Origin of the sequence: Primorskyibacter sedentarius (genome assembly GCF_004342065.1) — a bacterium.
Taxonomy (GTDB): Bacteria; Pseudomonadota; Alphaproteobacteria; order Rhodobacterales; family Rhodobacteraceae; genus Primorskyibacter; species Primorskyibacter sedentarius.
Window position 1 is genome coordinate 1 of record NZ_SLZU01000027.1, and the last position, 42,015, is coordinate 42,015.

The following is a 42,015-nucleotide window of genomic DNA, read 5'->3' on the forward strand; positions in this document are numbered from 1 at the left end:
CCCTCTCGGAAAGGGCAAAAGTGGACGACTTTTACGCCGCCCGCGACCGCACTGCGCCGCCGCTACCGTGGCCGAGTATTGCTCCGCCGTTCACACTTGCCGACGCATTGGCAGCTGCCTCGCCCCAGAGTTTCACACTCCCCTACACACCACCGATAGCGTCTGCCTAAGCGGCCTCCGGCCCGTGCTTCTTCTTCAGCTGGTCCTGGGCGTCGGCTACGGTTTCTAGCAAAGCTGCGTGGCCTTCGGGACTCATCTTGCCACCACTCTCCCGTTTGACAGCTTGCTTGGCCCGTCGGTGTAGCGGGTCTGCGGTCCTGGCACTGCGGCTTGCTGCCATATCGTCAATCGCTGCCTGGGTAGTGACGTCTTCTTCGGCCTTTGCATCCCTTGCCGCCTTCCGAACGTCCGTCATGGTCATGGACGTCGCTGCCTGATCGACCTTCGGGTAGGGGTAATCGTAACCGTCCTGGGCTTTGTGAATTTTCAGGATTTCGCGCGACTCGTAATACTTGATCCGGTCAGCCAGGATCGGGTCCTGACGTTCCGGCAGGATAATGATCTTGTCGGGGTCCATGTCACGGATTTCCTGCTTGGACAAAAGCGGGCGATGCTCTGTACTCCGCGTCAGACTGCCTGCGCCAAAACCAACGGCCCGCATGTCTTCCGTTCGTGTCCGTGTCGATCCGGTGCGCGTGCCCAGAGCCGTTTCCAACTCGCTCGCGGTGCGATCTTCGCTGGCCGCGATGTAGAGCTTCACCTGACAGGCGCTTTCGATAGCCTGAATTTCCTCCGGGCTGTACGGTACGGTAATCAAACCGGGAATGGATTGCGTGACGATTGCAAACCGGCCGCCATGGCCCGCTGTCTGCTTCATGGCCTGAACGACCAGAGGCATCCGGCCAAGCTGATCGAACTCGTCCAGGAGCATGAAGATCGGCAGGGGTTCATCCTCGCCGGGTTTGGACGACCGAAGAAAAGAAATGAGGTCCGCAAAGAAGAGCCGAACGAGCGAATTGAGCCGCTGCATATCTTCGGACAGGATCATCAGATAGACCGAAGTCGGTTCGCGGCGCATCTGCGTGAAATCAAAATCGTTGCGACGTGTCACGCGCTCGACCTTGGGGTTGGCCCATTGCGCCAGGCCGGCAACGCTCAGGATGGAAATATAGCTTTGCTGGATCTTCGGATCGAGCGATGCCTTGGTGCTCAACTCGCGGGCTGCTGGCGGGTATTGGCACTCCTTGGCTGCGGCGTGAAGCAAGTCGGCTGAGGACTTGCCCAGATCGGGCCCCTGCCCTGTTCCGAAGATGATGCGATAAATCTCGCCCATCGTCGGATTGCCGCGCTGAACAGCAAGGATGCCTGCGGCGACGAACAACAGGATTGAGCCTTCGAGCCAGTCCTGATTGCCGTCTGACTGGAGAAACAGTTGCGCGATCCGCTCAAGGCCCGTCCACAATTCCTCCATGTCTTCAATGTCTGAAAGCCGGGCCAGCGGGTTGTATTGATGGGTCGGGTTCTTGAAATCAAGCGGCGCGAAGCGGAAAACCTTGTCACCCATCTGTTCGCGGGCCCGTGCGGTCTCATCCCAAAGCTCGCCTTTCACATCCAGCACGACCATCGAGCCGGGAAAGGTCAGGGCGTTGGGAATGACGAAGCCGACACCTTTTCCGGATCGGGTGGGGGCAACCATCAGCACGTTGCTGACCGAACTGTAACTGGCTGCAATATAGCGCAGCTTGCGAACACGGAACGGCAAGGCATCTGTCAGGTGGTTGCTTGACGCCTTGACCTTGATCGGACGGTCAGGACGCTGCGCGGGCGGAGGGATCTGCTCGCCCAGGACAAAGCCGTAACCAACCGGCTGAACCATCTTGTTGCGGCGCAGGCTGGACAAGGATTGAAAGCGCCGCTGTCCGTAGCTGACCAACCTGTCCCAGATGACCGTCGCGACACCGACGACCAGAAACAAAGCAACGCATCCCGCCACGATGAAATGCCCCGTCAGGTAAGGCTGCGCGCTCCAAAGCCCATCCTTCATCGTCTGGTAATGCAGCAGGAGATCGGTTGTCAGAATGTCTCGCCGCAAGGCAACTGTCAGATAGACACTGGCAAGGACGGATCCGGCAACCAGGCCGCACAGGACAGCCAGCAGGCTTGCGATAAACAGTCTCATATCGAATATCCCCTGCCCCGCGAATAATTGGGATCGACCGCCTCAAGGCCCGCCTCGATCTCATCAAGCGACAGCCCGACATCGACTGACTTCGCGTTCTTGAGCAGCTCCTTCGCCGCAAGCCGCTGGTTGGCGGGGGTGTCGATATATTCGGAAAGGGAATCCACATTGCCGGAGGCGATCTCCTGCATGGCCCCCCTGCCCTCCAGGGCGACAAAGGCGGTCAACACATGTCGGCCGACTACGCTGTCGGCCAGATCGGCGCGCCCCGTGGTGGCGGCTGTGCTTGCGATATCCTGGAGAACCCGCGCAACACCGTCGCGATCATAGACCTTGCTGTTTGCGATGATCCTTTCTTCGACATTGCCAAGTTCGAGCTGCAATTCCCGGTAGTCGCGTTCGGCCTGACGATAGGCAGCAACATACGCGCTCGCATCGTTCGGCGCCGCATCTGCTCGCCCGAGCCCCGCTACAACGTCACCCTCAATCTCCGTGCTGCGTTCGGAGATATAGGCGTGGCTGTAGCCCTTGGCCCGCAGACGGCGCACCTCGGCGTCGATGCCAGCTTTGATCGTCGCGTCCTCCAGATCGCGCCGTTCCTGAATAGCACTCCGCATTGCGTCAATCTGGGCCTGCTGTTCGTCGCTGAGCTCGGCGCCGCGGAAGAACGCATCGGAGCGGTCCACCGTGTCTCTCAGCAGCGCGTCGGCCCGTGCGCTGTCGGTGACGTCAAAGTCTCCGCGTTCGCGCCGCTCATGAAGATCAAGGGCAGCTTTGGCCACTCCGGTCGGATCGCGCGGCTCGGAGTGGCGCGCAACAACCAGCGGCTCAAATGTCGTGTAGACGCCAAAGCCAGCATCATCGAACTCTGCGCGCACGCCGTTTTCGACTTCTTGGAGCGTCTTGCGGCGTTCGGCCTCTAGACCCTCATACGCGACCGCTCTCGTTCTGCCGTCGAAAACCGTCACGCCGCGCGCAGCCACGATCTTCGCAATGTCCTCGCGTTCCATCCTGGCATTCTCAATCGGATCATCAACGGCGTTGATAAGCCGTTCCTGCATTTGCAACGGATCAATCCCCAGAGCGGCGGCCTGCCTGACGTAGGATTTCATCTCCTTGGGGATTTCCTCAAGCCGGTGGCTGTGCATCTCTTCGTAAGCCTCGGCCACGGCGGGCATCACGGCGGCAAATCTGGACGGCACCTCGCCAGTGACCAGATAGGTATCGAGCACGTTTTCATTCACGAATTCACGCAACAGATCGGTGTCATCCTCATCGACATAAAGCGCCGCGCGCGCTTCCAAGGCGCCGACATTCGCAATGAGATAGGACGACGGCGTGGCCTTGAAGCCGGGCCAGATCGTGTCTTCGGTCAGATCGGGCGTCACATCCGTTTCGATGATGTTCAGGGCCGCGTCGATCGTCCCCATGATCTGCGCGCGTTCCCCGTCGGACAACGCCTCGATCTGCTCTCGGTTCTGCTCTGCCCAACCGATCAGCGACCTGCGGATGTCCTGACGGTCGGCATTGATATCCAGTTCAATTTCCATCATCGGTCCTTTCGGGATGTCCTCGCCCGCGAGCAAGGCGGCTGATGAAATATACGCACGGTTCGCAATCATCGGAGCGCCGATGGTCAGGGCAAAATCCGCCAGGGTGGCGTAAAGCTCGGCCGTGCGCCGCATGTCGTCTCTGCGCCAATCGGCGGTGATGTCAGCCTCCACAGCCTCCGTCGAAAGGGTGCGCCCCTCGCGCTTTGCGTGCAGCTCTTCGCTGGTGATGGGCTTGCCATAAAGCCCGCGGTCGGCACGGCTCAGGCTTTCGAGCCGGAGGCCGTACTCGTCCGCAATATCCGTCATGCGGTCGCGCATCATCTGCGGGGTGAAGAACCCTTCGGACGATATGGAAAACCATGTGCCGCCAAGCCCCCGATTGTTCAGGATGATATGGACATGGGGGTTTGCAGTATCGGTGTGGAGCGCTGCGACATACTCCCAAGCATCAGCAACATGCACCTCCTCCTCGAACATTTCCGCACACCATTGCTGCGCGACCATGAAAGCGGCGTCCTGGGACACATCGTCGGGAAACGACAAGACCATGTGGCTCGTGTGGCCGTTGCGGGGGCGCCCTTTCCAATCCTGCGACCAGGCGCTCATGAGCTGGTCAAGATCGGCCTGCTCGAAGACGTCGCCTTCGGCATGAATACCCGTCGCAAAGCCGAACGTCCCCTTGGCCTTGCCATTGACGTAGGCGAGCTGCCCCGCAAGCTGCTTGGTGTGCTGCACGCCCGCGCCGGGAATACGCTTCACGAAGGCACTGCCCGTCGATGTGAGACTTTTCCAGACCCGCTCAGCGCGCGGCTTTGCGCCGCCACCAACCGCCGTCTGGCCCATGCCGCGATTGGCCCGGATCAGAATTTCATCAAGGAAGCTGGACGCCGTCATGTGCGATCGCCGGTATGAAGGGCCGCCCTGCCCTTCTGGCGGACTTCCCGAAACGCCGACGACAGCCGCGCATCGAGCGCCGCGTAGGAGCGTTTCAGATCTGCAAGAAAGCCTTTGTCCTGCTCTGTGAGCCGCGCTCCGCCCTTCAATGCGGCCTTGTTCAGAGCGAAAGCGATCTGGTTCAGGTTGCGCCCCTGCGCCTTCAGCTCCGCCCGGGCTTCGGAAAGATCGAGATAGTCTTCACGCCGCAGTTCCAGAAAACCAGTGGCCCCGCGGATCAGCGACCTCAACGCCGCAGTCCGCGACGGCAAGCCCGCGTCTGTTACGAAAGCGTTCAGGGCCTGAAATTCTTCCTCCGACAGGCGAATATGGACCACGTGGGACGCCCGGTCCGCTTTCGTGTGGCCATGGCCCATATCCTTTCGCAGAGCGTAGATCGTCGAGATGTGGACGCCAAACTTGGCCGCAACGGCTTTGGCTGATGCCCCTTCCAACAGCATGTTGGAGGCGTCTTTCTTGTGTTTCGAGGCGAACGATTTACGTGCCATCAGGCTCCAACGCGAATTTGTATCACAAACTACATATCCTGCTACCCCTACATACAATGTTGCGAGACATTGTTCAATTTAAAACCCTGCTTTGACCCCACAGGCAACTGGCTGCGGCGCAATGCAAAGACGGTGCGACACAGCGTGTGGAAGCTGTCGCCGGGGCGGCGAGCGGCCCATCCAGCACGCGCCCTTCAATAGGCCCTGCAGCCCAACAGGCTGCCGCCTCCGCAAGAGACACACTTCAGCTCCGGCATGAGCGACAACAATCACCCCCGGACACCCTCTGTCGGGCAGCCTCGGGCCTGACGCGCCCCGCCCTCCTCCTGCGTCTCAGACCTCATGATCTCGAGCGCCATCTTGAATTTGTTCCCTTTATGTTCTATTTAATTAACGACCCAGAAAGGGAGTTACCGGATGGAAAACACCAGCTATGCCCTGCCCGCCACGCCAAGGCAGATCGCCTATGCGCGCGCGCTCGCATCGCGCAACCGGACCCATCTGCCCTGGGAAGTCCAACAGGATCGCCGGTCCCTCAGTGCCTGGATCGAGGCCCAGGCAAAACTGAAACCTGTCACGCAAGACAGCCGCCCGACATCAAAGCAGGTCGCCTTTGCCGAAAAGCTTGCCCGGATCAAGCGACGGGCAGTCCCGGACGAGTGCTTCCGCGACAAGGGCCTGATGTCGAAATGGATCGACGGGAACAAGTGACAGGAGTCTGTTGGGTGGTGTCACGTTAACTCGCCGAGCTTGCAAGTTGGCATGCCGATCGTTGATTAAGCAACGTTTGCCGCAGATTTCCACGCCTCGAATGCTTCTAGCCGATGGTAGCGGATGGTGAGGGCGGAACGCCCGCGGGCTGGTACAGAGAAGGAATTACGGATTGCAGATTGCATCGAGACGAAGCGTTGTAAACTACTCGGCGATCGGAAACCCTGCATCACCCGCTCTCGTTTTCGGAAGGGGAGATGGCTGTTTTCTGCACGGTTATTGAGCCCCTTGTGGGACCAATGATCAAGGCTGGGCGCGACCTCGCGTTTTGCGGCACCATAGGATCGCAATTTGTCCGTAATGATCCTTTTGGGCACGAAGCTCCAACGTTTCATCAGCTTGATCAAAAGCCGCTTTGCGGCGCGTTTGTCTCGCCTCGGTTGAAGGATTTCTTCAAGAACAAGGCCGTTTTGGTCGACGGCGCGCCAGAGCCAGTATGACTGGCTCGCGATCTTCACGACGACTTCGTCCAGATGCCAGACATCGCCGGGGCGCGGCTGCCGTCGCCGTAGAACGTGAGCGATCAGCGGGCCGAACTTGACGGTCCAGCGCCGGATCGTTTCATACGAAACGTCCACGCCACGTTCCAGCATCAACTCCTCGACCTCGCGCAGGCTCAAGTTGAACCGGGCGTAGAGCCAGACAACATGAGCAATGGCTGAGGTGAAAACCGGTGGCGCTTGTAGCTGATTTTCAATGCCTGCATCGACACCGCCTACGCCCAGATCAATGCACCAGCAACCTCAGGCCCGTTAACGTGACAACACCCCAGCTTGGTCGACCTGAAGTCCTCCAAGAACTGTTAGATCGACATGGCCCCTGATCTGAAACGGCTTTACGGTGACCGGCGCTTTGGCACGCCGATCCTGCGCGTATCGTGATGACACGGTGGGAATGCTCCTGCTCGATTGTCGCGCGATTCTTGCCGCACTCTTGTTCTTGGCCCAGAGTTTAGCAGCAGCGGATCCACGCCGAAACACCGGACGCGCGTGCAGTCAGCAAGAAATCGCCCCCGGTCGGCCAAACCTCGCTGGCACAAGATTGACCGCTTGTGCCTATCCGCTCAACAGGGCGATTGGGGGAGTTGTCGCGTCCGCCCGTCAACTGAACGGCCCGGAACCGGACAACCCAAAATGATCCACCCCGGCGAACCGGACCCCCCCTGACGGGTCCAGAACGTGATGGTTCAGCGCGATCCCCCACCCCGCCGCGGCACCAATCGAAATCGCGCCATCCACGGGCGTTTCCGGCGGTGTGGTCAAAGCGGTGCCATAGGCCGGGCTTTCGTCGAATTGCCGTTCGATCATGGTGGTCGCGGTCGCGCTGGCGGCCACGCAGAGCGAGATTGCATCCAGCACCGGTCCGGCGGGGTTGTGAACGGAAAACTCCAAGTCTGACTGCGTCACCAGGTTGGCGATGTCGCAGGCTTCGAACACCCCGCCGCAGGAGCGAAGGTCCGGCATGAAGACGTCCAACGCCCCGGCCCGGATGAAGGCGGCCACATCGGCCAGGCTCGGAATTTCCTCGGCACCCGCCACACGGATGCCTGCGGCATTCGCCGCCTGCCGGATCGCGCGGCAATCGTCCAGCGCGCCCAGCCCTTCGTGGATCGGGGCTTCGATCCAATGAACGTCCCAGGTCGCCATCTCGCGGATCAGGTCAAGTGCCGTCCACCGGTTGAAGCGCCCATGCAGATCGACGTTCAAATAAACATCCGGCCCGATCGCATCCCGCACCGCCGCGATGCAGGCCAGCCCATGATCGATCCTCGCGCGGCTGCTGCCGGACAGGGGATCGGCGGCATTCACGCCGTCAAACGGCGCGATCTTGATCCCGGCGTATTGCGCCGCCACGGCTGCCTGGGCACGCGCGGCCCAGCCGTTGGGCGTGCGGTCCGACGTGCCGCGGTTGATATTGGCGTACATCATGACCCGATCACGCTGTCGTCCACCAAGCAGTTCCGTCGCGGGCAGACCCAGGCCCTTGGCCCGGGCATCCACCAAGGCCTGTTCGACGCCACTGTTAACGTGGCTCGACATGGCATCGCGCATCCGCTTGCGCCGCTGCGCCAGATGCGTCATCGCCTCGGACAGGGTCAGGCCGACAAGGGATGGCATGGCCCCGGACAGGTATTGCAAGACGCCGCTTTCGATCCCGAAATGCGACAGCTCTCCTGTCCCGGTCATCCCGTTGTCCATGCGGATTTCCAGGAAAAGCCAGGCCGTCTTGGCCGAGACCTGGCAGACATGGGTCACATGATCCCGGATGCGGCTGTGTTCCGTGGCGGTCATCGCGGTGTCCTCATGTCAGGGCTGCTTCGCGGGCCGGGCGGTAATCCTTGTGCATCAGCGGCGCCAACCTGTTCAGGATGGTGTCAAGCCGGGCCGAGGCGACCGCATCCAAGGGCTGCGCTCCGGTCTGGCGAAATCCGGACGCGGCGATGACCCCGCGTCGGGCCAGAACGGATTTGTAGGTGGCAATGCCGTAGTGCGCCTCGAAAGACAAAAGCGGCAGCAGGGCTTCGAAGATCTCACGCGCGGCTTCGGCATCCTGCCGTTCCAGTGCCGCCCACAGGGCCACGTGAATGTCCGGCGATTCACAGGCCGGCATCGTGCCACAGGCGCCCCGGGCATGTTCCTCGAACAGATTGATGCCGGCAATCCCGCCCATCACCCCCTTGATCCGGTCCCCCGCAAGGGCCAGGATTTCCGAGATGTAGGTATTGGAGAAGGGCGTCTCTTCCTTCACGTATTCGATTTGCGGGATCGCTTCGACCAGCGACAGGATCGCCGCGGGGGACAAGGACGTGCCGCCGGCCCCGGCATAATTCTGAAGCATGATCGGCAAACGGGTCGCCGCAGCGATCTGGCGAAAATAGTCGACAATCTCGTGCTGGGTCGCTCTTTGAAAGGTCGGCGGCATGGCAAGGATGCCATCCGCGCCCGCGCCTTCGGCGACCCTGGCATGGGCCACCGCCAGCTTGGCGCAACTGCTGGACACGCCCGCGATGACGGGAACCCGGCCCCCGGCCTCATCGGTGATGATCTGGACCACCAGTTTGCGCTCTTCGTCGGACAGGTAGGCGACTTCGCTGGCGTTCGCGGGCGCAACCAGCCCATGCACCCCGCAGTTCAGGTTGAATCGGACCACGTTTCGCAATCCGTGCAGATCGAGATTCAGGTCATCATTAAAGGGCGTGGTGACAATGACATAGACGCCACGCCATCGGGTGTCGGAAAGAGACATGTTTGGTTTCCTGTTTGAAAAGGTCTGGCCGGGCCGCAATCAGCGCGGCCCGGGACGTGCGGTCCGGTTCTATTCGCTCACGATTTCCTGCAACGCCTCGGCCACGCCCGCGGGCATGTCACGGAACCCGGAGAACAGGCTTTCGGACATTTCCGTCGAGTTGAAGGTCGGTGGCTCGGAAATCGTTTCGCGGTATTCCGCCAGGTATTCGGGGTCTGAGGTCGTCTTTTGAAAGGCGTCTTGCAGCACGTCCACTAGCCCCGGTTCCAGCCCCGGGGGGGTGGTTAGCGCGATCGTTGCCGACATGATCTTGGAGCGATACCAGACATAGGCATCCCACCACTGGCCCGAAGGCGCGACCCCATGCAGGGACTGGTGCAACTCGGAAATGCTGGGCAGGGTTTCCGGCAGGCTGGCACTGTCCCGGGGCAGTTCCGCTCCCTGGGCGTCAAAGACCGGGTGGTAGTACACCGCGCCGATGTCTTCGTGATCCCAGCCAAAGAACCGCAGGAATCCGGACAGGCCTGCATGGCCGGCATGCACCTCATCCGCAAGCATGGAAGCGGAAATTTTGGAAAATCCGCCATACCCCGGAATGTAGCGATAGTTGGCATCCAAAACCCGCAACCCGAGGTTCCCCATCGTGCCCATCGCGCTGCCCGCGCCGCGTCCGCCTATCAGCAAGGCGCTGTCGTCTGTGAGGCTGGCGGGGTCGGGTACCCTGTCCTTGCGGGCAGCAAAGACGAGGTTTGTCACCGCGCTGCCGATGATGTCCATGTTCTCCGGCACATAGCGAATGCCCGGTGCCTCGGCGATGACGGCCGCGGCATCAAACCCGCAATAGCACAGGGTAGTGCCGTCCTTCGTGCCGGTCTCATAGACGAAATTCATCGCCGCGGCCCCGCTGCCGCCGGTCTTGTTGATCACGATCACCTCGGGCGTGCCGGGCAAGTGGCGGCCAAAGTACTTCGCGAAAATCCGCCCGTGCAGGTCGCCACCGCTGCCCGGCGGGTTGGAGTTGATGATGGTGATGATCTTGCCCGCGAAATCCTGAGCCTGCGCGACGGTTGCCGCCCCCGCCAGGGCCAGGGCAACGGCCAAGAACTGCGCCTTTTGTTTGATGGACATATTGGTCTCCTCCTTGGTGTTTCGGGTTGGTGTCAATGGATCAGCCAAAGGGGCAGCCAATCGGGCACGAGCCCGTCAATTGGCTGGGCCAAAACCGGCCGGATCCAGAGAATATGGACAAGGCGGTCGTAAAAAAGCACGAGGATCGCCCAGCAAACGCAGGCATATCCCGCGACCGCTGCCCCGCGAAAACGCCCCCACCGCAGCAGGTAGATCGCCACAAAAGCCGGGATCGCCAGTTTCTGGCCGATGAACAGCGCCGCCGCGAACAGCGCCAGCAAGTAGCCGAAGAACATCGCCGCCTTGCGGTTGGTGGTGTCGGCAATCGTCGCTTGCAGGGCCACTTTCACCGCCCCGGGCACACGTGCCAAGCGACGGCTCTGTCCGGACAGCAGGACCAGCACGAGCCCCAGACCCGGCACCGCGGCGATCAGCGGAAAGGCCCGTACAAACGTCGGCCAGGCCAAAGCGGCCAGGCAGGCCCCGGCGAAGACAACCGCCAGCAACACCGCCGTCAGCAGAGACAGGGTCATGTCCTCTTCGTCGTCGGCATCGCTCAGGCTCGCGTTGCCCGTTGACGTGGTCGCCTTCTTGCGCGCGGTGCGGATGGCGAATGCGATGGTCAGCACCACCACGATCCCAAGAACCACGACGATCGGACGCGTCAGCCAGCCAACCCCCTGATGGATTTTCCAGCTCAGAAGAAACGAGTTTTCCATCAACCCGCCAAGGATGAACGCCAGGATCACCGGCGGTCGGGCCCAACCGCCGCGCTTCATCACGAAGCCGATGGCCGAGAACGCCAGCAGCGACACCCAGTCACCGGTGTGGAAATTGGCTGACCAGGCCCCCATCAGGACAAACAGCATCACTCCGGGCACGATCCAATGCGACGGAAGAAAAGCAAGCCGGGCGATATAGCCGCTCCAGACCATCAACACCCCAGCCGCCAGCACATTGGCGATGGCAATCGTCCAGACCATGGAAAAGGTGATGTCCAGATTGGTGGTCAGCATGGCGCGCCCGGGCTGCAAGCCCTGGATCAGCAGCGCTGACAGCAACAGGGCGTTCATCGCCGATCCGGGGATGCCAAAGGCCACGGTCGGGATGAGCGCCCCGCCGCGCACCGCGTTATTTGCCGCCTCGGGCGCAATCACACCGCGAATGTCACCCTTGCCGAAGCGGCTGTTGTCCTTGCTGGACTGAAAGGCGTGGCCATAGGCAATCCAGTCCACGACAGCGCCGCCCAGCCCCGGGATCATGCCGATATAGACCCCGATTGCAGAACACCGCAGCACCAGCCACCATTCGCGAAGGGCCGCGCGCACCCCGGCCATCATCTCGCCCGAGCCACCGTCGCGGTTGTCGACCCTGGAGATCGAACTGTCGCGCAGCGCCAGGTCCATGAGCTCGGGCACGGCGAACAATCCCAGCACCACCGGGATCAGCGGCAGGCTGTCCAACAGATAGGGCGTGCCCAGCCAATACCGCGGGATCGAGGCGTCATCGGCATAGCCGACCGTCGACAGCAACAGCCCGAGACAGGCGCCGATCAGCCCTTTCACCAGCGACGCCCCGCTGAGCGATGAAACCATGACCAACCCCGCGACCGCCAGCATGAACAGTTCGGGATTGTTGAATTTCAGGATGATTGGCAGGGCCAGCGGCAGCGAAACTGCCAACATCAACGCGCCGAAGATGCCGCCAAAAGCCGAAACCGTAAAGGCCGCACCAAAAGCCCGCGCAGCCTTGCCCGACCGGGCCAGCGGATGGCCGTCAAGCACGGTCGCCTGCGACGACGCGGTGCCGGGGATGCCCAACATGACCGAGGGGATGGTATCCGAGGTGGCGGTGACCGCGTAGATGCCCAGCAGCAGTGCAATGGCCTGTGCCGGCTCCATCCCATAGGTGAACGGCAGGGCCAGCACGATGCCCAGGCCTCCGCCAAGTCCCGGCACTGCCCCCAGCCACAGGCCGACGAGGATCCCCAAAAGCAAGTATCCGAAGGCTGGCCATTCAAAGACCAGAAGCGCGCCTGAAATGAATTCCGAAAACACTGAAGCTGATCCCCAATTGATCTGAATGTGCTATGATCATCGATGATCATTCTTGGTAGGTCAATCATTTTGGACCAACCAATCTCAAGAAAAAACCAGCCCTTGACCTTCTGCTTTCTGAACAAGACACTTCAGAAGACTGAAAATGGCAGTTCTTGCCTTCGGGAGAGGCCTTGAAAATGTGAGGCAAGCAATTGAAATGACGTCGTTTTGAAACAAGGCATGCTGAAGATAGAGGACGTGGCCAAAGCGGCCCAGGTGTCCCGGGCCACGGCTTGGCGGGCTCTAAACAGGCCCGACCAAGTGTCGGAAAAAACGGTTGATCGGGTCAAGATGGCCGCGCGGACCATCGGCTATGTGCCGGATATTTCCGCCCGGACGTTGCGTACAAATCAAAGCGGGCTGATCGCCATGATCGTCCCTGCGGTCGATTCGGGCTTTGGCCACGTGATCGAGAAGGTCAGCGAAGTCGCGCTGAACAACGGGCAAGAAATTATCCTTGGCGTCACCGGCTATGACGCGGACAAGGAAAGCGATCTGATCCGCCAGATGCTCGGGCGTCGGGCGTCGGTCCTGATCCTGAGCGGCAATGACCAGTCGGATAATACGCGCGCCCTGATTGCAGCCTCCGGCGTGTCGGTGATCCAGATATGGGAAGTCGACGGAGCGCCCATTCAGACGATGATCGGGTTCTCCAATTTCCGGCTGGGGTATGGCGCAGCGGAATGCCTGATCGGGTCGGGTCGGCGCAACCTCGCATTGTTTTACGCGCCGCGCCGGCCCCGCTCGGCGCGGCGGATTGCCGGGTTCCGCAAGGCGATTTCCGATGCCGGCCTGCACGATTGCGACACGCGTTATGTGGCCTTGCACGATACCCCGGAAGAGATGAGCCAGGCCATTCGGGGCCTGCTTGAGCGCAGCCCCGAGATCGACGGCATTTATGCGAACGGCGATGTTCTCGCCTTGATCTGCGTCTCCGAGCTTGTGGCACAGGGCAAGCAAGTGCCTCGGGATGTCAGCGTTCTTGCCTTCGGTAACCCCTATTTCGCGGACTACGTATCTCCACGGCTGAGCCGCGTTGTGGTGCCCGAGCGGCGCATTGGCGATTTGACCGCGGATGCATTGGCTGAACTGCTGCAATCCGGCACCTATACCAACCAGGTCACGGATCTGGGTTTCGAAATCATCCGCCGAGACTCAGCCTAGACCTGCCTGCGCACCATGAACCATGCGCACATGTCGATCCGGTCCTGGCCAAAGAAAATCTCACCGCCATAGCCAAGACTTGGTGTGCCCCAATGACCTGCCGCCCGCAGCGCCCGGGCATTGGCCTGCAACAGCGCTTCGCAGTCGGGGGCAAGCGCCGTGGCTTGGCTGCGAAAACCCGTCGGATCAAGGCCGCGGGTCGCCAGCGCGGTATCGATTCTGCCCGGCGCGGTCCAACTTGGTCCGCCATTAAACAGGAGGCGGGACAGCGCCAGGTACACCGCCACACCCCGCCCCGTCAGGCAGGCCGCCGCGACAAGGTGGCTGAGGTGGCGGATATGCGGTTGGTCGGGGGCCACCTTTCCGGTGTCCAGGTCCTGCAGCACCGGGTCCGGGACGGGCCAGCCAAAGGCAATGCCCTCCATCGCCGCCACCCGTTCCGCATCGCGCCGCAGGTAGGTCAGCTTGGCCGGGTCGCCGTTTTCGAAAAACCCCGGGTCGCGCAGGGCAATCGGATAGACGGGTCGCAGGTGCAACTTCACGCCTGCTCGATCCGCCAGCGCGACCACGCGGTCCGCCGCCAGGTAGGAATAGGGCGACCGCATGGTGATGTAGAAGTCGAGCTGCGCCATATCAGGCCGGGGCCACCCGTGGCGGCCCGGCGTCGAGCGTGCCCATCATCCGGTCGAGGTGCCGCGCGATCAGATCGGACTTGAGCCCGGCATACCCCGGATCACGCCACAGGCAATGAAATTCCCCGGGGTCTTCGCGCAGGTCGAACAACTCGCCCAGCCCGGGATGCGAATGATAGACCACCAGCTTGTATCGCCCGTCACAGGTCATCGAGGCGCGGGTGTCTTGGGTCACCTCGCTTGAGCCCAGCGAGTCGTTGAAATCCGTCACCACCGTGTCTTTGTGCGCCGCCGCGCCGGCAAAGACCGTGCCGGTCAGGCTTTGGCCCTGAATGGTGTCGGAGATGTCGATCCCGGCGAGGTTTAGCAGCGTGGGCGCAATATCGATGCTTTCGACCATCGCCTGCGACCGCTGCCCTCGAGGCACACCCGGCCCGGCGATGATCAGCGGCACATGTACCAGCCCTTCGAAAAAGCGGCAGCCTTTGTAGAGCAAACCGTGATCACCCAGCATCTCTCCATGGTCGCTGGTGAAGATGATCACCGTATTGTCGATCTGGCCACTGGATTCCAGGTGGTCGAGAATGCGCCCGAACTGATGATCCAGGTTCTCTATCATCGCGTAATAGGCAGCCTTGACCGCCATGCCGTCGAACTCTTCGGGCGGTCTGGCGCCGCGTTCGTCACCCTCGGGGATGACATGTGCGGCGCGGGCGACAGCGCTGAGCATCGGATTGACGGCGCGACGCTTCTGGCTCCGCACATCTGCAAACCGCGCCTGATGGGCAATGTCGCTGTCGCGGAACAGGGGCGGCGTCAACCCGCCGCCATCACGGAAGCGCGCCATCGCCTCGGGCGGCGGGTTGAAGGGTGGATGCGGGTCAAAGGGGTTGAGGCTCAGCATCCAAGGGCCGTCGCGGGCCTCCTCGACAAAGTTGATGGCACGGTCGGCGATCCAGGCCGCCTGGTGCAGTTCGGCCGGGACACCGATCGAAAGATACGGCGGCTTGCCGGGAAACATGTCCTCCGGGCGTAGCCCCTTATCACGCAGCCAGTGCCAATAGCCGTTACTTCCCTGCACCTTCTCCCAGCCGGGATTCTGACACCAGTCGAACATGCGATAGCCATCGTCGGGCCGCGCCTCGAGCCGGGTGGCGGTGGACAGGTGCAGCTTGCCGATCAGCCCGCAATCATAGCCCGCATCGGCCAGAGTCTTGGTGACCAGCCGTTCAGTCTCGGGGAAATAGGCATTGCCGTTGCGATAGACTCGATGGGCCGCCGGATAGCGTCCGGTGAGAAAGCTGGCACGACTGGGGGTGCAGATCTGGTTCTGGACATAGCAATTGTCGAAACTCATGCCGCGCGCCGCCAGCCGGTCGATGTTGGGCGTCCTGATTTCGGCGTTGCCCAAGGCAGAGATTGTATCATGCCGCATCTGGTCAGCACAGAACCAGAGGATGTTGGGGCGTGGATTTTGTTGGAATTGTGTCATCCCTGGGCCACCTTGCCCCCGGCCCGCCGCTTGCGCAGCCAGGTGCTGATGGCGGGCCAGCAGAGCGAAGCGATGGAGATGGCCAGGAAGCTGGCGGCGAAGGGCCGGGTGAAGAGCGGCTCAAGGCTGCCGCCGGTGGACATCAGGCCGGAGCGCAGGTGTTCCTCAGCGATGGGGGCTAGGACAAAGCCGATCACGAAGGGGCCCAGCGGCATCTTTGCCCGCTCCATCACGAAGCCCAGCAGCCCCAGCGCCAGCATCACCCAGACGTCGAAGAAGCTATTGCCTACGGCAAAGATGCCGATGACGCAGAACACGAGGATCGAGGTTAGCAAGAAGGCGCGCGGAACATAGAGCACCTTGGCGATATGGCGCACCGCCAGCATCATGATCACGAACATGATCAGGTTGCCCACCAGGTAGGCGGCGATCACGCCATAGGCCACCTCGGGAGCGTTTATGAACAGAAGCGGGCCGGGTTCCAGGTTGTGAATGATCAGCGCGCCGATCAGGATGGCATCGACCACCGAGCCGGGAATGCCCAGGGTGATCAACGGGATCAGCGCCCCGCCCACCGCCGCGTTGTTAGCTGTCTCGGCGGCGACAACCCCCGGCTCATGCCCGGTGCCGAACTTCTCAGGCTCTTTCGAGGCGCTGCGGGCGGCGGAATAGCTGAGCATTGAGGCGATGTTCGATCCGATCCCCGGCAGGATGCCGATCCAGGTGCCGATCAGGCTGGAGCGCAGGAAATTGCCGCTGTGTCGGCGGCAGTCGCCCAGCGACAGCAGCATCCTGCCTTCGGCCAGGTCGGCCTTGGGTGGCCGGACGTCGATGTTAATGATGTCCTTGATGATCTGGCTGATGGCAAAGGCGCCGATCAGAACCGGCAGGAGGCTCAGACCGCCCTCGAAGGCATCAACGCCAAAAGTCAGCCGCGGCATACCCGACGACGGATCGATCCCCGGCATGTGGATCAGCATGCCCAGGCATGCGGCGATCAGCCCTTTGAGCAGCGATCCCTGGCTGAGACTGGACAGCATGACCAGCGCCATCAGCACCATGGTGAAATATTCCCAGGGGCCGAAGGTGATGGCCAGCCGCGAAAACGGCGGCGCCAACAGCGCCAGCACGAGAAAGGAGATCATGCCGCCGACGAAGGAGGCGGTGATGCCCAGGCCCAGGGCGCGGGCCGCCCTGCCCTGTTGCGTCATGGGATAGCCGTCGAAGGTGGTCATGATCGACGAGGGCGTGCCCGGCATCCGCAACAGCGTGGCCGAGATCTGGCTGCCTGACACCCCGCCGACATACATGCCGACCAGCAGCATGATGGCGTTCACGCTGTCCATGAAGAAGGTCAGCGGCAGGGTCAGGGTGATCAGCATCGTCGTGGTCAGCCCGGGGATCGAGCCCACGACGATCCCCAGAGCCACGCCAAGGAAGACCAGCACAAAGGGCAGCGGCGTCAACAGGTAGAAGAGCGCATCGAAGAATGGCATGTCGGTCCCTCCTGCTTAGGGCAGGTTGATGTAGAAGAAGCGCGTGAAGGCAAAGTCGCAGGCCAGGACCAGGACGACCGCGTAGCCGACGATCCAGGGCAGCTTGCGCAGGTCCCGGTGGGTCAGCAGGAAGCCGCAGAGGATAACGAAGCCGATCCCCGCGACCTTGAAGCTGGCCAGCCCGAAATCCATCACCGCGACAAAGGCAAAGACCGCGAGCAGCACCGCAACGGCCAGCCCGGGGTGGGGCTTGGGTGCCTCTGGGTCAAGGGGCGCGGCGGGCGCGGGGTGGGCCTTCCGCAGGGCGGGTAGCAGGCGGATCACCCAGATGGCCGAGAGACAGGCCATCAACCCGGCCAGCATGCGCGGCACGGCGGCCGATCCCAATGGTTCGAACCGAGGTTCGGGCAGGCCGGCGGCGCCGACGAAGATCACCCCGGAAAAGCCGATCAGCGCCAGCGCCAGCGCCAGTTCGATCTTCGGGTTTGCAGCAGATGTTTCCATGGTCTCCCCCCTTGGAATTGGTCTCGCCCGCGCGGTGGGCACGCGGGCGAGGGATGGAATGGCGCGGGCTCAGTTGCCTAGCCCGGCCTCTTCCGCCACGACCTTCAGCCGCGCCAGGACGTCGAGCGAGCTGGCCAGCGCGGCCGCGCCATCGGTCCAATAGGGCTCAAGCGTGTTCTCGGCGAACCAGGCCTGCATTTCGTCGCTTTCCACGGCGGTCTGCAGCGCAGTGGTGATCATCTCTTCCGCTTCCGCATCGAGGTTGTCGGGCGCCAGCCAGTAGAGCGGGTTGGCCCAGACCACGTCATACCCAAGTTCCTTGGCGGTGGGCACATCCCCAATCGCAGGCAGCCGGTTCGCGCCGAAGTAGGTCAGCGCGCGGATGCCGTTGGGCTTGTAGCTGAGGTATTCCGACCCGGAAAACAACGCGATATCGGCATTGCCGCCCAACAGCCGCGCCAGGCGGTCGGCGCCACCCGGTGCGCCGATCAGGCGGGTCTCGAACCCGGCCTTCCCGGCCAGCATGAGACCCACGATATGCGGCACGGTGCCGATGCCCACCGCCTCGGTCAGGCTTTGCGGCTCGGCGCGCAGGGCGCCGATCAGCTCTTCCAGCGTCTGGTAGGGGGCGTCGTCGCGCACGGTCCAGACCGGGCTGCCGCCGCCGGTGAAGCCCAGCGAGGTGAAGTCCTCGGGGTGGAGCTCGTTCACGCCAAGGGCGTTGGAGACCAGGATGCTGTGCGACCACATCATGATGGTGTGGCCATCGGGCTCTGCGCTCAAGACTTCGCGCGCCGCATTGGCCGAGGCCGCGCCGGGCACGTTCACGATGACCAGCGGCTGTGGCAGCAGGTTGTTCTCATTGATATAGGTCGAGATCTTGCGCGCCACGGTATCGGTGCGCCCGCCTGGGCGATAGCCGACATAGACCTGGATCGGCTTGGTCGGAAATTCTGCCGCCGCCGGTGTCGCGCTTGCGACAAGCGTGACCGTGCCAAGGGTCGCGGCGACCGAAGCCGCGGCAATTCCCCGCACCATTGCCTGGATTAATGTCATAAAGTCCTCCCGTTTGATGATGCCGCCGGGTTGCGTCCCGCCAATTGGACCAACCAATAATCGAAAGTTTTGCACCTGACCAGTCCAAAATGACTCTTGATCGGCCAACGAAGGTTGCTCACGGTCAACAATGGTACTGTTTTGCCGGGAGAGACCGGTCCAAGGGTCATTACGTGGGGTTGGCTGGCTGAAATCTGGTCCAGCCAGCCCAGGCAGGCCAAGGTTGACCCTGGTTCTATTTGCCTTGCCAGTGCAACACGCGCCTTTGGACCGCGGAAATTGCCAACTCCCAGACAAGTCCGATCAGCCCAATGATGATGATCCCGACATAGGTGACCGGCAAATTGAAGTATTGCGCTGAATCGAGGATCATGAAGCCCAAACCCGCCTGTGCACCGATCAACTCGGATGCGACTACCAAGGTCCAACTGATGGACGAAGCCGCGCGGATGGCGGTCATGATTGCGGGAAGGGCCGCGGGCAGAACCACCTTTAAGAACAATTGCGACCGCGTCAGACCGATATTTTCGCCCGCCCTGATGATCAGGTCGGGAATGTTGCGCACGCCTTCCGCACTGTTCAGCACGACGTACCAAAGACAGGCCATGAAGATCAGCCCGATCTTCGGCCCCTCTCCAATGCCGAAGTAGAACACGAACAAGGTGATGAAGGCGATCGGAGGGATCGGTCGAAAAAAGCCGATGATCGGCGCGAAGACCGCTTCGAGCACCTTGTGCCGCCCAATCAAGAGACCGAGAGGGACGCCGATCAGGATGGCCAGAGAAAACCCTGCAAGCGCCCGGAAGATGGAAATGCCGACGTGGCTCCAAAGGGGACTGCCGGAATAGCCACGTGCAAGAAGGTCTGCGAAAGTCTGCGCCAATGTCACCGGACTTGGAAGGCTGCGTTCATCCACCAACCCGCTCAGTGTCAGGACCGACCAGAGAGCCAGCAACGCGGCGCCGGATGCCATCGAATACCAGCGATAGGGTGTTGTCATGTTCTTGCCTCCGGTTTCGCGCGCAGAAGTTCGACAATTTCAGCGCGCGCCTCGGCGAACCTGGGGTCCGCAGTGATGGCATATGTCCTGGGACGTTCGAAGGGGATGTCGTAAATCCGGGCAATCGTGCCCGGGTGCTGCGACATGACAATCACCCGATTCGCCAAGAAAAGCGCCTCTTCCACGTCATGGGTGATAAACAGGATGGTGGGCTTGTATTCCTGCCAGACCGAAATCAGCAGTTCATGCATGTTGATCCGCATCTGGGCGTCCAGGGCCCCGAAAGGCTCATCCATCAGGATCAGTTTCGGCCCGGCCACCAGGACGCGGGCAATCTGGGCGCGTTGCTTCATGCCGCCGGAAAGCTGATAGGGATAATGGTCGCGAAACTTTTCCAGCCCGACGCTTTTCAGCACCCTGTCCGCCTCAGGCCGATAATCCCCGGGCTTGACGCCGCGCGACTTCGGGCCAAGCACCACGTTGTCATACACGCTCAGCCAGGGGAACAGGACGGGTTGCTGGAACACCACGCCCCGGTCGGGCGACGGTCTGTGGATCTCCTCACCCATGATCTCCAACAGGCCCGATGTCGGCTCAGTGAACCCCGCCACCATGTCCAGGAACGTGGATTTCCCGCACCCACTGGGTCCGACGATGCAGATGATCTCTTCTGCCTCGATCACTAGGTTGAAATCGGTCACCGCCTTGATCCGCTGTCCCGTCGCGCGCCCCGGACTGGAGAAGCACTTCTCCAGCCCCTTCGATACAAGCACCTCGGTCATTGTGCGGCCATTGTCGCCGAACGGGGGTCCAGAAAGTCGGCGCCAGCCCCGGACGAGTTGATCAATCCTGCCGCCAGGGCCCTGTCATCGACCCAGTCGATGATCGCGCCGCTTCCTTCTGGGCCAGTCAAAGAAAAGACATTGGATTCCGCAACCTGGTCCGTCACCGTCGCCCAATTGGTTCTGGCGATGATGCTTTGTGCCAGTTCCGGCTTGATTCCCGTCATCTCTTCGATCTTGGAAAGTGTCGGGCCCGGGTCTTGCTCATAGGCTTCGATCCCCGCAGTCAGTGCCCGGGATACCCGCGCCACGGCATCGCGGCCTTCCTCGCTCTCCACCCAGTCTGCGCCTGTGGCAAGCCCGAAGACATCATGCAGGCCGATCTCCGACGCGTTGCGCACCTGGACCGCGCCGTTTGCCTCGGCAATGGAAAGAAGTGGTTCCCACAGCCATGCCGCATCCACATTGCCGTTCTGAATGGCGGACACGGCCTGCGGCGGCGGCAGCGGCACGAAGTCGACCTGATCGAAGTCCACCTCGGCATCCATCGCCTGTGAGACATGGAACAGGTGAAGGATGGACCCCGGAGGCGCAGTGATCGATTGCCCCGCAAGGTCTGCGTAGGACTCAAGTGAGTTGCCCTCAGACAGGACCAGGCCGGAAATCGCGCTGGCGTCACCGATGTTGTAGACCCACTTCGCCTCCAGGCCGCGGGTCGATGCCATGTAAAAGGCCGCCAGCGCCCCCTGTGCCAGGTCGATGCTGCCCGCCTGCAAGGATTGGAATTGCGCGGGCCCGGACGTGAACTTGATCAGGTTCACATCCACGCCGAAGTCGTCGAACAACCCGTGCGCCTCGGCGGCAAACAGCGGCATTGTCGGCACGGGCAGATACCCGTAGTTCACTTCGATCATGGCCTCTTGCGCCACACAAGGACCCGCCATGATGGTCATGGCGCCTATCGTGGCGGACTTGAAAGCGGTGAGTTTCATTTTGCATTCCTCCCTTGAAACACCCAGGTCCGCGATTGGACGGGTAGGTCACCCAGATTTTCGATTCGCGTCTTTTGGTCCATCCAATATGCACATCTGCCTTTAAATTGGATAGACCAAAATAAAAATTTGTCGGGGTTTGGTCCATTTGTCCGTCAGATTCTGGCATTTGGCCCAGCCAGCGTCTATTGTTGTGCAAATTTCTTCGGAGTGTCTGGATGAGTCAGAAGGTCTATCAACGCATAGCCGGTGAGCTGGAAAAGATGATCCGGTCCGGTGAATTGAAACCGATGAGCCGGCTTCCGGCGGAACGTGACCTGGCGGCGCAGTTCGAGGTCAGCCGGACCACGATCCGCGAGGCGCTGATGGTGCTGGAGGCGGGCGAGATCATCCGGATCAAGGACCGCTCCGGGGCCTATGTGCTTCCGGTGGCCCGGAAATCCGCCAGTATTCTGCAATCCATCGAGGCGACGCCGGGCCCGCACGAGGTGCTTCAGATGCGCCGGTTGATCGAGGGCGAGGCCTGTTTCCTGGTGGCGCTGAACGGATCACGGCGGGAGATCGACGCGATTGTCGATGCCAATACGGCCAATGCCGAGGTGCCGCCCGATGACACGCCAGAGTTCCACGATGCCACGAAGCAGTTCCACCTGAGCATCGCCCAGGGCTCGGAAAACAGCCTGTTCGTCGAGCTTCTGGAATACCTGTGGGAGCAGAAGAGCGGCCCGTTGTGGGAGAATTGGTATGGCAGCACGCGGTCGCGGCAGAACAGGATTGCGGTGCTGGCCAACAACCAGGAAGTGACCGACGCCATCGTCGCCCGGCGGCCTCAGGCGGCGCGCACCGCGATGCAGCGCCATATCGACTGGATGATCTCGCGCTTTCTCAGCTATTGAGGCGCAGGCCGGCCGACAGCCGGGCATGGTGGATCTCGGCCGCGCCCGCGGCAATGGCGGCGGCGCCGTCGATCACCTGTGCGGTCACGCCAAGCGCCCCCGCCGCCCGGGCGTAAAGGCCTGCCAGCTCCGGCTCGCCGACGATCAGCAGCGCCCGCGTGCCGGTGGCCTGTTGCATCGCCTGGATCTCGGATCCGATCAACACGCCCGAGAGATAGCCGCGCCCGTCGACCGCATCGGCCCGGCCCGAAAAGAGCGCGCGCGGCCGGGTGGAGAAGGCCAGCAGCACCGCGCCCAGTCCCGATCGCGCCACCGTCACGCCTTCGTCGAAACCGGCCAGCCCGGTGCCGCCCAATTCGCTGGTCACATGGCCCTTCAGCACGCTGGCATGGCAGAGCAGGTCAAAGAGCTCACCTGTCATCGCGGTCGAAATCCGCTGGATCGCGCCGCCGCGGCAGTTCACCCACTTGCTGTGGGTGCCGGGCAGGCAGAGCAGCGCCTCTTCCTGTCCGGACAGGGCCAGCCCGCCGAACACCTGCACCTCTTCGCCGCGCATCATCTCAGGGAAACCGCCAAGCGAGGGCGCGCTCACCCCCGGCACGATATGCGCCGCCGTGCCGGACAGCGCCACCAGCCCGGCCTGCACCGAGGCGCGAGTCTGGGGGGCGGGGCTCATCGCCACCTCCTGCCAGCCCAGGTTGCTGCCGACCATGCCCACCAGAAGGGCCTGCCGGCAGCCGAACCTGGCCTGCAACCGGTCCATCGCGTGCTGATAGACGCGGGGAAAGGCCTCGCGGTCGGTCTGCTTCACGCCCCGCCCCGAGATCCGCCCGAGGATGGCCCCGCCGGCATCGACCGCATAGGTGCGCAGGTTCGAGGTGCCCCAGTCAAACACCGCCAGCGGCCAGGGCGTGGCGTCAGAGCCCGTCATCCAGCCCCTCCAGCGCGGCCCGCAGCCGCAGCAGGTTGCGGTCGCGCCGGTCGAGGTAATCGGCGGGCGTGCCGTCATAGTCGTAAAAGCCGCGCCCGGCCAGCAGACCACTGGCCCCCTCGGCCAACAGGCTGTCGAGCCGGCTGGTGCCGGTTGGCTGCACCGGCGGCGTGTAGAGCCCGGCGGCATGGATGTCGCGCACCACCTGAAGCCCGGTATAGTCGATCTTGCGGAACTGTCCCATCAGGCAGAGCCGCTGCGCCAGCCCGAAGCGGATGGCATCGTCGATGTCCCCGACCTCGGCGACGCCTGCGTCCAGCAGGCGAAAGATCTCGGCCTCTATGGCCATCTGCACATTGTTGGCGATATAGCCCGGCACGAACCTGCGCAGCAACACCGGCTTCTTGCCGATCGCGCGCAGGAATTCCACCATGCGCGCGGCAAGCCCTGAGTCGGCCTCGGGCGCGGGCACCACGTCGACCAGGTCGATCAGGTAGGGCGGAGTGTACCAATGCACGATCAGGGTGCGGGACGACAGGGCCTGGGGCACCAGCGGAAAGATATCCAGGAAGGAGGTATTGCTGGCGATGACCGCATCGGCGCGCACCAGCCCCGCAAGCTGGTCGAACAGCGCGCGCTTGGCCTCGGCATCCTCGACAATCGCCTCGACCACTAGGTCGGCCCCGGCGACCGCGCTGCCGAGGTCCACGGCATAGCCGATCCGCGCCAGCGCCTGCGGTGCCTCGGCCACGCCGGTATTGCCGGACTGCGCCAGGTCCTCCAGCCGCGCCCGGGCCCAGTCCAGCCGCTCCTGCGACAGATCGCAGAGCGTCACCTCGCAGCCCGCCATCGCATGTACCAGGGCAATCGCATGGCCCATCAGCCCGGCGCCGATCACGGCGACCTTTTCATATCCCGCCATGATCACAGGCTCCAGGCCGGTTCGGGGTTGCTGTCAGGGTCAGTGACCACATCAACAACCACCGGCTCGCGCAGGGCGATCGCCTTTTCCAGCGTCGGGCGGATGTCGGCGGCGCGCTCGACCCGGAAGCTGCGGATGCCGAAGACCTGGGCGAGGTCGGCAAAGTTGGTCTTCTGGAATTCAACCAGATCGCCCAGGTTTCCATCGCGGCGTTCATAGAGCTTCTTGACCGAGCGCAGCCCCTGCCCCAGCGCCGAGTTGTTGTTGACCACGATCACCGCCGGGATGTTCCAGCGGCGCATCGTCTCAAGCTCGCCGATGTGGTAATAGAAGGCGCCATCGCCGGTGAAGCAGACGACGGGGCGGTTTTTGGCGCCCTGCTGCGCGCCCAGTGCCGCGGGAAAGGCCCAGCCCAGCGATCCGGCCGCCCGCAGGTAGGTCTGACCCGGCTTGTCAAAGGCGGTGTATTGCGCCGTCCAGGTGGCCGAGAAGCCGGTGTCCGCCACGACGATCCCGTTCTCGGGCAGGGCCTTGCCCAGCTCATGCGCCAGCAGCGGCGCGGGGATCAGGTCTTCCTGTCCGTCGAACTCGCCCAGCGAACTGGCCAGCCATTCACGCGCCGCCGAGATGCAGCGCGCCAGCCAGCCATTGCCGGGCGTCTCGACGTAGGTCTCGGCCAGCGCCAGCAGCGTCCGGTTCAGATCCCCCGCCAGCCCCAGCACATTGGGATAGCCGCGCCCCAGCTCTGCCGGATCGGTGTCGATCTGGATGATCTTCGTGCCGGGGGTCGGGATGGTCCAGTTGGTGCTGATCTGGTCACCCATGTGACAGCCGACATAGATCACCAGGTCGGACTGGGCCAGCAGGGCGTTGGCATAAGGTGCCGAATAGGTGCCGACAACGCCGAAATGATTGGGATGCGACGTGGGGATCACCGAGCGGCCGCCCACGGATGTGGCCACCGGAAGGCCCAGCCTCTCGGCCAGAGCCATGACGCCGGGACCGGCCTTGTCGTACAGGCTGCTGACCCCGCAGACCAGCATGGGGCGGGCGGCCCCGGCCAGCAGCGCGGCCGCCTGGTCCAGCATGGCGCGGTCGGGCAGTGCTGGCGCGGATTGCCCCGAGGCCGGAAAGCCCAAAAGCGCCGGATCGCCGGTGAATGGCACCTCTTCTACCATGTCGCCCTTCAGCCCGTCTAGGTCCAGGTGCACCGGCCGCGGCGTGCCGGTCCGCCCGGCGCGCAGCGCATGGCCCAACATCCGCGGCAGCTCGTTCACGTCGCGCACTTCGCCTGTGAACTTGGTGACCGGGCCGTAAAGCGGGCCATGCGGCACCTCCTGATAGGCGTTGCGGTGTTGGTGACTGTCCGGTTTGCGCCCAGTCATGGCCAGCATCCGCACTCGGTCGAGGTATCCGTCCTGCAGGCCCGCAGCCAAGTTCGCCGCGCCCACCGCCTGAGCCATGCAGACCCCCAGCTTGCCGGTGGCGCGGGCATAGCCATCGGCCATGTAGGCCGCGGCCTTTTCGCTGTGGGCAAGGATACGGGCGATGCCGCGATCCTCAAGCTCCAGCAGGGTATGACGCAGCACGGCGTCCACGAAGAAGACACTGTCCAGCGCCTCCTGTTTCTCGATCACGTCGGCAAGGATCCGGGCACCGGTTTGGGTCATATGGAGGGTTCCTATCTGAATTGGTTGAGCCAGACATAGTCATAATTTTCATTTTGGTCCACCCAAAATATCCAGACACACCGGCCCACAAGGCGCCTGACGTCCGGAATGGAGATCAATAACCAGTAATTTATAGATATTTTTCCAGCCGCTCTGGTTGGTCCAGTTAGTCGCAGACGCGGCGATCTGCCCCTTCCAATCCACGATACTTGACATTTTGGTCCATCCAATTAAACTAAGCCGGAATATCCCTCCCAAGTCAGGCCCCTTCATGACCAGCGCGACCGAATCGACGGCCCCCAAACGCCCCAACATCCTTCTGATCATCACCGACCAGCAGCGCTTTGACACGATCCGCGCCCACGGCCATGCGCATATGGACACGCCCAATCTCGACCGGCTGGCGCAGGAGGGGGTGTCCTTCTCGCAGTGTCACATCACCGCGCCCAGCTGCGTGCCCAGCCGCGCCAGCCTTTTCACCGGGTATTATCCGCATGTCACAGGGGTTATGGAGAACGAACAGGATTGGTCGAAAACCTGGGTCAGCGACCTACGCGCCTCGGGTTACACCTGCGTCAATGTCGGCAAGATGCACACCAATCCCTTCCTCGCCGAGGCCGGGTTCGACGAACGCTTCAACGTGGAAAACAAGGACCGTTACCTGCAGGGCCGGCATTACCTGGATGAATGGGACAAGGCGCTGGCCGCGCATGGCCTGATCAAGCAGCAGCGCGAACATTACCGCAAGCGCGACGATTACGGCCAGAGGCTGGGCGCCTTCGAATGGAAGCTGCCCGCGGCGCTGCATTCCGACACCTTCGTGGGGAACTTTGCGAAGTTCTGGCTTGAGACCAAGCCAAACGCGTCGCCCCTGTTCATGCAAATCGGCTTTCCCGGGCCGCATCCGCCCTATGATCCGACGCCCGAGCTGGCCGAAAAATACATGGCGAAGGACAATATTCCGATGCCGGTCGACTCGGACGAAGACCGCGCCGGGCAGCCCTCCTACCTCGAGGAAAAGCGTCAGCATGATGCGCAGGTCGATCACGATTCCATCCTGTGGAACCCCGACCGCACGCCCGAGGACGAACGCCGCATGCGGGCCTATTACTATGCCAATGTCGAGATGATCGACACCTCGGTGGGCGAGATCATGCAGGCGCTGGAACGCAACGGCTACATGGACGACACCGTGGTGATCTTCACCTCCGATCACGGCGATTGCCTGGGCGATCACGGGTTGTCGCAAAAATGGTCGATGTATGACGTGGTGACGCGGGTGCCGCTCATTGTCTGGGCGCCGCAACGGTTCTGCGGTGGGCGCAGCATCGACGATCTGGTGCAGCTCTTCGACCTCGGCCCGACGATCCTCGACCTGGCCGGGGTGGCATCGCCTGCCGACATGGAGGCGCAAAGCCTGCTGCCCGCACTGACCGAACAGGCCTATACGCCACGCCAGCAGGTCTTCTGCGAACAGGCCGGCGACATGGTGATGACTGGCGCGGACTTCATAACCATGGTGCGCGAGACACGCTGGAAACTGGTCCATCTGCTGGGCTGCGACGAGGGCCAGCTGTTCGACCTGGAAGCTGACCCCGACGAGAGGCACAACCTCTGGAACGACCCCGTCCACGACGCCGAAAAGACCCGGCTCAAAGACACCCTCCTCGAATGGCTCGTCGCCTCAAACTTTAAAACACGCGACCACATGGCAGAATTCCGATGACCCCGGAGAAGGACACTATGGCACCGTTTTCCTATGCCACGCCGATCAGGCTGGCCAGCGAGTTGGCCTGGCCTGAGGGCCCCACCCTTCTGGCGGATGGGCGCATCGCCTTTGTCGAGACCTACCGCAGCCGGATCTCGGTTCTTGACCCCGATGGCCGAGTCCGCCCGTTTGCCCAGGTCGGCGGCGGCCCCAATGCTGCCTTGGCCGGGGCGAATGGCGAGGTCTACCTGACCCAAAACGGCGGCGTGATCGGCCCTTGGCGGGCCGAGCAGATGCGTCCCCCGTCCATCCAGGTTGTTCAGCCGGATGGACGGGTCGAAGTGGTGGCGGACCGAGTGGGTTCACACCAGTTGCGGGCCCCCAACGATCTGGCCTTTGGTCCAAATGGCTGGCTCTATTTCACCGATCCGGGCGGCGCCTTTGACCCCGTGGCCCGCGACAATCCCGGCTTTATCTGCGCGCTGAAGCCCGATGGCACAGGGGTCTTGCTGGCCCAGCTTCCGCCCTGTTACCCCAACGGCATCGTGGTGGAAGACAACGGCGATTTGGTCTGGGTGGAATCCTACACCCGCAAGGTCCAGCGCATGAGCGGCGGGACCATCAGCACGCTCTGCACTCTGCCGGAAAACTGCACGCCGGACGGCCTGAAGATCTCTGCCCGAGGGCATTTCCTAATCACCGGTTGCGGTAGCGGCACCGTCGAGGTCATCACCCGCGACGGAGACCATGCAGGCCGCATTGCCCTTGGCAAGGTTCCGACCAATTGCCTGTTTGCAAAAGGCGGTCTAATGGTCACCGACGGCGGAGGCCCCGGGCGCAGCACCGCGGCCAACAACGACGGCGCGCTCTGGCTTGTGCCCAGGCTGTCGCTGGCGGGCCAAGAGCCATTTCCCGGGCATCTGGATGCAATTCCACCGTAATCGCTCGACTGCCCCCTTCCGGTGTTCAAGCAAACCACCGCCGGGAACCAGCAGCGCCTACCGCTCACACCGGTTCCGCAAGGCCCTGCGCTAGCTGCGCATTCCTCACATCTTCACCCGTCCAGTACCCCTAGAACAGCAACGCCAAGGCAGAGCGGTTCATCCAGCCCCTTCTATGCAAATTGGCCTTCCCGCCAGCGCGCTGTTTCGGCATGGCCCTTGCTGATCGGTCTTCCTCGCGGCCGATGCCCGTGTCGACCTGCGACCTGTCGAGCTCCGCCATGGCAACGGCGTGGACGCCGAGAGTGTAAGCAATTTCCGAGAAGGAAGCACGGTCATGCGCGGGCCAACTAGCAACTGTGTCTATCGGTTAGGCTGAAGCTGCCAAGGTGTGCCGGTTTTGATGATCGCGTTGGCGATTGTGACCAGCCTTCGTGCGATTGCGATAATGACGAGTTTATGTGGTTTTCCGCGCTCTTTGAGGCGTTTTGCGACCGGTTTGAGAACTGGATTATGACAAGTTGCGGCGAGCGCAGCCTGAAACAGCACATGTCGCAGCAATCGTTCTTCTGCCTCGCATTGCCCCGCTGTCATGCGGGACCGGCGCCAGGCCAGTCATGGCAGCGGCTTCGCCTGACGTCATCCGGCCGAGTTCAGGCAATTCGGCGATCAACATCGCCGCAGAGACAGGACCAATTCCCGGGATTGATCGCAGTAGGTTCGCCTTTGTGGAAAAAGGCTCCACCTGCGCGATGATGGTTTCGATCCGCCGTTCGAGAGTCTCGATCTGGGTTTGGAGCACGTCTTCCAGATCGTCGTCCAAGGTCTCGACGTCGGCAGAAACACCCTGCTTCTTGCGAGCTCCCACTTGGGCTCTGAGCCGCTTGCGCATATCGACGATTTGCCCCCTTCGCGTCGTCAAGGTTCTGAGAATACGTAGATTCTCATCTGGCAGTTCTCGCCCGACCTCCGGTCTGAATGCCATGAACCGGGCGATGAGTTCCGCGTCGATCCGGTCAGTTTTTGCCCGCGTGCCCCGGGAAAGTGCGAAAGCCTTGATCTGTGCCGGAGGCAACTGGACAGCGACAATTCCTTCGGCGGCAAGTTTCGTCCAGACCACCCATTCATGGCCACCCGTAGCCTCAAATCCCACTTTAAAAGGGCCCGATAGCTGCTGGATCATCGCGACCAACGCAATATGGCCGTCCGCTATGTTACTATGCCGGAACCGCATCTGGCCCGGAAGGCAGAACCCGTCCAGCCAGTCGCGCGATACGTCTATTCCAATGATGGTTGTCTCAGCTATCATGTCACTCTCTCTTCCTTATGCTTCGCGGTCCCGCAAAATGGGCCGCCGTCAACTGTTCGAGACGGTGAAGAGAGGCCGGATCAGCCTGCTAGAAAACGTGGTCATGCCACAAGGTGTTTAGCGCTGTATCCCACCCCGTCGCCGGTCCTGGCCGGGAGCGGTGACGGCGGATCTATCGCAGGGATGAGACACATAAGGTGTTTGATCCCGGGACTGGCCTTACACGTCTTTGTTTATGTTTTTGGCTAGTTTCTGAACCATCACAGGAACGATTGGTACTCATCCATGAAGGTCGCGACCTGCAGAAGGCCCTGTGCTTCGGATTTGTGTATCAAGGCCGCGACATCGAGTGCTGGATTCTTGAACCGTTCGCGCATGCGGCGGAGGGCCAAAATGGCCTCCGAGGGATCCAACTCAATTGTATCCGCGATGAAGTCGTCCGCAGAAATGGCCTGAATGGCATGCAGGGCCAGAATTTCTGCCGGAAAGTCAGCTAGATTGTCCGTCACGATCACAGACGCTGAAGTTGCGATGGCAGCGGCGAGAACATGATTATCGTCGGGATCCGGTAGAGCAAGTTTCTCCTCGAAAAGCTCATAACCCGTCACCAGTGCTTCGGGGAATGCTGCCTCGATGGCAGACCTTTGACGCGCACCGTCCGTATCGCCCTTCGTGATCAGGGAGATGGCTTTCTGAGTCTCGTCTAGAACGCGACTGCTCCACCGGGGCCGGAACAAACCGGCCTCGGCTAGGCTGAGCAACATGTTCCGGCGCAGCGCGCCGCCCAAGACGCAGGCATCGAGTAGGGCCGTGAACCGATCCGCATATCGGCTCATATAAGGCCATCCTCTGCATCCCTCACAGCAAGGTCGCTCAACGCATCCGATCTGGCGGCGTCGCGCTTTTCTTTATATGCAAACAGATCATTCGCGCGGACGCGGCGGTGTCGTCCCGTCTTTGTGAACGGAATTTCTTTTTCTTCAAGAAGCTTCACAAGGAACGGGCGCGAAACGTTGAGCAAGTCTGCTGCCTGTTGCGTCGTCAGTTCCGCCTCGACAGGGATCATCCGAAACCCGCGACCGCTCGACACGAGGCGTAACACCTCTAGCAAAGATGCCGTGAGAGCTGGTGCAAGGGTTACGGTTTGGACTTCGCCGCTTTTAAGGGCAAGCGACAGCGTAGTGGGCTCGCCTTCCCTGATCTGGGAAGCGACAATTGTTCTGAGTTGTTCAGCGTTCTTGATCTCCACCTCATCGGGCAAGCGATCAAAAAACGCCTCTTTTCTGAGGGCGGGCATCTTGTCTCTCCAGTTCTCACGACTTGAGTTAGATATAGGATAGCTTCTACTCGCAACAATCGCAACAATCGAAACAATCGAAACAATCGAAATATTCGAAATTGATTAAAGCCGTGTGAATAGGCCGCACCGAGCTGTTGTCGTAAGTTCCTTACACCGAACTGACCACACCCGCGTCTTCCAGCCGTCCCCTTTCCGGCAGTTCCTGCAGCGACTCTAGGCCGAAAATCATGAGGAACTGATCCGTGGTGACATAAGTGTAAGGCGCACCACGTCGCGGAGCCCGCGGCCCGGTCCCGATCAGCCCGCGCGCATCCAACCGTCCGATCAAGTCGCGGCTGATCTCCTTGCCGTCCTTGAGACCCTCCCGGGTGATAGGCGATGGAGGCCAGCACGGCGATATCGTGTTCGCGCAGATCGAGGTCCTGGTCGCCGACATCCGCGGATGCCCGGATCGACGATGCATAAGCCGACTTTGTCCGCAGCATCCATCCACCGGCAACCTTTGCGACTTCGAAGGACCGCACCTCCAGATCGGTGACGAGGTCTTCAATGAGCAGATCAACCAAGGCCCCCTGCCCCACCACGCGTGCCAAATCCTCACGCGGTACCGGCGATGCGCTCGCAAACAGCACGGCCTCAATCCGGCGCATCCATTCGCGCCAGCGCAGGTCGGCGGGCAGGTCTTCAAGCTCCCGATCAAGCCCCTCGTCTGTATGATCCTTTGCCATCGCGCAGATCCCGTAGAGCCGGAAGGTGTCCCGCCCGGTCAACTCGCGCACAGCGCCGAGGTCCACCAGCCGGTCGCAGAACCGCCGCGCCGCGCGATTAGAACGCAGCGAGGTCAGCGCTGTCGGCGCGACCGCATCACAGTACAGAAACTTCGAAACCGCCTCGTCCGAACCCTTTGCTCTCAGCTTCGGTGCCACCACTTGCAAGCGATTTACGCGCCGTGTCAGATCAGTGGCCTGCCTTGTCGCTTCCACAACCGCTGCGGCAATCGCTTGATGCCAGGCCAACCGAAGCTTCTCAACTGACTTTCCCAGATCGGCACGCTTGAGACCAAGCGCCGAAAGCGGCAGCACATGTGTCCGCCCAAGCGCCTGCGCCAAAGCCGCGTCGGCCAGTAGCAGGGCAGTGGCGGGATCACGCGGACGCTCCTCGATCACGGTTTGCAACACTGCTGCGGCCCGAGAGACCGGCGCTCCCTGCCCCGCATTCAACCAAATGCCGATCTGCTCCCTCTCGACCTTGGGCAGTGCCCGACGCAACGCCTTTACCGAGACCGGTCGCTCTACCGCCCGCCTCCAGGAGAGATAGTTTTCGCCCGCTGGCCCAGGGCTATCGCCGGGCTGCAAAAATGTGACGGCATCGCGCAGATCCCCAGCACGTTCAACGCGTCCGTCGTGTATTACACAAACCTCCGCAGCGCGCAGGGCCAGACGCGCGCGTAGCAAAGTCTGGGGCACGCTCTCGTCACTCAGCACATGATGCAGATGATTGAGTGCTGCGGCTGACAAAAACGCCACATCTTCAGGGGTTTCCACACGTCCAAGGGTGACCCAGGACGGCAGCTGCGGTAGTTTGGTCAGGTCGTCAGAGAATGCGACTGGCTGACAGGTCATGCCACAAGACTATCCTGCCACGGCGCTTTTCACCACTATATGATATGCAAACCGCCCCGCTCTTTTGCGCCCATATATGTCCAATAAGTTTGCATTATCGGGCATGCAAGGAAGGGACAGCAGGACAACTTCGTAATTGGCTGTTTTTAGGAAAATTACGGAGTCGAAAGCCGGCAGATCGACGTTAGCGCACTCTGATAGCCTCAACGAGGCTATGCTGAGCAAGGTGCAATGCGATGCAATCACTCTGCCGACGGTCGCTGCCGGCGTAGATGTCCTACACTCCGTCGATCAGGATATCCATTGCCCGCTTTAATGCGTCACGATGCTCGGCCAGAGAGCCAACATGGTCGCTCAGCTCAGCACCAGGAACAGCGGCGAGTTCCTGAACACGCACGATCCACCTCGAGCCCGCCACTTCCACTGTGGGCGTAAGACCTGGGAATGCTGTGTAGCGCCCGGCTTCGCGCAGTGGCGCTACGATGCGAGACGCATCGATCCCGATCAGATCGGTTTGCAGGTCGACAACAAGCTGCCCACCCTTCAGGCGATAAAGATCAAACTGCGCCATGTCAGGGGACGCCTAGAAGCTTCTAAACCGGGTGAGCGGCAACCCATCATTGGCAACCTCCTCGGCATAGGTTGCAATTGCCGCTTTGTTCTCGGCGCGCCACAACCGATTGCGCTCGATCTTGGCTGCCTCGGCAATCGCCGCCTCGGCCAAGCGCGACATATTGAGGCCAAGCGCGCGAGCGGCTTCGGCTACATCGCCATCCAGCGTCAGATTCACTTTTACCCGGCCCATATACACTTCCTAACATATACGCATACTCAAGGAGTATATGCCTGAAGTAGATCGAACACAAGATGAGCCAGTTGCCACCGTCCTACCCTCTTGCCTTACAAGGAGCCTGCCTTTGGTGTGATGTTGGAGCCATTGCTCGGCACGATGCCCGCCGGCGGCCTCGGATAACACGCTGAAGGCCTGTGCAAAGGACTGGGCGCATTTTTGCACATCGGTGCCGCAGGAAAGGTACGGACCCCCTGCCCCCGACGTCGTAACTGATCGGCCTCTACATTGCCGAATTGGCTGCACCTGCGTGGCAACGCCCGTGCCTCGTCGGTCGCAACATCCGACCAGCGCTTGACTGGCCTTGTCTGGAACTTTGCGCAGCCGAGCCCGATCCTAGAGCGCAAAGACCGCCCCTCGACGCGAGGATCCGCTCAGAGTTGTCGGAGAACGAGCACCTTGCACTGTTTTCAAGCCGCAGCCTGCTGGAGAGGCTTACCAGAGATCCGTGGCCGCAGTGCGGATCAGGAGCCATCGTCCCTCAACGCCGCCAAGGCGGCGACATGACGTGGAAGATCGCTGCGAGAGTGCAGGATGTCGATGATGATCACCTCGTTGGGGTGATCCAAAAACACCAAAAAATGCTCCCCTGCCCTGACAAATCGCAGGTCTTCGTCATTGTCCACGAGAGCCGCACAGCTCCGGCTATGGGCCTGCCCATCCAAGATCGCCTGACAGCGTCCTACCAATTCGGTCTCGTAGCGTTCTGCCTGTTCGAGCCCAAAATTCTCGATCGTCCACCTGGCGATTTCGATCAGGCTGGCTTCGGCACGGCGTGTCAGCCGAAAGGATCGGCTCATGAAGAGGTGCGTGCCTGGCGAAAGGCGCGTCGGATCGCATCTTGCCCGCTGCCTTCAGCAAGGTTACCCGCCTTGGCCTGCGCCAAGCCTTCGAGCAGCCCCTGCCTGATTGCGTAGAGCTGTCCTTCCTCCTGCTCCAGCAGTCGGAGGCCCGCACGCATCGCCTCACTGACGTTCTGATACCGTCCAGATGCGACAAGTGCTTGAACCAGCTGATCCTGGGTTTCGGTCAGAACAACGTTGCGTGTAACCATGGGGCGTTTCTCCTTTGTTGGCAATATATGCCAATGGCCATTTTCGAGCAACACTTACGCTGCCATCCCTCTGAGACGCCCAAAGAAACTGCGCTCCAGATGCAACTCCCCTGCCCCGGCCTTTTCGACCATGCCTCGCAGATATCCACCCGGTGACGTTACTTCGCCCGCAGAATGCTTTTCGAACACCAGCGCCAGCGCGGCAGTGGCCACCTGTTTGCCCAACCGGTCCTGAGCGACGTTCCAGGCGTGCTCGGAGATGTTGATCATCGGGCGAAGTTGCCCCGCCACGCGGTGGAGATCACCCCAATCGTTCAAAAAGCCCCCCATATTACGCGCCCAGGAGGCAAATTCTGGACAGGCTTGCATGATTGTTGGCAAGTCCACTGCGGACCGCTTATTGCGGACCTCTGCAACCCACTTCTCGAGATCGCTATCACCCTGCCCTGCCTGTGACATGTCTGGAACCACGACGGCCGCTTCCTCATTTTCAGAGGAATTACTAGTTACAGATTCAAGTTGTTTTGTAATTAGTATGTGAGGCCCATTTGTGAACTCCTTGGGGTCCAGTTCTTTAGGTTTCTTGGACGCATCTCCACGAGTTTCACGTGTGTTATCCACAACCTCTGAAGCGCCGGTGGCCTTGAGGTATGCGACGTCGACACGTTCCTGTAGCTCCTTGAAGAAACCCAGCAGCTGCGCCAACCCCTCAGAAGCCGTGTTCCGACGCGGGAGGCGCGCCAGGAGGCTCTCGAACATGCTCGTGAGCTGGCTCCAAGGGCCTCTCAATGCGCCGCTGACAGCGGCCTCGATCCGGGCGCGGATCATCCTGCGCACCACTGTGATCTGGCGCTTCAGGCGCTGGCAGAGCTCCCGCTCGGCTTGCAGATGGGCGTACATCGCTTCGAATTCATCAACACGCGCTGATAGCGGCGACAGATCGAAGCCGTAGGCCTCGACGATGACGCCATCCGCGTCCCTGCGGCCCCATCGCTTGCCGTTGGGGCTGTCCTTGAACGCAAGCACACCGATCTCCGCCAGGCGCCGTGCATGGCGCTTGAGCGCGGAAAGCGAGAAGCCAGTCTGTTCCATTAGATAGGCATTAGACGCCCAAACGATCGGACGGCGCCCCTCCTCCCAATCCTGCACTTGTGTAAACGCCCCGAGCGTGTCGAGGAGCATCATGTCACTCGCCTTAAGACCAATATTCGCACCCACGCGTTTGACCGCCACGAATGCCCTTGATTTGGGTACACCTACCCGTTCGCCGGCTTGGGCAAGCTGCTCTGCAACCCCAAGACCCGGCGTCGGCTTACGCCAACCTGTATGTTTCATGCCTGCTCAACCTCCAATTTTTTAGGAGGCAAAAGAAAGCCGTTCGCTCAGAAGCGTTCGTCGTTGACAGTGATTCCCGTGAGACTTATCTTTAAGGCGACCAAACCATTTAGATCAGCTCTCAGGCCACACCGCTTGGGGGCTTTTCTTTTGCCGTTAGTTCACTTGTCGTTCCTTACTGCTCCTTGCCTCATTTTTCTGGAGGACATCTCACCAACTGTATCCTCAGTCGGTTTCCTTCTCCGGATCTTCGACGTTCAAATAGCTTGCAACTAAGTCTCCAAGCTTTTCGAGACGCTCTTGGTTAATCGGCACTCCTGCAACCTTGATTGACAAGTTCCCATCAACGGAAGTGACCGAAAGGTTTCTGTTGCCCACCTTGCGCTTTACAGTGATTTTCGGGGGCTTTTTCTTTGGTTTTGGCTTGGTTTTGTTCGTCCTCTCCAAGCTAGCCAAGGCCCCCTGTAAATCACGAAAGCTCATGTCGTAGGCGTTCTTGAACGTGTTCAAGATTTGATCTTGCGCAGCGAAGACGGACCGCGCTCGTGAGACTATGCTCTCATGCACACCGATTTTCTTGGCGAAGGCCACAGCTGTCAGCTTTTCTTCGCCAGAAGCCAACGTCTCATACATTTCGCCAATCGAAACCAGTCGCTCAAATGGGCTAAGGTTTTCGCGCTCTTCATTCTCGCGAAAACGCAGAAACAACATCTCGAACTTGCTGTGCTCAGCGTTTCTCGCGTCAGGCGGCGCAAGGATTGCACGAAGTGGCAAACCGAGCTCTGACGCGGCAGCCAGTCGGCGGCGTCCTGTCAACATAACGAACGGAACGCCAGCAACATTCGACGGGTCCAATGGATCCGGCCGCCAATCCGGATCCTCCGGCCAAACCAGAATGGGTGTATCCTGCCCGTTCGAGGCAATGCTGTTTACCAGCGACTTGAATGCTTCCTGTGACTTCCAGTCTTGTCGGCGGTCGGTCCCCATAGGATCGGAGATTTGATCCGGCGACAGACGTATCTCGTGGCGACCGTTTAGGATATCCGAACAAAGCTCGGCTCTGCTTCGCTCCACAGCAGCCTGCGACTGAGCAAGCGCTCCTGATTTCCAGGCGCTGCCGGCCCCTTTGAAAGGAGCTGAAATTGCATCACTCGACTCTGCCCTATCTTCCGCACCGCTCGCACGTTCCTTGGATGCATCGAGATTGGTAGCCTTGCTAACCAGCGACCTTGGAATGCTACGTTTCATGCTTTGCCCTCGCCGTCATCTTCATAGAATTCATCCATCCATGTGTCGGCATAGCCACGTTCGAGTCCTGGCCAGAGTCGCGCTATTATGGCGTCGTTCACTGCATCGGCATTGGTGATGAACCGGTTGATCCCCTTGCGCTTTCCCGGCGTGTCCGGCTCGTATTCGTATACGGACTGATAGACGTCCGACGCGTTCGAGATCGCGTCGGAGCGCAGATAAAACACCGGAAGAATCTCCGTGGGGCAATGCTCTAGAAGGTTTCCGATGTGCTTAAGGTCCTGCGCATTGGACCGTTGGACAATCGTCGGCAGAAGCATGTTGGCACCAGTTCCGATTTCGATCCTTTCATGAGCAAGGATATGCTGAAGCATCCCCAGCAGGCCAGTTACAAAGGTCGACAACGTGGCAATGTCGAACCCCTTCATGGTCTGCGGTATGACCAGCGAAGTCGAGGCAATCACGTTATTCAACTGGAACAGTGTGAGCGCGGGTTGATAGTCGATGATGATTACATCGAGGGTCTCGGTTAGTGCGGTGTCGAGTCGCTGCTGATCGACCTTCCCGTCGACTACCAACTCGTTCGGTAGCGTCTTCGGTGGGTGGCCCGCCTTCCAGCGGTCGATGGCATCCCGCAGGTAGCGGTAGAAGCTTTTTCCTGCGGGGGCTTCGCGGACAAGTCGCGCAATCTGAATCTCACCCTCGGACGTTTCGCCGTGAGCAGGCAGCAGGCGAAGGCCTGGCCAGGAGGTCTTGAGAAAGAAGCTGTCGAGCGTTTGCGCATCGTGGTCTGTGTATGGCGCGGCTTCCGACTGAAAGAGTCCAGCAAAATCCACCATGGAGGCAGTGTTCTCGTCGGGCATTTGGGGAAGACCTTCCCCCCCAACGAAGTAAAGGGTTATTGTACTTTGCGGATCAGCATCCATGACACCAACGCGCATGCCGTAGTGCAAGCTGAGATACTGTGCGAAATGGGCGGCGCTCAGGCTTTTTGCTGTCCCGCCTTTCTGGCTTGCAAACGATATGACAGGCAAAGGCGCGTCAGGCTTCCGCCAAGCAAGGTAATCGTAGGGGCGCTTTGCTGAGGCCGCCAGAAGGGCCCTCATTTGCATCAATTCGGACAGCGTAAAAACGCGCTCTCTTCCGACATATTCGCCGGCAGGAAAGTCATCGCTAGAATTGGCGAACTTGGTGAGATACTGAATACTTACATTAAGAAACCTTGCGCACTGGCGCATGGACCAAGTGCGCTTGATGCGCTGACGCAAGGTGAGTTCCTTGTTCACCGACACCATCGTGCGCTCAAGCCCGCGTGACAGATCCGTCAAAAACTGTTCTAAACTACCGCTCATTTCTAAGCCCTGACTTCGGTTGGGTCCGAGTTCGACTCGATTCTGCCTCAATGGTAGCACGGTTTTGGGCAAAAGATAAAGATACCACGCGCCTATCGATTTCAGGCGCTTATTTTGAGGCTCAGGGGCTCCTAAAACCCCAATCTTGAACGCGTTCAAGATTGGGGTTTGGATCGGCTGGACAGTGCGAGGCAGATGAACATTGCCTTTATCGCACCTCGTTTCTTGGGCCCCAGGAGTTGACGGACCGGCTCAATTTGCGGCCTTGCCCAGGTCAGAATTGAGGTTTGATCGCGGATGCTCTGCTTTTCCGTATGCCCCAGAACTTGACAAGCTCGCCTTGCGGGGACCGACCGGAGACACGGTGCCTAAGGGCCCTCGGGTTCGATGGTGATTTAGAGGTCGGAGGTCAGGCTAGACTTGGGGGCAAATTTTTTTTTGGGCAGCTCGATCCATGCAGTGTCAACTGGACACGATCAGCTTACAACCAGCCCGGGGGCGCAGGATGCCAGATCATTCGCGCCAATGCCTCGCCATAGACCGCGCACAGCGTTTCAAACTGGATACGACGAACAGGGATCATGTTCTTGCCTCCGGTTGATGGAATGGGGTGTGGGCCTGCCCGCCGATTTGATCGACGGGCAGGGGCCGCTTATGCGGCCTCTTGTTCGTCTGGTTGGGACTTGCTGCGACCCGTCAGATCGAGAACATGGTCAAAGGCTTTTTGCGCCTGCGCTGCTGCGGCAAAAATGGCGTTCTTGTCCGCCTTCAGGCATTTGAGCCAGCTCTCGACGTATGAGGCGGTCTGGTCGAAGTGGGGTTCAAACCCGAGGTGAATGGCAACGAATGAGGAAAAGATTTCGGCCTCAAGTTCGCCTGCCGCATACTCTGCCTTGGTGCTGAATTTCTTCTGCGCTCCAATCCGCCGCTCTGCCAGAAAGTAGTGCCCGCATTCATGGGCAAGTGTGCCGTAGAACCCGGCCGCGTCGTAGAACGTGCCGATGGGCGGCATGTGGATCAGATCTTTCACCGGATCATAGAATGCTCTCGGATCTTCGCTGGTGGTGATTTCCGCGCCGGTCGCTGCAAAGAAAGCGTCAAGCTCTGCGTCAGCTTTGGTGCCAAGATCGCGGGGCGGCTCGGGGCGGACATAGTAGTCCTCCGGCAAACCGCCGATTTGATCAGCATTGAAGACGTTGTTATATTTCGCAAACCGGCTCGCGCGGGTTTCGGTCTCGCCGTTGCTGCCTTCGACTTCCTTTTCAAAGGTGCCGTAGAAAACCGACTTCGTGGACGTCTCGCCCTTCCGGACGCAGCTGCCGAGGTCGACTGCTTGCTTGAAGGTCATCCAGCGGGCGGAATTGAAGCCGCGTGTCATGCCGGTTGCCCAAAGCATCAGGATGTTGATTCCCTTGTAGGGCTCGCCATTGTGGCGCAGCGGAAAACATGCGCCGGATGCGCTGCCGGTCCACGGCTTGCGCCAGGGCGGTGTACCTGCCTCGATCTGCGCGATGATTGTATCCGTGACGTGCTGCTTGATATCAAAACGTGCCTTGGCCATGTGTGACGCTCCTTCGTGGTGCCGCCCGTTCCGGTCTTTGCCGAAAATCGGGGCGGGGTTTCTGGCGAGGAAGTGCTGCGCACGCCCCTCTCCTGAAAGCCTGCCACCCGGCGAGGGCAGGGGGGGAACCGCTGCAATGCTGAAATCAAAGCCAAAGGGGAGGGGGATCACCCGGCCTGCACGAAGCCCCAGGCGCAGGAAGGTCGGGGAAACCCCTTTGGGTGCAGGTTTTCAGGGTTGCGGTGGGGGACCGGCGGTCCCCAGACGCGCGGGCTTTAGCCCGTGCCACAAAGGATCGGGGCGTTCGGAGCTTGCGACGAAACCCCCGCGCCCCATGCGACGGTCACCCGAATGGGCCGCTCACAAGGCCGCAGCCGACCATGAGACAAACTGCGCGCCCTGGCTCGGATGAGACGGGGCGCGGGCTATTGGATCAGGGAGGAGGGGCCGAAGGGTGCGGGTCGAAGGCCAGCCATGCTGGCCGCAGACCAGGGCGCGGTGCCGTGATCGAGGATCATGGCAGGGGCCGCAACACTCTCACTTCACCCGTAGAAAAAGCAATGAACCTAGGCAAATAGCTAGCAGATATACTGGAGGCACAATAAGGTTCAGAAAATTCCTGAACCTTGATGATGGCGACTTGGATCCGCACTCGGCTCCCAAAATTGGATCTGGGTTGAAGAGCAAGCCAAAGAAGCCTCGGCCTACAGTTGATACAGCGACTGTAGCAGCTGCTGGGAAGGCTCACGGGTTTGATCGATCAATTGGTGTCGTCGCGCCAGTTCAGTTCAGCAACAGAGAAGGGGCCGTCCGTCTCTGAACGAGGTCATGACATACTGGCGTGTCTACGTTTCGGCTGAGTTGCGGGAAGAGCTAAACGAACTCCGTGACGAAGAGGGCAGGCGGCTCGACGATGTCTCGGTCTAGACGTTGGCAGCTTATCGAGAAAGCAAGACATGACCGCGTCAACAGGGTAGTATGCCGTTGACATATGCGTCAATGGCATATAGTTAGCTTTATGACCAAGTTGCAGACAGTCGTTGAGTTGCCCGAGTTCCAAAGGCGGTCCAAAGCTATCATGTCGGACAGCGAACGCGAAGCGGCTGTCATCTGGATTGCGGAGAACCCGGAAGCGGGAACATCCCTTGGGGGTGGATTGAGGAAGGTGCGTATCCCACGCGAGGGAGGCGGCAAAAGCGGCGGCTTCCGAACGATCTACGTGTTCGGCGGCCGTCACATGCCGATCTTCCTCGTCACTGTGTTTGCAAAGAATGAAAAGGCCAACTTGTCTTCGAAAGAGCAAGCGGCGGCTGTTGAGCTAAGCAAAGAGATCGTCAGCATGTGGAGTGAAAAGCAATGAGTGCATTTGAAAGCATCAAGCAGGGCCTGGAAGAAGCAAAGTCTTTCTCGAAAGGGCAGGGGGCGGGAGCCCGTGTGCATGAGGTTTCCGTGCCAGAAATCAATGTCGCTGAGATCCGCGCAAAAACGGGCCTATCCCAGGCTGAATTTGCTCGCAGCATTGGTGTGGCCAAAGGCACTCTGCTGAACTGGGAGCATGGCCGACGCATCCCAACTGGGCCAGCGCAGGTATTGTTGGCCTTAATTGCAAAGAAGCCCTCTGTTGTTCAGGACTTTCTGAACTGAATGCGGTCGGTACGGTGTTGGGCGGAACATTTCACATAAGGTGTGAATCGGCATGCGAAGTTGACCCACTTGGGTGGGTTATGAGCGAGTAAAATTGACCCACCTGCCACGTTAGCATCCGCGCAGAATAGCGCGG

General features: G+C 60.9%; 38 protein-coding genes and 2 pseudogenes. 7 read left to right on the plus strand and 33 right to left on the minus strand.

Annotated features, from left to right (window positions below):
* Nucleotides 1-166 precede the first annotated feature (166 nt).
* The 3 genes from EDD52_RS20790 to EDD52_RS20800 are packed head-to-tail and all read right to left on the minus strand — an operon-like array spanning nt 167 to nt 5,174.
* Nucleotides 167-2,179 (minus strand): type IV secretory system conjugative DNA transfer family protein, encoded by a 2,013-nt coding sequence (locus EDD52_RS20790; RefSeq protein ID WP_132248550.1) that lies wholly within the window; start codon nt 2,177-2,179, stop codon nt 167-169.
* Nucleotides 2,176-4,626: a relaxase/mobilization nuclease domain-containing protein gene (locus tag EDD52_RS20795; RefSeq protein WP_132248551.1), complete on the minus strand. Its 2,451-nt coding sequence runs from the start codon at nt 4,624-4,626 to the stop codon at nt 2,176-2,178. The genes EDD52_RS20790 and EDD52_RS20795 overlap by 4 nt, the downstream gene beginning before the upstream one ends.
* Complete coding sequence (locus EDD52_RS20800; RefSeq protein WP_132248552.1) at nt 4,623-5,174, minus strand: hypothetical protein; 552 nt, start codon at nt 5,172-5,174, stop codon at nt 4,623-4,625. Before EDD52_RS20800 ends, EDD52_RS20795 begins: the two co-directional genes overlap by 4 nt.
* Before the next feature lie 417 nt (nt 5,175-5,591).
* On the opposite strand from EDD52_RS20800, the gene EDD52_RS20805 reads away from it, so the two are divergent.
* On the plus strand, nt 5,592-5,885 hold the full coding sequence (locus EDD52_RS20805; RefSeq protein ID WP_132248553.1) for a hypothetical protein: 294 nt from the start codon (nt 5,592-5,594) through the stop codon (nt 5,883-5,885).
* Nucleotides 5,886-5,950: 65 nt separating this feature from the next.
* Here the strand turns inward: EDD52_RS20805 and EDD52_RS20810 are convergent, their stop codons facing one another.
* The 5 genes from EDD52_RS20810 to EDD52_RS20830 all read right to left on the minus strand — a co-directional run bounded on the left by EDD52_RS20810 (nt 5,951) and on the right by EDD52_RS20830 (nt 12,376).
* Entirely contained in the window at nt 5,951-6,643 is a 693-nt protein-coding gene (locus tag EDD52_RS20810; protein WP_132248554.1) for an IS6 family transposase, read from the minus strand.
* A gap of 402 nt (nt 6,644-7,045) precedes the next feature.
* Nucleotides 7,046-8,236 (minus strand): enolase C-terminal domain-like protein, encoded by a 1,191-nt coding sequence (locus EDD52_RS20815; RefSeq protein ID WP_132248555.1) that lies wholly within the window; start codon nt 8,234-8,236, stop codon nt 7,046-7,048.
* Nucleotides 8,237-8,246: 10 nt separating this feature from the next.
* A complete protein-coding gene (locus EDD52_RS20820) occupies nt 8,247-9,191 on the minus strand; it encodes a dihydrodipicolinate synthase family protein (RefSeq protein WP_132248556.1) in 945 nt (314 codons plus the stop codon).
* Between the two features lie 69 nt (nt 9,192-9,260).
* Nucleotides 9,261-10,319 carry a type 2 periplasmic-binding domain-containing protein gene (locus EDD52_RS20825; protein WP_132248557.1) on the minus strand — a complete coding sequence of 353 codons (1,059 nt, stop codon included), beginning with the start codon at nt 10,317-10,319 and terminating at the stop codon, nt 9,261-9,263.
* 32 nt (nt 10,320-10,351) lie between these two features.
* Nucleotides 10,352-12,376, minus strand: a complete 2,025-nt coding sequence (locus EDD52_RS20830; RefSeq protein ID WP_165907613.1) for a tripartite tricarboxylate transporter permease — start codon at nt 12,374-12,376, stop codon at nt 10,352-10,354.
* Nucleotides 12,377-12,598: 222 nt separating this feature from the next.
* Between EDD52_RS20830 and EDD52_RS20835 the strand changes: the two genes are divergently transcribed.
* A complete protein-coding gene (locus EDD52_RS20835; RefSeq protein WP_132248559.1) occupies nt 12,599-13,582 on the plus strand; it encodes a LacI family DNA-binding transcriptional regulator in 984 nt (327 codons plus the stop codon).
* On the opposite strand, the gene EDD52_RS20840 is transcribed toward EDD52_RS20835, so the two are convergent.
* From EDD52_RS20840 to EDD52_RS20875, 8 genes are all read right to left on the minus strand, one after another.
* On the minus strand, nt 13,579-14,214 hold the full coding sequence (locus EDD52_RS20840) for a 2-hydroxychromene-2-carboxylate isomerase (protein ID WP_132248560.1): 636 nt from the start codon (nt 14,212-14,214) through the stop codon (nt 13,579-13,581). The genes EDD52_RS20835 and EDD52_RS20840 overlap by 4 nt on opposite strands.
* Nucleotide 14,215: 1 nt before the next feature.
* A complete protein-coding gene (locus tag EDD52_RS20845) occupies nt 14,216-15,706 on the minus strand; it encodes a sulfatase family protein (RefSeq protein ID WP_132248561.1) in 1,491 nt (496 codons plus the stop codon).
* Complete coding sequence (locus EDD52_RS20850) at nt 15,703-17,202, minus strand: tripartite tricarboxylate transporter permease (protein ID WP_132248562.1); 1,500 nt, start codon at nt 17,200-17,202, stop codon at nt 15,703-15,705. Before EDD52_RS20850 ends, EDD52_RS20845 begins: the two co-directional genes overlap by 4 nt.
* A 15-nt stretch (nt 17,203-17,217) precedes the next feature.
* Nucleotides 17,218-17,706, minus strand: a complete 489-nt coding sequence (locus tag EDD52_RS20855) for a tripartite tricarboxylate transporter TctB family protein (RefSeq protein WP_132248563.1) — start codon at nt 17,704-17,706, stop codon at nt 17,218-17,220.
* 69 nt (nt 17,707-17,775) lie between these two features.
* On the minus strand, nt 17,776-18,762 hold the full coding sequence (locus EDD52_RS20860) for a Bug family tripartite tricarboxylate transporter substrate binding protein (protein WP_132248564.1): 987 nt from the start codon (nt 18,760-18,762) through the stop codon (nt 17,776-17,778).
* Nucleotides 18,763-18,997: 235 nt separating this feature from the next.
* A complete protein-coding gene (locus tag EDD52_RS20865) occupies nt 18,998-19,762 on the minus strand; it encodes an ABC transporter permease (protein WP_132248565.1) in 765 nt (254 codons plus the stop codon).
* Nucleotides 19,759-20,544: an ABC transporter ATP-binding protein gene (locus EDD52_RS20870; RefSeq protein ID WP_132248566.1), complete on the minus strand. Its 786-nt coding sequence runs from the start codon at nt 20,542-20,544 to the stop codon at nt 19,759-19,761. Before EDD52_RS20870 ends, EDD52_RS20865 begins: the two co-directional genes overlap by 4 nt.
* Complete coding sequence (locus EDD52_RS20875) at nt 20,541-21,536, minus strand: ABC transporter substrate-binding protein (RefSeq protein ID WP_132248567.1); 996 nt, start codon at nt 21,534-21,536, stop codon at nt 20,541-20,543. The genes EDD52_RS20870 and EDD52_RS20875 overlap by 4 nt, the downstream gene beginning before the upstream one ends.
* 218 nt (nt 21,537-21,754) lie before the next feature.
* On the opposite strand from EDD52_RS20875, the gene EDD52_RS20880 reads away from it, so the two are divergent.
* Nucleotides 21,755-22,432 carry a FadR/GntR family transcriptional regulator gene (locus EDD52_RS20880; protein ID WP_132248568.1) on the plus strand — a complete coding sequence of 226 codons (678 nt, stop codon included), beginning with the start codon at nt 21,755-21,757 and terminating at the stop codon, nt 22,430-22,432.
* Here EDD52_RS20880 and EDD52_RS20885 read toward each other — a convergent pair.
* The 4 genes from EDD52_RS20885 to EDD52_RS23770 are packed head-to-tail and all read right to left on the minus strand — an operon-like array spanning nt 22,422 to nt 26,171.
* Nucleotides 22,422-23,363 (minus strand): 2-dehydro-3-deoxygalactonokinase, encoded by a 942-nt coding sequence (locus EDD52_RS20885; RefSeq protein WP_165907614.1) that lies wholly within the window; start codon nt 23,361-23,363, stop codon nt 22,422-22,424. The genes EDD52_RS20880 and EDD52_RS20885 overlap by 11 nt on opposite strands.
* Complete coding sequence (locus EDD52_RS20890; RefSeq protein WP_132248570.1) at nt 23,350-24,285, minus strand: 3-hydroxyacyl-CoA dehydrogenase family protein; 936 nt, start codon at nt 24,283-24,285, stop codon at nt 23,350-23,352. Before EDD52_RS20890 ends, EDD52_RS20885 begins: the two co-directional genes overlap by 14 nt.
* A 2-nt stretch (nt 24,286-24,287) precedes the next feature.
* Nucleotides 24,288-25,955, minus strand: coding sequence for a thiamine pyrophosphate-binding protein (locus EDD52_RS20895; RefSeq protein WP_132248571.1), 1,668 nt, complete (start codon nt 25,953-25,955; stop codon nt 24,288-24,290).
* Between the two features lie 48 nt (nt 25,956-26,003).
* Nucleotides 26,004-26,171: a hypothetical protein gene (locus EDD52_RS23770; RefSeq protein ID WP_165907615.1), complete on the minus strand. Its 168-nt coding sequence runs from the start codon at nt 26,169-26,171 to the stop codon at nt 26,004-26,006.
* A 55-nt stretch (nt 26,172-26,226) separates the two neighbouring features.
* Here EDD52_RS23770 and EDD52_RS20900 point away from each other — a divergent pair, with 55 nt between their 5' ends.
* On the plus strand, nt 26,227-27,681 hold the full coding sequence (locus EDD52_RS20900) for a sulfatase family protein (RefSeq protein ID WP_132248572.1): 1,455 nt from the start codon (nt 26,227-26,229) through the stop codon (nt 27,679-27,681).
* 17 nt (nt 27,682-27,698) lie between these two features.
* Nucleotides 27,699-28,604 (plus strand): SMP-30/gluconolactonase/LRE family protein, encoded by a 906-nt coding sequence (locus EDD52_RS20905; RefSeq protein WP_165907616.1) that lies wholly within the window; start codon nt 27,699-27,701, stop codon nt 28,602-28,604.
* A gap of 511 nt (nt 28,605-29,115) precedes the next feature.
* Here the strand turns inward: EDD52_RS20905 and EDD52_RS20910 are convergent.
* The 13 genes and pseudogenes from EDD52_RS20910 to EDD52_RS20970 all read right to left on the minus strand — a co-directional run bounded on the left by EDD52_RS20910 (nt 29,116) and on the right by EDD52_RS20970 (nt 40,235).
* Nucleotides 29,116-29,913 (minus strand): IS110 family RNA-guided transposase, encoded by a 798-nt coding sequence (locus EDD52_RS20910; RefSeq protein WP_207906069.1) that lies wholly within the window; start codon nt 29,911-29,913, stop codon nt 29,116-29,118.
* A 260-nt stretch (nt 29,914-30,173) separates the two neighbouring features.
* Nucleotides 30,174-30,749 (minus strand): PIN domain-containing protein, encoded by a 576-nt coding sequence (locus EDD52_RS20915; RefSeq protein WP_132248574.1) that lies wholly within the window; start codon nt 30,747-30,749, stop codon nt 30,174-30,176.
* Nucleotides 30,746-30,979, minus strand: a complete 234-nt coding sequence (locus EDD52_RS24130; protein WP_243652046.1) for a helix-turn-helix domain-containing protein — start codon at nt 30,977-30,979, stop codon at nt 30,746-30,748. Before EDD52_RS24130 ends, EDD52_RS20915 begins: the two co-directional genes overlap by 4 nt.
* A gap of 382 nt (nt 30,980-31,361) precedes the next feature.
* Nucleotides 31,362-31,941 (minus strand): annotated as a pseudogene (gene scpB, locus EDD52_RS20925) (SMC-Scp complex subunit ScpB).
* Nucleotides 31,942-31,959: 18 nt separating this feature from the next.
* Nucleotides 31,960-32,835: pseudogene (locus EDD52_RS20930) on the minus strand (DUF1403 family protein); the annotation flags it as partial.
* 277 nt (nt 32,836-33,112) lie between these two features.
* Nucleotides 33,113-33,406, minus strand: coding sequence for a CcdB family protein (locus tag EDD52_RS20935; RefSeq protein WP_132248576.1), 294 nt, complete (start codon nt 33,404-33,406; stop codon nt 33,113-33,115).
* A 12-nt stretch (nt 33,407-33,418) separates the two neighbouring features.
* Nucleotides 33,419-33,640: a type II toxin-antitoxin system CcdA family antitoxin gene (locus EDD52_RS20940; protein ID WP_132248577.1), complete on the minus strand. Its 222-nt coding sequence runs from the start codon at nt 33,638-33,640 to the stop codon at nt 33,419-33,421.
* Between the two features lie 509 nt (nt 33,641-34,149).
* Nucleotides 34,150-34,485, minus strand: coding sequence for a type II toxin-antitoxin system RelE/ParE family toxin (locus EDD52_RS20945; RefSeq protein ID WP_132248578.1), 336 nt, complete (start codon nt 34,483-34,485; stop codon nt 34,150-34,152).
* The gene (locus EDD52_RS20950; protein ID WP_132248579.1) at nt 34,482-34,739 is read right to left on the minus strand and encodes a type II toxin-antitoxin system ParD family antitoxin; all 258 of its coding nucleotides are present in this window, start codon (nt 34,737-34,739) and stop codon (nt 34,482-34,484) included. Before EDD52_RS20950 ends, EDD52_RS20945 begins: the two co-directional genes overlap by 4 nt.
* Before the next feature lie 54 nt (nt 34,740-34,793).
* Nucleotides 34,794-36,074: a plasmid replication protein RepC gene (repC, locus tag EDD52_RS20955; RefSeq protein WP_132248580.1), complete on the minus strand. Its 1,281-nt coding sequence runs from the start codon at nt 36,072-36,074 to the stop codon at nt 34,794-34,796.
* A 225-nt stretch (nt 36,075-36,299) separates the two neighbouring features.
* A complete protein-coding gene (locus EDD52_RS20960; RefSeq protein ID WP_132248581.1) occupies nt 36,300-37,322 on the minus strand; it encodes a ParB N-terminal domain-containing protein in 1,023 nt (340 codons plus the stop codon).
* A complete protein-coding gene (locus EDD52_RS20965; protein WP_207906070.1) occupies nt 37,319-38,674 on the minus strand; it encodes a ParA family protein in 1,356 nt (451 codons plus the stop codon). The genes EDD52_RS20960 and EDD52_RS20965 overlap by 4 nt, the downstream gene beginning before the upstream one ends.
* A 652-nt stretch (nt 38,675-39,326) precedes the next feature.
* Entirely contained in the window at nt 39,327-40,235 is a 909-nt protein-coding gene (locus EDD52_RS20970) for an ArdC family protein (protein ID WP_132248582.1), read from the minus strand.
* A 1,018-nt stretch (nt 40,236-41,253) separates the two neighbouring features.
* Between EDD52_RS20970 and EDD52_RS20975 the strand changes: the two genes are divergently transcribed.
* Nucleotides 41,254-41,595 carry a type II toxin-antitoxin system RelE/ParE family toxin gene (locus EDD52_RS20975; protein ID WP_132248583.1) on the plus strand — a complete coding sequence of 114 codons (342 nt, stop codon included), beginning with the start codon at nt 41,254-41,256 and terminating at the stop codon, nt 41,593-41,595.
* Nucleotides 41,592-41,879 carry a helix-turn-helix domain-containing protein gene (locus tag EDD52_RS20980; RefSeq protein ID WP_132248584.1) on the plus strand — a complete coding sequence of 96 codons (288 nt, stop codon included), beginning with the start codon at nt 41,592-41,594 and terminating at the stop codon, nt 41,877-41,879. Before EDD52_RS20975 ends, EDD52_RS20980 begins: the two co-directional genes overlap by 4 nt.
* Nucleotides 41,880-42,015 lie beyond the last annotated feature (136 nt).

Bases quoted from the DNA above. Each gene is read 5' to 3' on its own strand.
- EDD52_RS20790 (WP_132248550.1), bottom strand. From the start codon at position 2,179: ATGAGACTGTTTATCGCAAGCCTGCTGGCTGTCCTGTGCGGCCTGGTT.
- EDD52_RS20795 (WP_132248551.1), bottom strand. From the start codon at position 4,626: ATGACGGCGTCCAGCTTCCTTGATGAAATTCTGATCCGGGCCAATCGC.
- EDD52_RS20800 (WP_132248552.1), bottom strand. From the start codon at position 5,174: ATGGCACGTAAATCGTTCGCCTCGAAACACAAGAAAGACGCCTCCAAC.
- EDD52_RS20805 (WP_132248553.1), top strand. From the start codon at position 5,592: ATGGAAAACACCAGCTATGCCCTGCCCGCCACGCCAAGGCAGATCGCC.
- EDD52_RS20815 (WP_132248555.1), bottom strand. From the start codon at position 8,236: ATGACCGCCACGGAACACAGCCGCATCCGGGATCATGTGACCCATGTC.
- EDD52_RS20820 (WP_132248556.1), bottom strand. From the start codon at position 9,191: ATGTCTCTTTCCGACACCCGATGGCGTGGCGTCTATGTCATTGTCACC.
- EDD52_RS20825 (WP_132248557.1), bottom strand. From the start codon at position 10,319: ATGTCCATCAAACAAAAGGCGCAGTTCTTGGCCGTTGCCCTGGCCCTG.
- EDD52_RS20835 (WP_132248559.1), top strand. From the start codon at position 12,599: ATGCTGAAGATAGAGGACGTGGCCAAAGCGGCCCAGGTGTCCCGGGCC.
- EDD52_RS20840 (WP_132248560.1), bottom strand. From the start codon at position 14,214: ATGGCGCAGCTCGACTTCTACATCACCATGCGGTCGCCCTATTCCTAC.
- EDD52_RS20845 (WP_132248561.1), bottom strand. From the start codon at position 15,706: ATGACACAATTCCAACAAAATCCACGCCCCAACATCCTCTGGTTCTGT.
- EDD52_RS20850 (WP_132248562.1), bottom strand. From the start codon at position 17,202: ATGCCATTCTTCGATGCGCTCTTCTACCTGTTGACGCCGCTGCCCTTT.
- EDD52_RS20855 (WP_132248563.1), bottom strand. From the start codon at position 17,706: ATGGAAACATCTGCTGCAAACCCGAAGATCGAACTGGCGCTGGCGCTG.
- EDD52_RS20860 (WP_132248564.1), bottom strand. From the start codon at position 18,762: ATGACATTAATCCAGGCAATGGTGCGGGGAATTGCCGCGGCTTCGGTC.
- EDD52_RS20865 (WP_132248565.1), bottom strand. From the start codon at position 19,762: ATGACAACACCCTATCGCTGGTATTCGATGGCATCCGGCGCCGCGTTG.
- EDD52_RS20870 (WP_132248566.1), bottom strand. From the start codon at position 20,544: ATGACCGAGGTGCTTGTATCGAAGGGGCTGGAGAAGTGCTTCTCCAGT.
- EDD52_RS20875 (WP_132248567.1), bottom strand. From the start codon at position 21,536: ATGAAACTCACCGCTTTCAAGTCCGCCACGATAGGCGCCATGACCATC.
- EDD52_RS20880 (WP_132248568.1), top strand. From the start codon at position 21,755: ATGAGTCAGAAGGTCTATCAACGCATAGCCGGTGAGCTGGAAAAGATG.
- EDD52_RS20885 (WP_165907614.1), bottom strand. From the start codon at position 23,363: ATGACGGGCTCTGACGCCACGCCCTGGCCGCTGGCGGTGTTTGACTGG.
- EDD52_RS20890 (WP_132248570.1), bottom strand. From the start codon at position 24,285: ATGGCGGGATATGAAAAGGTCGCCGTGATCGGCGCCGGGCTGATGGGC.
- EDD52_RS20895 (WP_132248571.1), bottom strand. From the start codon at position 25,955: ATGACCCAAACCGGTGCCCGGATCCTTGCCGACGTGATCGAGAAACAG.
- EDD52_RS23770 (WP_165907615.1), bottom strand. From the start codon at position 26,171: ATGTCAAGTATCGTGGATTGGAAGGGGCAGATCGCCGCGTCTGCGACT.
- EDD52_RS20900 (WP_132248572.1), top strand. From the start codon at position 26,227: ATGACCAGCGCGACCGAATCGACGGCCCCCAAACGCCCCAACATCCTT.
- EDD52_RS20905 (WP_165907616.1), top strand. From the start codon at position 27,699: ATGGCACCGTTTTCCTATGCCACGCCGATCAGGCTGGCCAGCGAGTTG.
- EDD52_RS20910 (WP_207906069.1), bottom strand. From the start codon at position 29,913: ATGATAGCTGAGACAACCATCATTGGAATAGACGTATCGCGCGACTGG.
- EDD52_RS20915 (WP_132248574.1), bottom strand. From the start codon at position 30,749: ATGAGCCGATATGCGGATCGGTTCACGGCCCTACTCGATGCCTGCGTC.
- EDD52_RS24130 (WP_243652046.1), bottom strand. From the start codon at position 30,979: ATGATCCCTGTCGAGGCGGAACTGACGACGCAACAGGCAGCAGACTTG.
- EDD52_RS20935 (WP_132248576.1), bottom strand. From the start codon at position 33,406: ATGGCGCAGTTTGATCTTTATCGCCTGAAGGGTGGGCAGCTTGTTGTC.
- EDD52_RS20940 (WP_132248577.1), bottom strand. From the start codon at position 33,640: ATGGGCCGGGTAAAAGTGAATCTGACGCTGGATGGCGATGTAGCCGAA.
- EDD52_RS20945 (WP_132248578.1), bottom strand. From the start codon at position 34,485: ATGAGCCGATCCTTTCGGCTGACACGCCGTGCCGAAGCCAGCCTGATC.
- EDD52_RS20950 (WP_132248579.1), bottom strand. From the start codon at position 34,739: ATGGTTACACGCAACGTTGTTCTGACCGAAACCCAGGATCAGCTGGTT.
- repC (WP_132248580.1), bottom strand. From the start codon at position 36,074: ATGAAACATACAGGTTGGCGTAAGCCGACGCCGGGTCTTGGGGTTGCA.
- EDD52_RS20960 (WP_132248581.1), bottom strand. From the start codon at position 37,322: ATGAAACGTAGCATTCCAAGGTCGCTGGTTAGCAAGGCTACCAATCTC.
- EDD52_RS20965 (WP_207906070.1), bottom strand. From the start codon at position 38,674: ATGAGCGGTAGTTTAGAACAGTTTTTGACGGATCTGTCACGCGGGCTT.
- EDD52_RS20970 (WP_132248582.1), bottom strand. From the start codon at position 40,235: ATGGCCAAGGCACGTTTTGATATCAAGCAGCACGTCACGGATACAATC.
- EDD52_RS20975 (WP_132248583.1), top strand. From the start codon at position 41,254: ATGACCAAGTTGCAGACAGTCGTTGAGTTGCCCGAGTTCCAAAGGCGG.
- EDD52_RS20980 (WP_132248584.1), top strand. From the start codon at position 41,592: ATGAGTGCATTTGAAAGCATCAAGCAGGGCCTGGAAGAAGCAAAGTCT.